This is a genomic window from Parendozoicomonas sp. 2304DJ65-17, from assembly GCF_058148445.1.
Map to the genome: position 1 here is coordinate 749,142 of NZ_JBYVJV010000001.1, position 57,671 is coordinate 806,812.

49 protein-coding genes (2 of these 49 cut by a window edge) are annotated in these 57,671 nt (G+C 47.4%); 17 read left to right on the plus strand and 32 right to left on the minus strand.

Annotated elements, in window-relative coordinates:
- Both ACY2RR_RS03465 and glpX read right to left on the minus strand, forming a co-directional pair.
- Nucleotides 1-844, minus strand: partial view of a purine-cytosine permease family protein gene (locus tag ACY2RR_RS03465; protein WP_490106748.1) — the 5' portion only. 497 nt of this gene lie to the left of the window's left edge; the window shows 844 of its 1,341 coding nt (coding positions 1-844); the start codon lies at nt 842-844; its stop codon lies off the left edge, out of view.
- A 59-nt stretch (nt 845-903) separates the two neighbouring features.
- On the minus strand, nt 904-1,914 hold the full coding sequence (glpX, locus tag ACY2RR_RS03470; protein WP_490106749.1) for a class II fructose-bisphosphatase: 1,011 nt from the start codon (nt 1,912-1,914) through the stop codon (nt 904-906).
- Between the two features lie 268 nt (nt 1,915-2,182).
- Here glpX and ACY2RR_RS03475 point away from each other — a divergent pair, with 268 nt between their 5' ends.
- Entirely contained in the window at nt 2,183-2,638 is a 456-nt protein-coding gene (locus ACY2RR_RS03475; RefSeq protein WP_490106750.1) for a Rap1a/Tai family immunity protein, read from the plus strand.
- Nucleotides 2,639-2,654: 16 nt separating this feature from the next.
- Here ACY2RR_RS03475 and ACY2RR_RS03480 read toward each other — a convergent pair whose 3' ends face one another.
- The 7 genes from ACY2RR_RS03480 to ACY2RR_RS03510 all read right to left on the minus strand — a co-directional run bounded on the left by ACY2RR_RS03480 (nt 2,655) and on the right by ACY2RR_RS03510 (nt 12,082).
- On the minus strand, nt 2,655-3,344 hold the full coding sequence (locus ACY2RR_RS03480) for a hypothetical protein (protein WP_490106751.1): 690 nt from the start codon (nt 3,342-3,344) through the stop codon (nt 2,655-2,657).
- A 67-nt stretch (nt 3,345-3,411) separates the two neighbouring features.
- Nucleotides 3,412-4,410: an alpha-L-glutamate ligase-like protein gene (locus ACY2RR_RS03485; protein WP_490106752.1), complete on the minus strand. Its 999-nt coding sequence runs from the start codon at nt 4,408-4,410 to the stop codon at nt 3,412-3,414.
- A 5-nt stretch (nt 4,411-4,415) separates the two neighbouring features.
- A complete protein-coding gene (locus ACY2RR_RS03490) occupies nt 4,416-5,984 on the minus strand; it encodes an inactive transglutaminase family protein (RefSeq protein ID WP_490106753.1) in 1,569 nt (522 codons plus the stop codon).
- Between the two features lie 103 nt (nt 5,985-6,087).
- On the minus strand, nt 6,088-6,747 hold the full coding sequence (locus tag ACY2RR_RS03495) for an ATP-dependent zinc protease family protein (protein ID WP_490106754.1): 660 nt from the start codon (nt 6,745-6,747) through the stop codon (nt 6,088-6,090).
- A 199-nt stretch (nt 6,748-6,946) separates the two neighbouring features.
- Nucleotides 6,947-10,006, minus strand: a complete 3,060-nt coding sequence (locus ACY2RR_RS03500) for a hypothetical protein (protein WP_490106755.1) — start codon at nt 10,004-10,006, stop codon at nt 6,947-6,949.
- A 119-nt stretch (nt 10,007-10,125) separates the two neighbouring features.
- On the minus strand, nt 10,126-10,902 hold the full coding sequence (locus ACY2RR_RS03505; protein ID WP_490106756.1) for an enoyl-CoA hydratase: 777 nt from the start codon (nt 10,900-10,902) through the stop codon (nt 10,126-10,128).
- Nucleotides 10,903-10,927: 25 nt separating this feature from the next.
- Nucleotides 10,928-12,082 carry an acyl-CoA dehydrogenase family protein gene (locus ACY2RR_RS03510; protein WP_490106757.1) on the minus strand — a complete coding sequence of 385 codons (1,155 nt, stop codon included), beginning with the start codon at nt 12,080-12,082 and terminating at the stop codon, nt 10,928-10,930.
- 186 nt (nt 12,083-12,268) lie between these two features.
- On the opposite strand from ACY2RR_RS03510, the gene ahr reads away from it, so the two are divergent.
- Entirely contained in the window at nt 12,269-13,270 is a 1,002-nt protein-coding gene (gene ahr / locus ACY2RR_RS03515) for an NADPH-dependent aldehyde reductase Ahr (RefSeq protein ID WP_490106758.1), read from the plus strand.
- A 54-nt stretch (nt 13,271-13,324) separates the two neighbouring features.
- Here the strand turns inward: ahr and ACY2RR_RS03520 are convergent, their stop codons facing one another.
- A complete protein-coding gene (locus tag ACY2RR_RS03520) occupies nt 13,325-14,305 on the minus strand; it encodes a GlxA family transcriptional regulator (protein WP_490106759.1) in 981 nt (326 codons plus the stop codon).
- A 100-nt stretch (nt 14,306-14,405) separates the two neighbouring features.
- Between ACY2RR_RS03520 and ACY2RR_RS03525 the strand changes: the two genes are divergently transcribed.
- Nucleotides 14,406-16,196 (plus strand): acyl-CoA dehydrogenase, encoded by a 1,791-nt coding sequence (locus tag ACY2RR_RS03525; protein WP_490106760.1) that lies wholly within the window; start codon nt 14,406-14,408, stop codon nt 16,194-16,196.
- 52 nt (nt 16,197-16,248) lie between these two features.
- On the opposite strand, the gene ACY2RR_RS03530 is transcribed toward ACY2RR_RS03525, so the two are convergent.
- Nucleotides 16,249-17,433 (minus strand): CaiB/BaiF CoA transferase family protein, encoded by a 1,185-nt coding sequence (locus ACY2RR_RS03530; protein WP_490106761.1) that lies wholly within the window; start codon nt 17,431-17,433, stop codon nt 16,249-16,251.
- 121 nt (nt 17,434-17,554) lie between these two features.
- The gene (locus tag ACY2RR_RS03535) at nt 17,555-18,379 is read right to left on the minus strand and encodes a methyltransferase domain-containing protein (RefSeq protein WP_490106762.1); all 825 of its coding nucleotides are present in this window, start codon (nt 18,377-18,379) and stop codon (nt 17,555-17,557) included.
- A gap of 240 nt (nt 18,380-18,619) precedes the next feature.
- On the opposite strand from ACY2RR_RS03535, the gene speB reads away from it, so the two are divergent.
- Entirely contained in the window at nt 18,620-19,546 is a 927-nt protein-coding gene (gene speB, locus ACY2RR_RS03540; RefSeq protein ID WP_490106763.1) for an agmatinase, read from the plus strand.
- A gap of 19 nt (nt 19,547-19,565) precedes the next feature.
- Nucleotides 19,566-20,330 carry an acetoacetate decarboxylase family protein gene (locus ACY2RR_RS03545; RefSeq protein ID WP_490106764.1) on the plus strand — a complete coding sequence of 255 codons (765 nt, stop codon included), beginning with the start codon at nt 19,566-19,568 and terminating at the stop codon, nt 20,328-20,330.
- Nucleotides 20,331-20,407: 77 nt separating this feature from the next.
- Here the strand turns inward: ACY2RR_RS03545 and ACY2RR_RS03550 are convergent, their stop codons facing one another.
- The 11 genes from ACY2RR_RS03550 to ACY2RR_RS03600 all read right to left on the minus strand — a co-directional run bounded on the left by ACY2RR_RS03550 (nt 20,408) and on the right by ACY2RR_RS03600 (nt 33,501).
- Complete coding sequence (locus ACY2RR_RS03550) at nt 20,408-21,685, minus strand: hypothetical protein (RefSeq protein ID WP_490106765.1); 1,278 nt, start codon at nt 21,683-21,685, stop codon at nt 20,408-20,410.
- 186 nt (nt 21,686-21,871) lie between these two features.
- Nucleotides 21,872-22,744, minus strand: a complete 873-nt coding sequence (locus ACY2RR_RS03555) for a crotonase/enoyl-CoA hydratase family protein (RefSeq protein WP_490106766.1) — start codon at nt 22,742-22,744, stop codon at nt 21,872-21,874.
- A gap of 73 nt (nt 22,745-22,817) precedes the next feature.
- Nucleotides 22,818-23,318 (minus strand): TlpA family protein disulfide reductase, encoded by a 501-nt coding sequence (locus ACY2RR_RS03560; RefSeq protein WP_490106767.1) that lies wholly within the window; start codon nt 23,316-23,318, stop codon nt 22,818-22,820.
- A gap of 84 nt (nt 23,319-23,402) precedes the next feature.
- Entirely contained in the window at nt 23,403-24,641 is a 1,239-nt protein-coding gene (locus ACY2RR_RS03565) for a phenylacetate--CoA ligase family protein (RefSeq protein WP_490106768.1), read from the minus strand.
- Nucleotides 24,642-24,655: 14 nt separating this feature from the next.
- The gene (locus ACY2RR_RS03570; protein ID WP_490106769.1) at nt 24,656-25,468 is read right to left on the minus strand and encodes an ABC transporter ATP-binding protein; all 813 of its coding nucleotides are present in this window, start codon (nt 25,466-25,468) and stop codon (nt 24,656-24,658) included.
- Nucleotides 25,469-25,650: 182 nt separating this feature from the next.
- On the minus strand, nt 25,651-26,889 hold the full coding sequence (locus ACY2RR_RS03575) for an ABC transporter substrate-binding protein (RefSeq protein ID WP_490106770.1): 1,239 nt from the start codon (nt 26,887-26,889) through the stop codon (nt 25,651-25,653).
- A gap of 46 nt (nt 26,890-26,935) precedes the next feature.
- The gene (locus ACY2RR_RS03580) at nt 26,936-28,009 is read right to left on the minus strand and encodes a branched-chain amino acid ABC transporter permease (protein WP_490106771.1); all 1,074 of its coding nucleotides are present in this window, start codon (nt 28,007-28,009) and stop codon (nt 26,936-26,938) included.
- A gap of 170 nt (nt 28,010-28,179) precedes the next feature.
- Nucleotides 28,180-29,073: a branched-chain amino acid ABC transporter permease gene (locus tag ACY2RR_RS03585; RefSeq protein ID WP_490106772.1), complete on the minus strand. Its 894-nt coding sequence runs from the start codon at nt 29,071-29,073 to the stop codon at nt 28,180-28,182.
- Nucleotides 29,070-31,010: a long-chain fatty acid--CoA ligase gene (locus ACY2RR_RS03590; protein ID WP_490106773.1), complete on the minus strand. Its 1,941-nt coding sequence runs from the start codon at nt 31,008-31,010 to the stop codon at nt 29,070-29,072. The genes ACY2RR_RS03585 and ACY2RR_RS03590 overlap by 4 nt, the downstream gene beginning before the upstream one ends.
- Nucleotides 31,007-31,819, minus strand: a complete 813-nt coding sequence (locus tag ACY2RR_RS03595; RefSeq protein WP_490106774.1) for an ABC transporter ATP-binding protein — start codon at nt 31,817-31,819, stop codon at nt 31,007-31,009. The genes ACY2RR_RS03590 and ACY2RR_RS03595 overlap by 4 nt, the downstream gene beginning before the upstream one ends.
- A 176-nt stretch (nt 31,820-31,995) precedes the next feature.
- The gene (locus ACY2RR_RS03600) at nt 31,996-33,501 is read right to left on the minus strand and encodes a flavin-containing monooxygenase (RefSeq protein ID WP_490106775.1); all 1,506 of its coding nucleotides are present in this window, start codon (nt 33,499-33,501) and stop codon (nt 31,996-31,998) included.
- A gap of 109 nt (nt 33,502-33,610) precedes the next feature.
- On the opposite strand from ACY2RR_RS03600, the gene ACY2RR_RS03605 reads away from it, so the two are divergent.
- Together ACY2RR_RS03605 and rbsD are read left to right on the plus strand one after the other, a co-directional pair.
- A complete protein-coding gene (locus ACY2RR_RS03605; protein ID WP_490106776.1) occupies nt 33,611-34,642 on the plus strand; it encodes an AraC family transcriptional regulator in 1,032 nt (343 codons plus the stop codon).
- Between the two features lie 80 nt (nt 34,643-34,722).
- On the plus strand, nt 34,723-35,124 hold the full coding sequence (rbsD, locus tag ACY2RR_RS03610; protein ID WP_490106777.1) for a D-ribose pyranase: 402 nt from the start codon (nt 34,723-34,725) through the stop codon (nt 35,122-35,124).
- Here rbsD and ACY2RR_RS03615 read toward each other — a convergent pair.
- From ACY2RR_RS03615 to ACY2RR_RS03640, 6 genes are all read right to left on the minus strand, one after another.
- Nucleotides 35,096-36,499, minus strand: a complete 1,404-nt coding sequence (locus ACY2RR_RS03615; protein ID WP_490106778.1) for a hypothetical protein — start codon at nt 36,497-36,499, stop codon at nt 35,096-35,098. The genes rbsD and ACY2RR_RS03615 overlap by 29 nt on opposite strands.
- A gap of 123 nt (nt 36,500-36,622) precedes the next feature.
- Nucleotides 36,623-36,931: a hypothetical protein gene (locus ACY2RR_RS03620; RefSeq protein ID WP_490106779.1), complete on the minus strand. Its 309-nt coding sequence runs from the start codon at nt 36,929-36,931 to the stop codon at nt 36,623-36,625.
- A gap of 82 nt (nt 36,932-37,013) precedes the next feature.
- A complete protein-coding gene (locus ACY2RR_RS03625) occupies nt 37,014-37,559 on the minus strand; it encodes a hypothetical protein (RefSeq protein ID WP_490106780.1) in 546 nt (181 codons plus the stop codon).
- A gap of 127 nt (nt 37,560-37,686) precedes the next feature.
- Nucleotides 37,687-38,286, minus strand: a complete 600-nt coding sequence (gene lpoB, locus ACY2RR_RS03630) for a penicillin-binding protein activator LpoB (protein ID WP_490106781.1) — start codon at nt 38,284-38,286, stop codon at nt 37,687-37,689.
- Nucleotides 38,287-38,309: 23 nt separating this feature from the next.
- A complete protein-coding gene (locus ACY2RR_RS03635) occupies nt 38,310-38,714 on the minus strand; it encodes a YcfL family putative periplasmic lipoprotein (protein ID WP_490106782.1) in 405 nt (134 codons plus the stop codon).
- 2 nt (nt 38,715-38,716) lie between these two features.
- Nucleotides 38,717-40,222 carry a COG3014 family protein gene (locus ACY2RR_RS03640; protein ID WP_490106783.1) on the minus strand — a complete coding sequence of 502 codons (1,506 nt, stop codon included), beginning with the start codon at nt 40,220-40,222 and terminating at the stop codon, nt 38,717-38,719.
- Nucleotides 40,223-40,304: 82 nt separating this feature from the next.
- On the opposite strand from ACY2RR_RS03640, the gene ACY2RR_RS03645 reads away from it, so the two are divergent.
- From ACY2RR_RS03645 to ACY2RR_RS03660, 4 genes are all read left to right on the plus strand, one after another.
- Nucleotides 40,305-41,663: a DUF6844 domain-containing protein gene (locus ACY2RR_RS03645; RefSeq protein ID WP_490106784.1), complete on the plus strand. Its 1,359-nt coding sequence runs from the start codon at nt 40,305-40,307 to the stop codon at nt 41,661-41,663.
- 71 nt (nt 41,664-41,734) lie between these two features.
- Complete coding sequence (locus ACY2RR_RS03650; protein ID WP_490106785.1) at nt 41,735-43,057, plus strand: CsgG/HfaB family protein; 1,323 nt, start codon at nt 41,735-41,737, stop codon at nt 43,055-43,057.
- Between the two features lie 888 nt (nt 43,058-43,945).
- The gene (locus tag ACY2RR_RS03655; RefSeq protein ID WP_490106786.1) at nt 43,946-44,656 is read left to right on the plus strand and encodes a DNA-3-methyladenine glycosylase I; all 711 of its coding nucleotides are present in this window, start codon (nt 43,946-43,948) and stop codon (nt 44,654-44,656) included.
- Nucleotides 44,657-44,975: 319 nt separating this feature from the next.
- Nucleotides 44,976-45,773 carry an amidohydrolase family protein gene (locus tag ACY2RR_RS03660; protein WP_490106787.1) on the plus strand — a complete coding sequence of 266 codons (798 nt, stop codon included), beginning with the start codon at nt 44,976-44,978 and terminating at the stop codon, nt 45,771-45,773.
- A gap of 115 nt (nt 45,774-45,888) precedes the next feature.
- On the opposite strand, the gene ACY2RR_RS03665 is transcribed toward ACY2RR_RS03660, so the two are convergent.
- Nucleotides 45,889-47,721 carry an amidohydrolase gene (locus ACY2RR_RS03665; RefSeq protein ID WP_490106788.1) on the minus strand — a complete coding sequence of 611 codons (1,833 nt, stop codon included), beginning with the start codon at nt 47,719-47,721 and terminating at the stop codon, nt 45,889-45,891.
- Between the two features lie 183 nt (nt 47,722-47,904).
- Here ACY2RR_RS03665 and ACY2RR_RS03670 point away from each other — a divergent pair, with 183 nt between their 5' ends.
- Together ACY2RR_RS03670 and mutL are read left to right on the plus strand one after the other, a co-directional pair.
- A complete protein-coding gene (locus tag ACY2RR_RS03670; RefSeq protein ID WP_490106789.1) occupies nt 47,905-48,486 on the plus strand; it encodes a TetR/AcrR family transcriptional regulator in 582 nt (193 codons plus the stop codon).
- Nucleotides 48,487-48,569: 83 nt separating this feature from the next.
- Entirely contained in the window at nt 48,570-50,486 is a 1,917-nt protein-coding gene (mutL, locus tag ACY2RR_RS03675; protein WP_490106790.1) for a DNA mismatch repair endonuclease MutL, read from the plus strand.
- Here the strand turns inward: mutL and ACY2RR_RS03680 are convergent, their stop codons facing one another.
- Nucleotides 50,487-50,993, minus strand: coding sequence for a lactoylglutathione lyase family protein (locus tag ACY2RR_RS03680; RefSeq protein WP_490106791.1), 507 nt, complete (start codon nt 50,991-50,993; stop codon nt 50,487-50,489).
- Between the two features lie 113 nt (nt 50,994-51,106).
- Here ACY2RR_RS03680 and ACY2RR_RS03685 point away from each other — a divergent pair, with 113 nt between their 5' ends.
- Entirely contained in the window at nt 51,107-51,988 is an 882-nt protein-coding gene (locus ACY2RR_RS03685) for a LysR family transcriptional regulator (protein WP_490106792.1), read from the plus strand.
- Between the two features lie 50 nt (nt 51,989-52,038).
- On the opposite strand, the gene ACY2RR_RS03690 is transcribed toward ACY2RR_RS03685, so the two are convergent.
- On the minus strand, nt 52,039-52,746 hold the full coding sequence (locus ACY2RR_RS03690; protein ID WP_490106793.1) for an OmpW/AlkL family protein: 708 nt from the start codon (nt 52,744-52,746) through the stop codon (nt 52,039-52,041).
- Between the two features lie 257 nt (nt 52,747-53,003).
- Between ACY2RR_RS03690 and ftnA the strand changes: the two genes are divergently transcribed.
- The 3 genes from ftnA to ACY2RR_RS03705 form a co-directional block, all read left to right on the plus strand.
- Complete coding sequence (gene ftnA / locus ACY2RR_RS03695) at nt 53,004-53,525, plus strand: non-heme ferritin (RefSeq protein WP_490106794.1); 522 nt, start codon at nt 53,004-53,006, stop codon at nt 53,523-53,525.
- 172 nt (nt 53,526-53,697) lie between these two features.
- The gene (locus ACY2RR_RS03700) at nt 53,698-55,404 is read left to right on the plus strand and encodes a ShlB/FhaC/HecB family hemolysin secretion/activation protein (RefSeq protein ID WP_490106795.1); all 1,707 of its coding nucleotides are present in this window, start codon (nt 53,698-53,700) and stop codon (nt 55,402-55,404) included.
- A 66-nt stretch (nt 55,405-55,470) separates the two neighbouring features.
- A protein-coding gene (locus tag ACY2RR_RS03705; RefSeq protein WP_490106796.1) for a two-partner secretion domain-containing protein crosses the window boundary here: on the plus strand, nt 55,471-57,671 show its start. The gene runs 6,157 nt beyond the window's last position; the window shows 2,201 of its 8,358 coding nt (coding positions 1-2,201); the start codon lies at nt 55,471-55,473; its stop codon lies beyond the right edge, outside the window.

Genomic DNA, 57,671 nt, shown 5'->3' on the forward strand with positions numbered 1-57,671 from the left:
AAGGGTTGATGGTGGAGGCTCCGCCTGCTGCCACACACCAGGCACCAAACAAAGACCCGACGGCAGTCCCTGCAATCACACCGGAAAACACTCCCGCTTCAAGGTGCAAAGTATTGCGGGTGTAACGGCTAAAGTCCGCAGCATCTGTCATCAGGGACAACATGCTGGAAGCGATACCATTAAACCAGACCAATAAAATGGCCCAGGTCCAGCTATCCACTTGAAAGTTCAGAACATGGGAGGCCGATGCTTTATCTCCGCCAACCATCAACAACCAGATACCAAGAACCACAAAAGAGCCAAGCTTCAGTGGCAGTGTAAATTCAGAGAGTCGCGACAAACCTCCGTAACCAGATAACGCAACACCGCCCTGCAAAGCCGCGAATCCTGCAGCTAACGATCCCAAAGGAACCGAGATTCCATAGCTTTTTAAAATGGCATCTATCGCCATCATCGCAGCGATTGTCTGGAAGGCATACCAGTAGACGGAGCAGATTGCCCGAAGCACCGAGGTAATCCATTTGCTTCCCCTAATGCCAAATACAGCCCGACAGAAAACCTGCCCGGGAATCCCCTCTTCTACGCCAACACGAGCCAGCACCAGAAATGGCAGCATACCTAAACTGACTGCCAGAACCTGAACAACCACAGTTGTTGTTACGGAAAGTCCGGCAGTGAGCATAAGGCCAGATGTCACCAGTGTGGCGGGGTTGATCATGCTGTTACAGAACACAGCAAAGAGTGGCCAGAACTGGCCTTTGCGAAGAGAGGAGGGAACAGGTGTTAAGCCCTGACGTTCCGCCGCGTAGATATCATGCCATCGCGTTCTTGTTGCTTGTCTCACTCGAAAGCTCTCCCCCAAAATGAGGGAGAACTGTAGTCATCACACGCTAATCTGCCTAATTACAGAATATGAGCACAGACTTCCGGGTCTTTACGTTCCAGATAATGAGTGGATTGAATCCGGCGAATAGTGCGGGACTTACCACGAATCAACAGGGTTTCAGTCGTTGCGATATTACCCTGGCGAGCAACGCCCTGAAGAAGATCACCTTTAGTGATGCCTGTAGCAGAGAAAATCACTTCGTCAGTGGACACCAAACGTTCCATGGAGAGCTTAATGCCAGGTTCAATACCCATTTCACGACAACGCTCCAGCTCTATCTTACCGGCTTCAATATTTTCAGGGGTATCGCCCTTAGCATCATTTCTCAACACCAGACGCCCCTGAAGCTCACCATTTAAGGCCCGAATAACCGCTGCAGAAACAACGCCTTCCGGAGCGCCACCTACACAATACATGGCGTCTACTTCGCTGTCCGGCATGCAAGTGAGAATGGAAGCGGCTACATCACCATCAGGAATAGCAAACACACGTACTCCTAAATCCTGCATCTGCTTAATAACACCATCGTGACGAGGCTTGGAGAGGGTAATCACTGTCAGCTTATCCAGACCTTTCCCAAGCGCTCCGGCGATTGCTCGCAGGTTATCTTCCAGTGGGCGATCAATGTCGATAACTCCACGGGCATTAGGGCCAACAGCCAGCTTTTCCATATACATATCAGGAGCTTTCAGGAAGCCACCTTTGCGGGCAACAGCCATAACAGCAATGGCATTGGGTTGCCCCATGGCAGTCATCCGGGTGCCTTCAATAGGGTCTACAGCAATATCAACGGCATCACCGCTACCTTTACCAACCTTCTCACCGATGTAAAGCATAGGGGCTTCATCAATCTCCCCTTCACCTATAACGATTTCACCATCAATTTCTACCTGATTCAGCAGAGTACGCATGGTATGCACAGCTGCTGCATCAGCTTTGTTTTTATCACCGCGTCCCAGCCATTTGTACGCAGCCAGTGCAGCCGCTTCAGTTACCCGGGAAAACTCGATCGCCAGTTCACGCTTCATGGTTTGGTCCATCAGCAGAGTAAAAAATCCGGCCTGACTGTATAGCAAAGAATCTGATTCAGAAAGCCATTGAGTGATAAAGCGTTCATTATCTGACTTTATGAACGATGAATAATCAAACAACCCTTACAAATCAAAGACCACACAACTCTCAACAATACAAAACCTTTACACTTTGATTGCCGCATACGTATTGATACGTATATAGAAAAAAGGGAGCATATAAACCACCAATATAACGAAAACATCTTAAGGAGAGGTCAAATCAATGAACCCGCTTAACCGGTATAGCTCGAAGTTGATGAAAACCCTGTTGGCTGGAATAACATTGCTCTGGACAATTTCAGCATTCGCTATGCCCCCTGCCTTCGGTGATGTACAACAAGCAAACAAAACCATTGATAACCAGAACTTCAATCCTATGGTCGATACCAAGGACTATATGATTGCCTGTGGAGATTATCAGCGTATTAATCAAAGTGACATGCTGCAGCGATTGTCCAAGAACTGGCAGCGTTGCTACGCCTACACCTCTGCCACCATCTCAGCCATGCGCGATATGGAACGCACAACGCCTTTAAAACAGTTCTGTGTACCTAAAAATGTCAGCACAGAATATGCGATTGAACTGACTGTAAAATACGCCAACAAAGTTCCGGAAACCCTGGAAGAAACACCTGCAAAGATAGTTCTGGAAGCTCTGGCCGTCAGATATCCCTGTTAAGTTACAAACTTACAGCTTAGATTGGCAGAAATGCCATGGTTGCAACCCCATGCACAACACGGTTGATGGTCCTGTTATTTTTCTGGGCCACCAGTGTTGCCATCATATCCTGATGGGCGGTGAGCTTGGCGAAGATACGGGAAAAAGCAAAGTTAACCTCACTCCCTGAGCCATGAGCAACAAGGTAAGGTTTGCCATTGTCCTGAAGCCGGCTGCGTAACCGCCAGGAAACAATTTCAATATTTCTGGCGCTGTTATAAAGCTTCTGTTCATCCAGAGAGTCGGGAAGGAAAAACTCCCTCTGGCCATTCCAGGATTGTCTGATCATCCCGGCTAAACCACCAACAAGGGCAAAAACCCTGTCGCCTTTATAAGCATCATCAAAAGCCAGCAGCATGGCATCTGCACCACTGTGGCCTTGCAGTTCCTGAAAGGTTATTCCGGCAGCAGGTCCAAAGATTTGCTCCAAGCGGCTTTTGATACTTTGCCCACGAACCTTTCTCAACTCTTTTGGATTACGTTTGTAGAGCTTGATCATTAGAGACCTCAACAGGGATTCTTCAGTGGTAATAAAGGCATCTGCCACAAGATCAATATCACTTTTGGCAAGATCAGAAACTTCAAAATCCTGAGTTGTACAGCCTGTCAGAAGCCCTGTAAGAAAAAGACTCGAAAAGAGAAAAAGTAATGTTCTTATTTTTTTCATGGCAGCTCTTATCTTTCCTACCCTGGAAAGTAATTTTATAAGGATACTGCCATGAGCAATTCTCAGTCTATGCCAATTCTGGAACCATTTTTTCCTCAGGCATATGCTCAGACTCGCTGAATGTCGCCTGAGAATAATCAACTCTTTCAGCAGCAGACATATGGGGATGCGGTAATCCTTCAATTGTCTTTAATCGGGGCAGAAGTCCTTGCCCGTTAGCAATCTGAATAGCCAGCCCTGGTCGTGCATTGAGCTCAAGAATCAAAGGCCCGTGAAGGCGGTCAAGAACAATGTCTACTCCCAGATAGCCCAGTCCGGTCATATCAAAGCAGGCCGACGAAAGCTCCAGCAGGCGTCGCCAGTGGGGAACTTTCAGATCATTAAATGAATGTCCGGTATCAGGGTGGTTGGCTACTGGTTTATCAAACTGAACAGCTTTCAGGCTTTTCCCGGTAGCGAGATCAAGTCCGACGCCTACAGCTCCCTGGTGAAGGTTAGCTTTCCCGTCTGAAGCGCGGGTCGCCATGCGCATCATCGCCATCACCGGATAACCCTGAAAAACAATGGTGCGAATATCCGGGACACCTTCAAAGCTGAACCGATCAAACACCGGGTCAGCCTTGATCAGGCCTTCAATCATTGCAATATCGCTATTGCCACCAAGGCTGTACAAACCACCGAGAATGTTGGAGATATGCCGCTCAACATCTTCAAAGGTTACCCGGCTGCCACTGGCTTTAATCCAGTCGCGGCCTTCCCTCCCGGTAATCACCAGAATACCTTTACCACCACTTCCTTTGGCAGGCTTGATAACAAACTCATCCAACCGCTCAAGTTCAGCACGTAGGCGCAGAATATCGTGCTGGGTGTGAATAATATGCAAAAGCCGGGGGACGGCGACACCAGCGGCAATAGCCATTTTTTTGCTGGTGACCTTGTTATCTACAACAGGAAACTTTGAGCGGTCGTTATAGCGACCGATATAAGCATGGTTGCGCTGGTTCATACCCAGCACACCACGCTCCCGCAAATGCCTGCGGCGCTGGAACAGAGAACTGAAAAGCATGATTATCAGTCCTCAACCATTGGTCTGAAACGACGAAGTTCAAGCAACCGATAACCAGTGTATTGTCCCAGCAGCAAAGTAAAGCCAAGCACACACAGGAGAAGTTCCGGGAAGTTAAATGTCAGATGCTCAATATATCGGTTAGTCATGGCGAAGTAGCTGATCACCGCCACCAGCAAACTACCACTGCCGCTTACCAGAACATCCATCGGGCCTTCTTCTTCCCAGAGAATCGACATTCTCTCAATAGTCCAGGCAAGGATAATCATCGGGAAGAAAGTCACCGACATAGACTGCTGTATTCCCATCTTGTAACTAAGAATACTCATACCCGCCATAATCCCGATAACCACTATCACCACCGATGATATTCGTGCCACAAGGAGCAGGTTCAGCCGGCTCAAAACAAATCGAATCCACAGGCCAATGGAAACGATAGAAACAAAAATCACCAACCCCGGCAGTAGTCGGGTCTGGAGAAATGCCAGGGCGATCAGAACAGGCATAAATGTGCCGCTGGTTTTTAATCCCACCAGAATGCGCATCAATACAACAATCAGGGTACCAATAGGTACCAACAGAATGTAACGGTAAGCGTTCTGTTCTTCTATTGGCAGGCTGTACAGTGAGAAATCAACCAGAGCGGCACGGCTTTGTTTTGCAGAAGCCACCGCCAGCTCATCAACAGGAACTGCACGGGAAAGAGCCGAGAAAGTAATATTGGAATCCCGACCACCAGTTATATCCAGCAGTGATACACCACCACGTTGCCAGGGCAGGAAGTTTTCCGGCATACCCTCAACACCAGTTTCGGGGTTGAACATATACCATTTGCCGCCAGTTCTGACTTCAACCATATCCACCAGTGGTTGATTTCTGCGGCTGTCCTCAAGCATAACGCCGCGTACCTTGCGTACAGGCAGTCCAGTATCCTGCAGTAGTTTCATCACCAGATCGACGCGGGTGTAGCTTTGCGCTGGAGAATTTTCAGAAAGAAGATCACTCAAAAAGGCAGCATTAGAATCTGCATCGTAGTTCTGCAAGTTGCTGATCAACAGAGAAGCAAAACTCAAATCATCAGACGACTGTTTACGCACATTTTTAAGAAGATCATCAGCAGCGACACGATAAGCGCCTTCCAGCTCAGCAAAGTAAGGAGCCGGGCCGATATTCAGCTCCTCATTATCCTCTTCATCGGTTGCACTTGCCGCTTCTGGCAGGCTGTCCTGCACTTTTATCTTGTAATAAAGAGACTGATCTCCTGAAGCATCACGACGTGTCCAGGCAACTCGCTCAACACCATTACGCTCTACACTGCGGAATCCATAACCCGGTGAAGCGTAGGTGGCATCAAGAATACTGAATTTACCGCCTGGTTCAGGCATCGCCAGAGAAACACTGGCTGGGCCATTTTCAGCCTTGAAAGTAATCTTGGCCTCAACATCCCAGATCAGAGCAGACTTACCGGGCAGAAAAGGAAAACCAAGATTAATTCTTTTATACAGGGCAACAGAGGTACCGAGCAGCACTAATGCAAGCACGACAAAAATGATCTGTTTTTTATTGCTGTTCATGTCACCAACTCGACTCTCGATACGACGAGTATCTATGCAAAGAAACGGTTCCCTGAGCTGAACTCAAAGAACCATTAGAATAGGAAGAGAAATGCCTGATGAATTATGGATCTGTAGCGAGATGTTCATAACCAACATCGACAAGCGCCATATCAGTCAGAAAGTTGCGACCGATAAGGGCCGGATATTCGAAGTTCTCACGGTCTGCCAGAGTGAACTCACTGGTTCTTTCGAGCTTTCCTATTTGAACGGTCAGCATCACCACCAGACGACGCTGTGATTCTTCACCTTTACGCTTGATCAACACCCGACGTGTAAGAGGGCGCTCGACTTGCAGAGGGACTTCCTGCCCTTTCACAGGAATACTGAATGCCACCCATGGTGCACCATCCCGTTCAAACTCACGGACAGATGACACATGCAGAGAGTTGGTTTCCGCACCTGAATCAATTCTGGCATCAAACATCAATCCGCCCAAATTGGGAAAGGTAACCTTTTCTACAGCTCCAAGGATTAACTTATTGTCGATCTCAACAGGTTGGTAAATCACCTGGGTACGGGTTATCACCCTTGTTTTCAGTGGCTTTGGCTCAACTGGCTGGCAGGGCTGAACACTGTTCCCTGCTGATTGAGATGTCCCTTCAATCTTTATCCCAGGCTTTTCTTGTACTGGTGTGCGATCAATAGTCTGGCAGGCCGTCAGAAAAGAACAGGCAACTATAAGCCACCATAGATTTCGCCGGCGATTACTGCATGCAGGCATGACAAGGTCCTGATTGTATAATGTTGCTCATGCGCAAAAGGATCTTTACCTAAAACGACTTGAAGAATAGCCGTAACTATCAACAACATGTTGTTAAGGTGTAAAGATCCCTCAAGGAAATCGCACTATTTTATCAGATAGATTCCGTGCTTCTGTGCGTATTTGCCCTTGATACGAGCCGCGCTGAAGCTATATCCGACTAGCAGACCTTGGCTGGCGGAGCCCAAGTGAGAACGCCATTGATCATGACTCGAACCGATATCTCCTGCAGAGTCACTTCCTCTTGCTCTTCTTCTGGCGAGGGTGAGGATTCTTTGGGTTGCACTGAATACTGATGCGCAGTTGTTTCCATTACAGGAGCAGCCACGACTTCCATTGTGTCATCCTGTTCCCTAACTCTCTGGCTCGATACTTCCCCAACCGTTTCCTCAACTGTCTCTTCATCGATCTCAACAGTAGAAGGCTCTTCAACATGAACAGGAGAAGGCATTGGCGTTAAGAAGAGGTCACCCTCATCCTCACTAGGAGGACAGGAAACATTCAGCTGTTGCTCTTCAATAATCTCCATTTCATCTGAGTTTTTTATCTCTTCTTCAGGCTGACTGACAGGAAGCTCTACATTTGAGGCTGGTACTTCCATTTCCTGTACAGAGGCTGGTTTCTCTTCGATGAAAGATTCTGTTGAGTTCGCAGACGTTGACTCCTCTTCTTTACTATTAAGCGGGAACGTCATCTGATCAGAACACTCGTAAAATTCTTCATCAGCATTTTCTTCATCAACGATGCGATCTTTGCTGGCTAATACAGCTTCTTCAAAGCTCTGCTCCCACTCTCTGCGTTTCGGCTCACCATCCAACTCCCACAGAGAGTATTGGGGTGTTGTTTTCAGAAAGCCGCATTTCAACGCACTTTTTAAAGTACCCATACCATTGGGAGAGTCTTTATTGATCAGGCACGCCACATCTTTACGCTTCAGGTATTCCTCCAAGGTCAGGCAACCCTCCTCAGGGTGGAACAGGTTATCAACAACAAACCAGACATCACCAATACGGTGAAGTGTTATATAGCGGCCTTCATGTTCAGCATCCCCCTGATGACAAACCAGGGTTCTCAAATAACCTTTAGCAACAGAAGGCGCACCTTTCCGGAAAACACCAGGAAAATCGATAAGGCCATCACTATCTCCAACCAGCTTCGCAACCCTTGCGTGTTGTTTGTGATGGAATACGGGAGCAAGTGGAGAAGTTATGTTTTCAGGAGCTGGCTTATATTCTGGTATAGCCAGAAGAGCCCCTTTCCGGGCGACAATCTGTGCTACAACAGTCTGAATATCTTGCGCATCTCCAGGCCAATAACGGGAAACGACCTCTTCAATTGTTTCCGTTCTGATTTTTCCAAGTCGCTCCATCCCAAAGCAAAGATCGCGCTTATTAATTTTTTTGAAACACGGTTTTTTTCGCAGGCGATCCAGCTCATCAACGGCATCATTCCCCATGGGAACGCCCATTTCGCAATCCTGCTGCCCTTCAACTGCTTGGTCATAACCCAAACAGTGAAATCCGCCACGATGAACAAATGCCACTGCGGGCTGCTTAGGATTAAATTTCACTTGGGCACTGGCCAGCAAACTGTTCTCAATACCACTGTTTTTCAATAAAGCATCAAAAACGATTGCCCCCCCAACCCATGCTCCTTTCTCCATTTCGGTAGTGACATCATCATGGACATAACAAAATTGTGAGCCTTTCGGGTGCTGCAAAGGTGTCTCAATCAAAAGATGATGCTGTGACGGATCCCCAGAATCGACAGACTGAACATCCATAACCGGGAATCTGGCAATACGATACAGCTCCTGAGCTATGCGAAATGCTGCTGCATGCTTCTCACCCAAAACAATATGGCTATAGTATTTCCCTGTCGTATGATCAAAGACGAGTTCAGGTGCACCTTTTCCCTCAGTCTTTTTACTTTGCAGAGGCTTCAGGGCTTCAGGAACATGATGTGTAGTTCCGCCTTGTTTATCTGTAGCGACTAGTGGAACCAGGTTTTCCCATTTCACAGTTTCTTGTTTCTCTTCACTAGAGAAAGCAGACGTGCTCATCAACATAGCATCACAACCCTCGCCGGGGAGATGCCACTGTTTCCCTACAAAGTGTGGCCTCAGCTCTTTATCATCCCAGTTTTCTATATCTGTGAGTTTCTCATTAATCCCTGCCCGGGCCCTCTGCTTTTCTTCATCCTGCATTTGAGCATACCGACCTACTGAACGCTCAATTTTACCCAACTCTTTATTAAAACATGCAGAAGCAGTCTCTCTGGATACAGGTTGACCTGCTACTTCCTGATAGATCATCTTCTGCAATACACCTTCAAGGCTTACAGCGCCTTCAGAGGTCATTGCAGTCAAAGGAATAGAGGCTCCAAAAGAGGGCTCATTTTTGGACGAACGGGAACGAATGGGATGCCCACGAACGTTATCAACCTTAGAAATCTGAATAGCCTTCTGTTGTATAAAGCCCTGCCATTCCGTTGTTGGATCATCAACAAGGACTTCAAAAATGCATCCCATAAACAGTGCAGGATCTATCAGTTTTAGTTTATCCAGATTGTCAGTAAGAAACTGTTCCGGGTCAGTGTCAGCATCCACCTCGATATCGAATGGAAACAGTCGTTTGATATCTTCATGCTTCTGATCATTGGCGTACCGGCATAACGCCAGAATTAAGCGACCATAAATAGCCAGTGGAAGCACCCCGTCTATTTGGCGACTGCGCAAAGCCATCTGACATTCACAAAATGCTGTTCTTACCTCTTCCCACAATTCTCCCTTTTCCGTTGGGGCTTGCTTCTGGCTAATAGCACTTAAATCCTCATCTCTGATCGCAGATATAAGGAACTGCATAGCGGCAGAGACTGACGTCAACTCTCTGGAGGGAAGAGCTACAGACGTAAAAGGATAAGGTCCAATATCGGACTTACGCACAAAAGGAGTGAAAACCGGGGGACTGACTATAGGCTCAGGTTTTAGACTGACTAAGACTTGGTCATCAGAAGAGCAGGAAGTCTTTCTTTTTTTGGTTGATGGAGATGACTGAAAATCCCGTTCACTCGGCATCTCACCCTTGCCAGCATTTGCCAACTTAGCTCTGCGTCCGGCACGAGTGTTAGCCGCTGGCGAATCCTCCATAAGATTATTGTTTTGTTCTGGAGAATGCTGCCTCTTTCGGGAAGCATCCAAACGAGTGGCTCCTGATTCCATATCTCAACTCCGGTAAGTAACTCCACCGGACAAGACTATTCAGGAAGGAGCAGCGATAAAATCACAAGCCGGTCAGAGAAGCTGACCGGCGCAAGAAGAGTTAGAACAACTAACAACCGTTACTCATAATTCCACTCAGGCTTTCTCTTCTCCAAGAAAGCATTTACACCTTCTGTTTGATTCCCACCATCGAAGAGTGCCAGGAACAACTCACGCTCGGCTGGCAATACCTGACGTACAGGCAGGCTTCGGCCCATCTGTACCAGCTGTTTGCAGGCAGCAACACTGTCAGGGCTTTGCTTACCGGCCATTTCCGCAAGCTCCATTGCCCGGGCGCGCAGATCATCACCTGCAACAACTTCTTCAACCAGGCCAATCTTCAGTGCCTGCTCAGCATTAACCCGTTCGCCACAGAGAATCATGCGTTTGGCCCAGCCTTCACCTACCAACAGAGTGAGATTCTGAGTTCCACCCGCACAAGGTAAAAGGCCAACAGATGCCTCTGGCAAAGCCATAACAGCCTGCTCACTGGCAATACGAAGATCACAAGCCAGAGCAACTTCCAGTCCGCCACCCATGGAGTAACCGTTGATCGCTGCGATGGACACACCACGGAAATCAGTAAGGGTTTCAAAAGCCCGGCCAAAAGCCTGAGCCACTTCAGCGGCCTGATCTTTATCGCCAGCAGCAAACTGTTTCAGGTCCGCACCGGCAGAGAAGAACTTTGGAGAGTCACTGACAATAACAAGACTGACAATTTCTCTGTCTGCATTCAACTCATTAACAATCTTTTCCAGCTGATTGAGGCTGTCTACCGTCCAGGTATTTGCAGGAGGGTTATTCAGTGTAATCGTGGCCACAGAACCACGTTTTTCCAGAATCAGTGCATCGCTCATTTTATTATTATCCTCACTGCATTAATTAGAACTGAAAGACATCATCTGCCAGAAGACGACGGCCGATGATAACCCGCATAATTTCATTAGTGCCTTCAAGAATCTGGTGAACCCGGCTGTCACGCACATGACGTTCCAGCGGATATTCCTTGATATAGCCATAACCACCATGAAGTTGCAGGGCATCGTTGCAGACATCAAAACAGGCATCCGTAGCAAAACGTTTTGCCATGGCACAGTAAGTTGTTGCCTGACTGTCTTTGGCATCCAGTTTAGCTGCCGCCAGATGAACCATTTGTCGTGCAGCGACAAGACTGGTTGCCATATCTGCCAGTTTGAACTGCAGAGCCTGAAACTCACCAATTGCTTTACCAAACTGTTTGCGCTCACCAAGATAAGTTCTGGACTGCTCCAGCGCTGCACGGGCAGTGCCCAAAGAACAGGTGGCAATATTAATGCGGCCGCCGTCCAGACCTTTCATGGCAAAACGGAAACCTTCGCCTTCTTCACCCAAACGGTTGGCTACCGGTACCCGAACATTCTCAAAAGTAATGGTACGGGTTGGTTGAGCGTTCCAGCCCATCTTGTCTTCTTTGCGACCGTAGCTGATGCCTTCAAGATCAGCAGGAATCACCAGTGCAGAAATGCCTTTTGGCCCAGAACCACCGGTACGCACCATAGCAACAAGCACATCAGTGCTGCCTGCACCGGAAATAAAGCACTTACTGCCATTCAGAACATAATCATCGCCATCCCGAACGGCTGTGGTTTTCAGAGACGCAGCATCGCTGCCAGCACCGGGTTCTGTTAAACAATAGGAGGCAAGTTTCTCGCCTGTAACAAGCTGTGGGCACCAGTCATCACGCACTGCCTCACTGCCAAAAGATGCCACCATCCAGGTTGCCATATTATGGATGGTCATAAAGGCTGCGGTGGTTGTACAACCGGCGGAAAGCTCTTCAAAAATCAGGCTGGCATCAAGGCGCCCTAAGCCCATGCCACCAGCACTTTCCGGGGTGTAGATAGAAAGAAAACCCAACTCACCAGCACGTTTAAGCACATCAACAGGAAAATGGCTTTCCAAATCCCAGCGCGCGGCATTCGGTGCCAGCTCCTGACGGGCGAAATCTCTTGCGGCATCTTGAAAGGCAATTTGTTCGGGAGTTAATTCAAAGTTCATGGCAACCCTGACCTTCTTAGTGTTATTGGGGCTGTTGAGATTTTCCCATCATAGGTCAAGAATGTTGATGATCCAATGTTGGCAGGGATCATTTCTATTGGCAGGAAAAAGAGCTTGATTGCATTTAAAAACGGCCCATGATTGACATCAGCTCTGCTTATCCTGAACAGCATAAGAGTGATAACTATGATCAAAGCCTACGCAGCCAACCAACCTGGCGGCAAACTCGAAGCTTTTGAATATGACCCAGGCCCTTTAGGTGACAACGAAGTTGAAATCGCCGTTGAATCCTGCGGTATCTGCCACAGTGACCTGAGCATGCTGAACAATGAGTGGGGAATGACTCAATATCCCTTCGTTGCTGGCCACGAAGTTATCGGAAAGATTACCGCCGCCGGTGCCAACGTCAGTGATCTCAAAATTGGGCAAAGCGTTGGTCTGGGCTGGCACTCTGACTATTGCCACACCTGCCCCTCCTGCATGTCCGGTGATCACAATTTGTGCAACAAAGCACAACCAACCATTGGTGGCAGGCATGGAGGATTTGCAGATAAAGTTCGTGCCGATGCTTCTGCTGTTGTTGCTCTACCAGAAGGTTTGGATGCAAAAACGTCTGGCCCACTGTTTTGTGGCGGAATTACTGTTTTTAATCCGCTGGTGCAGTTTGATATTCCGTCCACAGCTAAAGTCGCGGTTATCGGTATTGGAGGATTGGGACATCTGGCTCTGCAGTTTCTGAATGCCTGGGGCTGTGAAGTTACAGCGTTTACATCCAGTGAAGCCAAACAAACTGAAGCTCTGGAGATGGGCGCTCACAAAACACTGAATTCAAGAAGCAAAGAAGCTCTGTCTGAAGCGGCGGGATACTTTGATCTGATTATTTCCACAGTCAATGTGAAGCTGGACTGGAATGCCTATATCAACACTCTGGCGCCCAAAGGCCGTTTGCACTTTGTTGGCGCAACTCTGGAAGCACTGGATATTGCAGCATTCCCACTGATAGGCGGCCAGCGTTCTATTTCTGGTTCTCCTGTTGGCAGCCCGGCAACAATCAAAACTATGCTGGAATTTGCTGCACGCCATAACATTGCGCCTGTTGTGGAACACTTTAAGTTTGATCAAATTAATGAAGCGCTAGCTCATCTTGAAGAAGGCAAAGCTCGTTACAGGATTGTGCTCAGTCACTAATGCAAATCGAATTGAAAGGCATCACTTCGATGCCTTTTAATTTTTTCGTGGTTATCAACCAAAGCGACGGCTGAACTTTTGCCGATATTCCGTTGGCGTTAAACCCGTTTTCTTGCGAAATAAACGCCGGAATGAACTGACATCACTGTACCCAACGGTGCCCATGACCTTATCCACTGTTTGCGTGCTCTCTTCCAGTATCTTTTGAGCCGCTTCTATTCTCACATCCTGAATATAAACATTGGGTGGGCAATCCAAAGCCGCATGAAAACGACGTATTAACGTACGCTTGGACATATTGAAACGCTCAGACAACTGATCGAGAGTAAAGTCCTGTGAATAATTATCCTCCAGCCAGGATTGCACATGGCGAATCTGGGTATCCTGATGGGGTTTGGACAATCTGACCAGCGAATAGGAAAGCTGGCTGTCTCTTCGATAATCCATCACAAACGATTTCGCAGTCTGTATAGCCGTATCAAAGCCGTATTGCTTTTCCACCAAATGCAAAGCCAGATCAAAGATAGACAGGCCACCACCTGAACAGAAAATATGCTCATCTCGTGTCAGCAGTTTATCGGCCTTGAGAATAACCTGCGGATATCGCCTCTGAAACTGCTCCTGAAAACCCCAATGAGTTGTTGCTACCCGGCCATCAAGAATTCCCGCCTCCGCCAATAGAAAATTGCCGGTGCAGTTGCCAGCGATTATCCAGTTCTCTCGGTTTGCATATTGAAGTAGTTGAATCAGCTCAGCGTTCGAGGCCAAAGCATCTACGATAAGCCCGCCAATAGTAGGAACAACAAGAACATCGGCGTCGTTTACTTGATCAAAGCTCAAGTGAGCGCCTATGGTCAGACCATTCACACATTGCACAGCGTTTCCATCCGGGCTGGCGATTCGCACGTTAAATAATCTGGAAACGCTCTCGCCCTGAATGCGCTCCCAGCTGACTCCAGCCATTCCCAGAATATCGGCCATTCCTGTCACAGCCGTTGCCAGAGTCTGAGGAAACCCTGCGATAACCACGTTCATAAGAGTTTTGTCATTTTTGGCCCTATGAGTGGCTATATTGACAATCACACTCTGGAAAGAAAAGCCGGATACTCAGTAAAAAACAATAAGGTGTCTGACAATGTCCAAGCTGATGAATCCCAAAGACTTGGAGTTTCTTCTGTATCAGGTGTTTTCTGCTGAACAGTTAACGACGCTGCCACGCTATCAGGATCACGATCGCACAACTTTTGACGAAATCCTCAAAACCTCTGAGCGAATCGCCCAAGACTATTTCCTGCCACACAATGCCAAAGCTGACGCCAATGAGCCTCAGTTTGATGGACAGAAAGTCACCACAATTCCTGAAGTAAAAGAAGCCTGGCAACACTATGTGGAATCAGGTCTGCTTTCCGCCACTCAGGATTATGATCAGGGCGGTATGCAGCTGCCTTCACTGATCAATGCAGCCTGCAATGCTTACTTCACCGCAGCTAACCCCTCAACAACAGGCTATCCATTTCTTACCGCAGCTGCCGCCAATGTTATTCGAACGGTGGGAACCGATGAGCAAAGAGCAACATTTCTGCCGCCCATGCAAGATGGCCGCTTTGCCGGAACTATGGCTTTAACAGAACCAGATGTTGGCTCCTCCCTTGGAGATCTGACCACCAAGGCCACTCTTCAGCCTGATGGTTCTTACCGCATTAAAGGTCAGAAGATGTATATCTCGGGTGGGGATCAGGATATTACCGAAAATATTGTTCACCTTGTTCTCGCCCGCATCGAAGGTGCACCCAAAGGGGTAAAGGGAATATCCCTGTTTATTGTTCCCAAGTTTCTTGCTCATCCAGATGGCTCTCTTGGGGAACGCAATGACGTTGTTCTTGCCGGCTTACTGCACAAAATGGGTTACCGGGGAACAACATCTACCGTTTTGAATTTTGGTGAGAACAACAATTGCCACGGTTATCTTCTTGGAGAAGAGAACAAAGGGCTGGCGGCTATGTTCCTGATGATGAACGAAGCCCGTATCGGTGTCGGCATGGGTGCCACCATGATTGGTTATCGTGGTTATCTTGAATCTCTGGACTATGCCCGCAACCGGCCGCAGGGTCGTTCTGTCACCAACCGTGATCCAGACAGCAAGCAAAGCAATATTATTGAGCATACCGATGTAAAACGTATGCTCCTTACCCAGAAGTCTTATGTGGAAGGCTCGCTGGCACTTTGCCTGCTGGCAGCACGTCTTGTGGACGAACAGCATGCGGGTGAGAACCCAGACAGCGGACTATTGCTGGACCTGCTGACACCTGTCGTTAAATCATTCCCTTCCTTCTACGGCCCGAGAGCTAACGATCTTGCCATTCAGGTGTTGGGAGGCGCTGGCTATATTCGGGAATATCCGGTTGAACAGTGTTACCGGGATAACCGCTTGAACCCAATACATGAAGGCACCCACGGCATTCAGTCTCTCGACCTTCTTGGCCGGAAACTCTGGCAAAAGAATGGTAAAGGGATGCAGCTTCTTATGGAGCGAGTTCAAGCTACGCTTGCATCTGCTATTGATAAAGAGCCTCTTTCAGAGCTGGCGAAAACGTATCAAACCCATCTCAACACGCTGGTAAAAACCACAACCACTCTGGGAATGGCGCTGCAATCCGGGCAGGTTGATAAAGGTTTAGCCAACTCAGCTATTTATCTGGATATGATGGGCAAGTGTGTTATCGGCTGGCTCTGGTTGGAAATGGCTGACAAGGCAGTGGAAACTTATCAACACTCCATAGCCGTAGAAGACCATAACTTTATGGAAGGGAAACTACAGGCAGCGAAATACTTTATTACCTGGGAACTTCCGGAGATAGAGCACCAAGCTCATCTGCTGCAGCAGTTTGATACCACATGCTCCGATATGCAGGATACATGGTTCTAAAGATCTGGCCTGTCGTGTTGAAAACATGACAGGCCATTTTCATTGCTGGAGTTTATCCGCAGGCACCATCAGTAATTAGCTTGTCGATATCGCTTTCGCCATAACCTAGCTTTTGCAGCACGGAACGATTATCTGCACCAACCTTGCCACCGGCATGACGATACTCTGCCTCACTACCTGAAAACTTAATTGGATTCCCAATCTGTCGTACAGTCAGGTCATTATCAACGGCAACCTCAGCCACCAACCCGCGCTCTCTAACATGAGCATGATTAACGGCTTCCTGCAGCTCCAGAACAGGTTCCACACACACATCAATTGCATCGAAAACAGCCTGCCATTCAGCAAGAGTTCGTGTAGATAACACATTCTGGATATCAAGCTTTAACTCTGCCTGTGCAACAGAAGACATATCAGCAGCACGGGATACCCATTCCGGATGCCCGAGAGCATTGAACAGCCCCATGGCAAACTGAGGTTCCAGGCTACCAACAGAAAGCCAGCGATTATCACTGGTTTGGTAATAGTCGTAGAAAATTCCGCCATTGAGCATTTCTTCACCAGCTTTTGGAGAAGACGACGAAGCCAGACCTGCAGCACCAGACATGGCATTCAGAGCAAAGGCACAGTCAGTCATACTGACATCAATATACTGCCCTTCCCCTGTCGTCTGACGCTGAATAACGGCAGCCATGATTCCCATAACCGCATGATGGGAGCCACCAGCTATATCGGCTAACTGTGTTCCAGCCAGCACCGGGCCGGTTTCTTTTCTGCCGCTGTAAGAAGCCAGCCCGGAAAGAGCGAGATAATTAATATCGTGACCGGCTCTGTCTTTCAGAGGGCCCGTTTGCCCATAGCCAGTAATAGAGCAGTAAATCAGTTTTGGGTTAATCTGCTTTAACTCTTCATAACCCAGGCCAAAACGCTGCATAACACCTGGGCGGAACTGTTCAATAACAACGTCATACTCTTCCACCAGCTGGCGAACAATCGCTACCGCTTCCGGCTTTTTAAGGTTCAGCCCAAGGCTTTGCTTATTACGGTTAAGGGTGGCGTGAATTGCAGAAACGCCCTTCTTCACAAACGGAGGCATATTGCGTGCAAGGTCTGCCCGGCCAAAAGCTTCAATACGCAGAACTTCGGCGCCCATATCTGCCAGCAATTGGGTGGCATAAGGCCCGGGCAGCAGTGTGGAAAAATCGAGAACCTTTAAACCGTCCAACGGGCGCGCCATATTCAGACTCCTTATTATTGTGTTTGTTCTTCTGGAGGAGGAAAAACAGTGTGTCAGAAGTGTAAGCTGGCAGGAGTATGGGAGTAATAACGCATTCTGTCAGCACAATTGGCCGTAGGTTTTAGCTCCCAGGCTTTTTCCCAACTACTATGTAGGATGTCATCCCCAGAAAGAAACAACCTTGCTGGTGTCTTTCCTGCATTTCATCCAGCCATAAATCACCCTGTCCATCAGAAATCTCACCACTTTTCACAACCAGGCTTACAACTTCACGCAGGTTGAATAGCTGATCTGCCAGTTCAAAATCATTATTCACAGATGGCTTGGGAATCACTTCAATATCACTCAAACCATTGTTCAGAAAAAACTTTAAAAGATCCCGGCCAATCCAGCTGTTTACAAACGAGTCACACCAGGCCTTTTCAATTTTCCGGGTAACGTCTTTGTACTGGGATGCAATTGAAAACGAGCCCCAGTCATTGTCATAAGCCAGCAGCAAACCTCCGGGCGAAAGAACCCGCACCAGTTCACCAATAGCGGCCTCAGGATCAGAGATGTACTGCAATACCCGGTCTATTCGTACCCGCGAAAAACTACCGGATTCAAACGGCATATTCTTTAAATCACCAACATGAAAGGTGGCCGAAAGTTGCCGGTTATTGTTCTGAGCCTGCGCTTTTTCAATCAGTGCTTTGCTGGCATCAATACCCACAGCGCAACCACCCACTCCCACCAGCTCGGCCATGCGGTACACATCAAAGCCCATGCCACAGCCGGCATCGAGCACCTTCTCCCCCGGCCCAAGCTTCAGAAGTTCATAGCTCTCCTGCTTGTATTTCATAAAAAATGGCAGGGCATCCAGTGTCGACAGGCAGGATGTATAAGTCTCGACATCCCCCGTCTGATCAACGTTTTTAAATCCCGAGGGCAGATATTTATCAGCCATTCACTCTCCGTTGGATAGGCCACTGGTTCTCTTTAAAGCTAATTCAAATCCTCAGATTTGATAGCTTTTCTCTCGTTCATTTCGAATAGATAAAACCTATGTTAGGTTTATCGGGTCGCAAACATCACGACGTAAAACCTGACGTCCGTTGCCGGTACAGGATCCGGCAGCGAGAGCACCCGAATAAGAATTCCAAGGTGCATTCCTGAATCTTTTGTAGTTAAGGTTTATAGGAACGTTATGTCTGACCTTTTTGGGGCCGATAGCACGGCTTTTGCCAACATCTTTACTTACCTTGGCCTCCCTCTTTCCCGAGATTTAACCGACGACGTTGATGCTGTGGTTATGGGAATTCCTTATGATCTGGCAACCACCGGCCGTTCTGGCGCACGCTTTGGGCCGAATGGCATACGTCAGGCTTCCAGCCAGTTGCGCTGGGAGGAATATCGCTGGCCTTGGAACTTCGCAATCCGCGAGCATCTGAATGTTATTGATTATGGCGATATCGTTTATGAAGAAGGTGACAGCGAAAAAATGCTGGAGCAGGTTTCTCAGGAAGCCAACCGGATATTTTCTGCAGGTAAAAAGCTGCTGACCCTTGGTGGTGATCATTTCCTGACTTTGCCATTACTCCGGGCTGCTTATCAGGTTCATGGTGAAGTTGCCCTGATTCACTTTGACGCCCATACCGATACCGAAGAAAGTGATGCCAAGTACAATCACGGCAGCATGTTTTATACCGCTGCCAAAGAAGGCATTTACAACCCTTATCACAGTGTTCAGGTGGGAATCCGAACCGAATACGATGTTGATAATCATGATCTGCAAGTTCTGGATGCCAGATGGTGCAACAACAATTCACCAGACGTGATTATCAAGCAGATTAAGGAACGGGTTGGCGACAGGCCGGTTTACCTGAGTTTTGATATTGATTGTCTTGATCCGGCTTTTGCTCCAGGGACAGGCACGCCGGTTATCGGTGGATTAAGCACATCAACAGCTCTGCAGATTCTGCATGGGCTTGCGGGATTAAATATTATTGCAGCGGATGTAATGGAAGTTGCCCCGGCTTATGACCATTCCGACATTACATCTCTGGCTGGCGCAACTTTGGGGTTGGAGATTTTGCATTTACTGGCAAGCGCTGATGCGCACAGTGAAGCCTAAAACGGGAGTAAGAATAACAATGAAACGTAAGCTCTCTTTTTTCTTTTTCGTAATTTCCGCTGTCATGTTTTCTCATGTTACACAAGCGAAACCGGAGCAAAGGTTTACATATTACGAGAGTGATGGCGTATATGTTTATTATGAAACTCAGGAAAAAGAAGCTTACAGGCAACTGCTCCCAAAAGAGTTTGATATGCCAGACAGGCTTTATGTCAATGCTTTCATCGCTGACTTCTACAAGATGGATGCCAGAACAGAGCCCTATAAAGAAGCCTCGATATTTTTATTGGCAAAACACAATGGGCGCGAAGTATGGCACTGTATATTTATGCCCGTTACAAGTGAGGTATCTCGCATAGTCGGAATCCGACGATTAGGCCTTCCTAAAACAATTGGCGATATACAGTTCACCAGAAACAACCCTGTTTATACCGGCACAGCAACGGCTGAGAAAGGTAGGACAATGACTCTTTCCTTGAATACTCAAAATTATGAAATGAGTAAACAGGAAGAAGGGCTAATAAGAGAATTATCCACATTGCCAAAACTGAATTTACTCAACGGGAAGGTAATTGAGATGTCAGGAGGTCGTAGAAACAACTTAATTGATATCTCAAAAAGATTCCCTAAAAAGCTTCAATTAATATCTGGAAAACCGGAAGTCCAGTTCAGCGCTTCTTCCAGCAACAGCAGTGCGGTGCATGCTTTAGACCTAGCACCTTCCAGGATTCTGGGAGGCTATTACCTTCTAAACAAATTCACTTTTAGATTAGGTAAAAAGTAGAGACATCATAATTGTGCGTACAAGGCGTTGGAGTTCGCCAGGCAAGCAGCTTAGGAGCCTACGCTCTAATCTAGGCTTTACCTTTCAGGACCAATCAAACGCTCTGTCAGTTGAGGCGTTTTAGTAATTCGTGCCCCAGAGGACCGGATCATCCAGGTAAAGGCCGACAAGGGGAAGGTCTCATCTTCCCCAGCTTCAGTCACAACATTGACATAGATATGATCAACCAGCCTGTAAGATGCCATGTTGCAAGAGGTAAAGGATTCTGCCATGCGTTTAATCTGGTAATTCTTTACTAGAGGCGTTGTTTCAAACGAGTCTTCGGCAAAACGAACCTGCACAGATTCATCCTTCTCCCCATTCCGATAATGAACACTGTCCACAATATAATTTGAGTAAATGTGGGGAAAATCTCCAGGCATAGCAGTCAGCAAAGCCGTTGCCATTAATGACAAGTCGCCACCGGGATAAACAGGATCAACCCCACTTTCCAAATCCTTTTTCAAGGTTCGAAACTCTTCAGTTTCAGAAAACTTGTGATTCATCACCGGCTGTTTTAGTTGGTCAAGGTAATGCCCTCGCAGATGTGCGACCCACGCTTCGCTGCCTCGTGAAACCACATGGGGTTCTATGGTGCCGACACTATCCAGAAGTTGGAGATAAAGTTCTGACTGCTGATGGACAAAGAGGCGATTACGGGAAAAATCCAGATTGTCAGCAAATCTTAACAGTACCAGAAACGGCTCTTGGGTCACCGAAGCCTGATAGTAGGTTTTTGATATACCGTAAAAGTCGCGCCGACGCCTAATCAGGGAGCTGATATCTTTTTTCAGGCCGGTGTTAACAAACCTCAGGTCATCCGCGTTATGGTAGAAAACGGCATCAAAGGCAGCATCAATTAAACGCCCTTCTACTTTGGCAGCAGCACGTAAAAGTTGCCTTAATATTTGCCGGAAAGAACCTTCTATAACCTCAGCACCCAACTGAGCATGCACATGTTTAGGGGTGTTTTTTATATTTCCAAATTCGCTGTAACCAACATCATGTACCAGAGCAATAAAACCGCCCATAAACATGACGATTTCATGTTTTTGGGGATGCTCTTGCAGGTCATAGCGATTGTATATTCTTGGCAGATAATCTGGATTTTCCTGCATGATTTGCTGCATTTTCTGCAACACTCGCAGGCTGTGCCCGGCGTTATGGGAAGTGAACCAGGGTAAGTCGGTTTCTGATTGGCGCTTAAGGCGATCAAGCAGCATTGCTAGAAATTCCTGTTCCAGCTGATCTTTCCCCCCCATACGTTCGAGGTAACTGATAAAGCGCACGAACGCTTCTTCAGTTTCTGGCGTCATCAGTTCAAACAAGCCAGGGTATACATCTGTTATGGTTTTCTGACTGGCAGAATAATCCCTCAGAGACGCAGCCTTAAGAGGCAAACAACTCGTTAGCAAAAGAAAGAATAAAAGCAGCCTTGTTGGTAAAGTCGCCAAATTCATAGTTCTTCCATGAACTATTCAGAAACAGAGAATCTTCTAAGTCTACTCTATCTCAGGAATGGGCAAGTGTTTGCTGACACCTTCAGCAATATTGGCTCCTGAATCCCGTTCTTCTACCGCCTGCTTGAAACCCACTTCCTGTGTACGTTCGCGGAACCAGATGCCTTCAGGGGAGTGGCGGGCCACGCCATCAAACAGGTTGGCAAACATCTGGGTCTGGTGCAGGCCCATACTTTCGTAAGCCTGGTTCACCGTCATCTTGCACATCATCAGCTGGTTACGGGGAACGCCTTTCATACGGTCAGCCAACTTTTGCACCTCCGCATCAAGCTTATCTGCCGGAACAGCTTTCAAAACCAGCCCCATATCTTCCGCTTCTTTCCCGGAGACCAGGTCACCGGTAAACAGCATGCGCTTGGCTTTCTCCATACCTAACCGATAAACCCACATCATGGTTGTGGGAACACCCCACACCCGGGCTGGCGGATACCCAATACGGGCATTTTCTTCCATAACAATCAGATCACAACATAGGGCAATATCACTGCCACCGGCTACCGCCGCACCATGAACTTTGCAAATGGTTGGTTTGCGGGCACGCCAGAGAGACATAAAATCCTGAGTATTGCGGGACATCAGGGCGTAATCTTCGGTAGGATCCCAGGGCATCTCCTGGCTGCCGAAAATCTCCCCCTTCCGCTCGGCATAATGAGCAAGATCGTAGCCACCGCAGAAACCTTTGCCTGCCCCCTGTAGAACAAGTACATGCACTTCAGGATCAGCTTCAGCCTTTTCTACCGCAAGGCGAATCTCGGTTGGCATACGATCATTGATGGCATTGAAGCATTCGGGGCGATTCAGAGTAATCGTAGCGATACGATCGCTGGCTTCGTAAATCAGGGTTTCAAAGTTCATTACAGGCTCACTTGATTGTTATTGGAGTGTGAGAAATATAGAACTTAACACTGAGTGATTGTTTCATGCAGCTCTATCTGGTGTTAGTGCAGACCTGATACACAACGTCAGGAATTTTTCCAACGGCTGAATCCAGCAGAGTTCCATCTCGGCTGATAACAAGGACTGTAGGCACATACTTCAATTCAACACCAAAAGCCTCAGCTGTCTGCCTGATACTTTTTACTGCGTAGGTATTACGGCCAATAAATGTCTTGGCATGATACTTCTTCAACCAGTTTTCCTTATCAGCCTTAAGTACCACAGGGCTGAACTGACACAGCCCCTGCTTTATCATTTTCTGAAATCGTTTGTTTTTATTGTGCCGGTCAGCAACTCTTAGACAGGCAGGACAGCGGCTTTTGCTGATATCAAGAATCAAATACTCAGATTGGAATACATCGTTAAGTCTGACGACTCTCTTGTCGACAGTTTCCAGTTCAAGATTCTGGCTTTCGGGCAGGTTATTAGCTTCAGCAATGCAAAGACTTGCTGCAAACACAAAGAAATAGCTTGTCGCCCAACGAAATATCATAGCCAGGAGTCCTTTCCTCAGCCCTTAGATATATTCAATTTTATACTATGATCAACGCTTACAATGCGTTAATGGAAGGCGGATTTATACCCGCATATCCTCAATAACCTTGCCATCATTTTTCAAACTGCCTGTATCAACTTTCCGGGCTTTGCCCTTAAGTTTTAGAACGGTTTTCAGGCTTTCTTCCACAAAGGAAAGATCAAGGCCATCGCCCGCTTCACAAAGCAGGGTCATCTGATCCTGACTGTTAATGAATTCCACAACCAGTCGGGCACGGGAAATAGCCGGATGCCTTTTCACCACCTCAGCAATCTGATTTGGATGCACAAACAAACCTTTCACCTTGGTGGATTGATCAGCTCTACCCAGCCAGCCTTTGATGCGCATATTGGTTCGGCCACAGGAGCTTTCACCGGGAAGAAGAGCAGTTAAATCGCCGGTAGCAAAACGAATCAGTGGATATTCACGATTAAACACTGTGACCAAAATCTCACCCACTTCGCCGGGTTCAACAGGCTCGCCGGTACCGGGTCTCACAATTTCCAGAATAATATCTTCAGCAACGATCATTCCCTCCATTGCGTCAGATTCATAGGCAATCAAGCCAACATCTGCCGTGGCATAAGCTTGCAGGCAATTTATTCCCCGGCCAATAAACTCCTGCCGCAAAGGTTCTAGCAAACCTTCACCGGAAACCAGAGCGTGCTTAATAAATGACAAATCCTGCCCAGTAGAATCAGCTTTCTCGAGAAGTGTTTTCAGGAAAGATGGCGTACCGCAATAACCGTTGGGCTTGAGCGCAGCCATAACACTGAGTTGATGTTCAGTCTGGCCGACCCCCGCTGGAATAACCGCACAACCACAGGCCCGTGCGCCGGAATCCATAATAAAACCGCCAGGGCTGAGGTGATAAGAGAGCGTGTTATGAACAATATCTCCCGCTCGAAAACCAGCGGCATAAAACGCCTGTCCCATACGCCACCAGTCCTTGCCTTCACCTTCCGGTTCATGGATTGGGCCGGGAGACTGAAACAGTCGAGCCACTGCACCAGCATCTATACCGTTAATCCCTCCAAAGGGAGGTTGTTCTGCCTGCAAAGCAATTAACTCTGATTTACGGGTAACAGGAAGCGTTGCCAGAGCTTCACGGGAATTGATGGTTTCTGGATCAATATCCTTTAACAACGCTCCATAGAACTCGGTGTGATCAATCGCATAAGCCAGAGATTCCTGCAAACGGGTAAACAGATATTGTTCCCGCTCTTCATGGCTCAGGGTTTCCTTAGGGCTGAAAAACTGCTCAGACAACTGTTCAGACATAGCGGCACTCCCCATTAAAGCCAGCGCTTACGGCGTTTATAGGATTTCAGGTTCTTAAAGCTTTTACGCTCATCACTGCCGCCGAGATAAAACTCTTTCACATCCTGATTGGTCAGCAGTTCCTCACGGGTACCATCCAGCACAACTTTGCCGGACTCCATGATGTAACCGTAATCCGCACACTTAAGAGCAAAGTTAGCGTTCTGCTCCACCAGCAACATAGTGATGCCCTGCTCTTTATTGATTTTCTCAATAATTGAGAACACTTCTTTAACAAGCAGAGGAGACAAGCCCATAGAAGGCTCATCCAGAAGAATCATCTTGGGTTGCGCCATTAACGCCCGACCAATAGCCAGCATCTGCTGCTCACCACCGGAAAGGTAACCGGCTAAACCTGTACGTTCTTTTAGTCGTGGGAAATAGTTGAACACCATCTCAATATCGTTATTGATGTTCTTCTGACTGCGGGTATAAGCCCCAAGGCGAAGGTTCTCGATGCAGGTCATATCCTCAACAATACGACGACCTTCCATCACCTGAAAAATACCGGAGCGGACAATCTCCTCCGCATTTTTCTTATCAATCCGTTCTCCCATAAAACGAATTTCACCACGATTCACCTCACCATCTTCGGTTTTCAGCAAACCGGAAATGGCTTTAAGTGTTGTCGACTTTCCCGCCCCGTTAGGGCCAAGCAGAGTTACGATCTGCCCTTGTGGCACATCAAGGCTTACACCTCTCAGTACCAGAATAACTTCGTCGTACACCACTTCAATATTATTAATACTGAGCAATGGCTCAGCAGGTTCCAGCTTTCTGGCTTCCATAAGCTCTTACCTTTGTTGGGTTACGCTGCGCTAACCCAACCTACTTTTGAATACTCAGATATTGATAGGCCGGTGTTTGGGTTGAGGTTTCAAAGGCCAGGATGGCCTGAGAGCGACCCAGACCATGGATGGTCTGATGGAGCGGAAACCTCTACCCAAATACCGGGCCTGAACACCAGGCTTTAGTAACCCAACCAGTCATCACGACGGGGTAACGTCACCTGCGACAAGCGGTTCACCTTAATATCACCACCATTCCACTGAGTCTGATAAACATTCACAGTGTTAATACCGCGATGATCATCCGCCGCCCAGCTGGCTGGCAGACAAACACCCTGCATACCTTCAGGAACCCAATCCTTCTTGGCATACATACCCTTCTTGATATTGGCACCAGTAATGCCGCCATTAGCCTTCGCCCACTTCATAGCTTCCGCCATATAAAGAGTGGAACAGGCACCGCGGATGTAATGGTGAGTCTGGAAACTGGCATCACGCCCCGCTGCACGGGCAATCTCGTGAACAGTATTCAAAGCAGGAACATCATCAGACCAGAATGGTGTCAGTGCAGGGAAAACATAATTATCAATGCCCTCACCTACAGCCTTGAAGGTGAGCTTATCGCCGCCCCAGATATTGGACATAAACTGAATATCAGTTCCCACAGTTCCGCAGGACTTAATCAGAGAAACCACCGAACCTCCAAGGTTGGCAACATAACCGTAGTTAGCGCCAGAGGTTTTAATAGAAAGACACTGCGCCTTGAAGTCACCGGGTTTCATAGACACAACAACCGGCTGCTTCACATCAAAGCCAAGCTCCGCCGCATATTCACCACAGGCCGCTTTTGGCGCGTTGGGGTAAGGATGGTTATCACCAATATGAACAAAGCCAGGCTTGCCGGTTTTACCTTTGCCTTCCCAGTCTTCTTTCGCCCATTGAACCAGTGCACGACAGGTGTCGGAATAAGAAGCGCCGTAGAAGAAGTTATAAGGCGCAGGTTTTTTGGTTTTTGGATTCTTACCGGTTGGGTCAGTTAAATGACCAGAATAGGAAGCGGAGAAAACCGGAATCTCATCTTTAGCAACGAAAGAAATCAGCGCTTCAGTATCAGCCGTTCCCCAGCCCTGCATGGCAACCATGCCTTTACGGGACTTCCACTTTTTATAATTGCTGATCGCCTGCGGAACTTTATAAGCGTAATCGATAGTCTCCGACTCAATCATGGTGCCGTCGATGCCGCCCTGAGTATTTAGCCACGCCAGCGTATCTTTAATACCGTCTGCATAATACTTGCCGACAAAAGCTGTTGGCCCAGAGTAATCCGCCAGATGACCAACAAACACTTTATCAGCAGCCGATGCACTCAACGGTAGCGCAGCAAAGGCACAGCCAAGCAGGGTTTTCTTGAGTTTTGACATGTTGCTTCCTTCTATTTTTGTTTTTATTTTCTAGCGCTCAACAACGTTAATAAGCGAATGGGTAATACTTCCAGTAAGCCTTAATTTGTCTCCAGCGATGGGCCAACCCTTGAGGTTCAAAAATCAGGAACAGAATAATTACCAGACCAATCGCCATCTCCTTAAAGTAAGCCAGTCCTTCCGTCACACTGCCCTGGGATACCAGACCACTGGCGGCTATTAGCCCAACGCAGGTTTCCAGAACTTCCGGCAGGAGAACAATAAAGATGGTTCCCAGTAATGCGCCCTGCACTGAACCAAGGCCACCGATAATAATCATTGCCAGAAACTGGATAGACATCATCAGAGTGAAACCTTCCGCAGAAACAAACCCAAGGTAGTGGCCGTACAGCGCACCACCGATACCGGCAAAGAAAGAAGACACCCCGAAAGAGAGCAGTCGGTACCAGTTCAGGTTGATACCCATGATCTCAGCTGAAAGGTAATGATCCCGCACCGCCACAAAAGCCCGGCCATCCCGGCTACGCATCAGGTTTGCGCCCCACAGGTACATAAATACCAGTGCGAACAGCGCTACGTAGAAGAATGACTCATCAGAATCAAAGGTGTAACCGAACAGGGAGACGGGCTCTGCTCCGGCACCATAAGAACCACCAGAGAACCACTCCGCGCGGGCGAAGAAGTCTTCGATAATAAACTGAGCAGCCAGGGTGGCTATGGCCAGATAGAGACCTTTGATTCGTGCAGCGGGCGATCCGAAGATCATACCTACCAACATGGTCAACCAGCCAGCCAGGGGGATGGCCAGCCAGACCGGGATGCCAAAACTGTTATTCAGCCAGGCAGAGGCAAAAGCACCAAAACCAAAGAAAGCGCCATGCCCAAGAGAAATCTGGCCGGTAAAACCCACCAGAATATTCAAACCCAATGCTGCAATACCTAAATATGCCACCTGAATAAACAGGGTGAGAAAATAAGCATCCAGCACCAGAGGAGCGAAACAAAGAGCAATCACAGACGCTACAGTGATCCAGCGAATGGTCGTTGTTTCAAATATCTGCGTATCCGCTTTATACGTGGTGCGAAAATCACCACAGGGCCGCATGGAAAGTGTGATCATTATTTTTATTCCTTTCCGTTGTTCGCTGCAGGGTGATTTTATGTTTCCCGCGCGACAGGCCAGTCCCTGTCTTGATGCGCTCTCAGACCATCCCTGGTCTTTGGAAACACAAATTCATCCTTCCGCCCAAACATTCGAGTTCATACTCAATAATGATTGGGTGAGAGTTGTTAAATCCGTTCAATATCTTTCGTACCAAACAAACCATAAGGTTTGATGGTGAGAATAATCAGCAGCACATAAAACGGCGCAATGGTGTAGAGGTTGCCGATATGGAGGTACTGGCTATCAACAAACTCCGCCAGGTTCTCAAGCACACCAATGATTACCCCGCCAACAACACCGCCAACAATAGAATCCAACCCACCAAGAATAACCGCCGGGAACACCTTGATACCGATAAACGACAGCGCATTAGAAACACCGTTAACCATGCCAATCACAATACCGGCAGTGGCCGACACCATGGCGGAAATCGCCCAGCTGGCAGCAAACACTTTGGAAACCGAAATACCCAGACTGCTGGCAACCTGCTGATCAAAGGCTGTGGCACGCATTGCCAAGCCCATCTTTGAATAACGGAAGAACCAGTAGAAGCCCGCCATCATTACCACCGAGAAGATCAGACTGAGAATGTAAGCCATTTCAATATTCAAACCGGCAAAGGTGACCGTGCTGGTTTCAAACACCTGCGGATAAGTTTCTGCTGAAACCCCAAACACCCATTTCATCAATGCCTGAAAGAACATCGACAAACCAATGGTGACCATAATCACCGAGATAATCGGTTCACCAATCATTGGCCTGAGAAACACCGCCTGTATCAAAATGCCAAACAAAGTCATAAAGCCGAGGGTTAGCAGGAAGCCTATATAGAAAGGCAGATCCAGCCAGACCAGTGTCGCCCAACAAATCCAGGCACCAATCAGCAGAAACTCCCCTTGGGCAAAATTCACCACTTGTGTTGATTTGTAGATCAACACAAAACACATGGCGATAACGCCATACAGCAGGCCAACAATCAGGCCGTTAACCGTTAACTGGAATAAGAGTTCAGTATTCACGATGCCTGCCTCCAGTTTTTATTATTGGTATCCACCGGGGTATCGAGATGGAGGTTCACCACTTCAATAGTGGTCTGGATACGACTCTTACTGCCATCCTGGAAAGTAATCATGGTGTCGATATCTACCTGCTCCTTGCCGTCGTAAAGCGCATCAATAATGTCTGCGTACTTCTCGGCAATAACACCACGACGCACTTTGCGGGTACGAGTCAGCTCGCCATCATCAGCATCCAACTCTTTGTAGAGCAGCATAAAACGTTGAACCCGCTGACTTTCCGGTAAGGAAGCATTTACCTCATCCATAGCCTTGCGCACCAGCTCCATAACCTGAGGCTGGGAAGAAAGGTTAGTGTAGTTGGTGAAGGATATGCCCTGAGACTCCGCCCACTTGGACACGATACTGAAGCGGATACAGATAATTGCGGTCAGGCATGGTCGATCCTTGCCCAACACTACAGCTTCCGCCACATAGGGAGAAAACTTCAGTTTGTTCTCAATATATTGAGGAGAGAAGCGCACACCGGTAGAGGTTTCTGCCAGATCTTTAATCCGGTCGATTACCACCAGATGACCATTGTCTTTTAGATAACCGGCATCACCGGTATACATCCAGCCATCACGCACATCGTCATCAAAAGCCTGCTGGTTTTTGTGATAACCGGTAAACATACCCGTGGTTTTGGCAACGATTTCCCCAACACCATTTTCGTCAGGGTTTTCAATGCGCAGTTCACTGTTATCAAAAGCGACACCAACGGATTCGTAGTCAATATCATCCGCCTTATGAATGGTGTAGGCACCAGCCAGTTCTGTTTGACCGTACAACTGTTTCAGTGGAACGCCCATCGCGTTAAACAATTTGAAGGTGTCCGGCCCCATAGCGGCGCCGCCGGTTGCAGCAGAGGTGAGGTTGGAAAAACCCAGTCGATCCCGCAATGCGCGCATCAAGATAAATTCCGCCAGTTTGGAACGACGCCCTTCCTCCCCAGCCTTCAAGGCACGGTTCAAACCAAAGTTAAACAGCTTCTGTTTTAAAGGTTGGGAGTCCATCATCCGGGAGTGCACTTCTGCAGCCAGATTCTCCCAAACCCTTGGTGCCAGCAGCACAAAGTTAGGGCCAATCTCCCGCAGGTCAGACATCATGGTTTCCTGAGTTTCCACAAAGTTTACGATCTGCCGCTGCAGCAAAGCCTGCCCTACTGCATACACCTGCTCCATAATCCATGGCAGTGGCAGAACAGACACATAATTGTCTCCCGGCTGTTTTGGGTCAGCTCGCAGATACGCTGCGCAGTGGTCCAGAAAGGGGCCGGAGTGATGCTTTGCCAGCTTGGGTTTGGAAGTGGTTCCCGAAGTCGTACAGAGAATAGAAAGGTCATTGCCGTTGGTGGCGGCAATCATTGCCGAGTAAGCTGCCGGATCACGCTTATCTTTCTCTCGGCCAATTTCATACACCTTTTCAATATCAATCAGGCGTTTATCGTCGTATTTGCGCATTCCCCGTGGATCGCAATAAACAATCAGTTTTACCGTAGGAATGTTGTCTTCCAGCTCCAGCAGTTTGTCACACTGTTCTTCATCCTCTGCAATCACCACACTTGTGTCAGAGAAAGTGAGCAGATATTCCGTCTCTTCATGGAGAGAGTCCTGATAAATCCCCATGGAGTAACAACCCATCGCGTGAGCGGTAATCTCACCCCAAATCCATTCCGGGCGGTTATCCCCCAGAAGTCCAATCACTTCCTTTTCTTGAATGCCCAACTCACGCAAACCAAGAGCCAGCCACTTCACCCGGTTGTGATAATCCTGCCAGGTAAACTCCTGCCAGATACCAAACTCTTTCTCCCGCATGGCAACATCCTTGCCGAAGTGCTCTGCGTTCCAGGCCAGAACCTTGGGAAAGGTGTCGTGGATTTTGATATCAGGAAAACTCATACGGCTGCCTCCTCAAGCTCTTCCAGCAGCTCGTCTTCTTCGCCGAGATAAGCCTTCTTCACATGCTCGTTAACCATAATTTCATCGGGCAAGCCTTCAGCAATCTTGCGGCCGAAGTCGAGCACCATCACACGATGGGAGATTCCCATAACCACGCCCATATCGTGCTCGATCATCACCACCGTCATCCCCCACTCCTCATTGAGATCGAGGATATAGCGGGCCATATCTTCTTTTTCTTCCTGGTTCATGCCTGCCATGGGCTCATCCAGAAGAATCAAATCAGGCTTAAGAGCAACAGCACGGGCCAGCTCTACCCGCTTGCGCAAACCATAAGACAGTGTCCCCGCCTGTTTTTTACGGATATGGGAGATTTCCAGAAAATCGATAATGTCTTCCACCGCCCGGCGGTGCTCAAGCTCTTCTTTCTGGGCACCTGAAAACCAATAGAGCGGGCCAGTAGCGAAGTTGTTTTTTAACAAGTGGTGACGGCCAACCATAATATTGTCGAGCACCGACATGTGGCCGAACAACGCCAGATTCTGAAAGGTTCGCCCCATACCGAGCACCGAGCGTTTATTGGGTTTCAGGCCAATCATTTCCTGCTCTTTAAAGCGAACAGAACCGGAATCCGGCTGGTAGCGACCAGAAATACAATTCAGCATGGAAGTTTTACCGGCACCGTTCGGCCCGATAATAGAGAACACTTCACCGGCGTTCACCGAGAAGCTGACATCGGTAAGTGCTTTCACACCACCAAACGCCAGAGTCACCTGACTGATATCAAGGAGTGGAGTTTTACTGCCCATCGCGCGCCTTCTTTTTATTGTTCTGGCAATAACGCTTGAGGTTATTTTTGTTTTTAACAGCTTTCTCAAGCTATCACAGGGATGTTTAAAGAGGGAACGGGCAGGCTTTAGACTTTAGTCGAAGGTTGTGATGTTTTTTGTAACGGGCTGAGACATTCATCTCAGCCCGTTAACGTTCAGGCTGGCTCGGCAATCTTCTGGTTTTTCAGAATATTTGTATGGGTTTGCAGATCATTCATATCTGGCTCCGCCATCTCATTAACCCAACGTTTCCATGTGTAAGGCCAGAGGATCGGGTCACCATCACCATCGAGATACCAGCTATTGCAGCCGCCAACCCAGCTGGTGTTTTTAATACCTTCTTTTACGTAGGCGTTAAATTGCGCCACCGATTCCTGCTTGGGTTCCAGCGCATCAAACTCATTATTTCGCCAGCGTTCAATTAGCTTGAGCACATAGTTCATCTGAACTTCACTCATGGCGATGACCGAGAAATTACCAATAGGTGTATAGGGCCCAAGCATCAAAAAGAAGTTGGGGTAATCCGGCAGAAGAACAGATCGATAAGCCTGAATCTTTTTCTCCCACGCTTTATCAATATGCAGACCATCTTTACCAACAAGGTTCATAGGCCGCATGAAGTTGAATGGCTTGAAGCCTGTGGAAAGAACCAGTACATCCAGCTCATGGAACTTACCATCGCGGGTTACGATCCCTTTTTCAGTAATCCGCTCAATACCTTCTGTTATCAAGTGCGCATTGGGTTTCTGGATAGCTTTGTAATAAGTCGTGTTAATCACCACCCGCTTACAACCTACCTGATAGTTCGGCCGTAGTTTCTCCCGTAAGACAGGATCTTTAATACTGAACCTTAGGTTCAGCTTGCAGGCTGTTTCCAGAATAAACTTTGGAATTTTCTGCCCAGTTACAGCTTTGGTAAAAAAGTGCTCAAGGGTGAACTTACCCGTGTTGCGAAACAGCTTGGGAATAAAAGGAAACCTGTGCATCATCCCTTTCGCCCATTCTGGGATGGTGAAGTCGCCCATGGGCAACAACCACTGAGGTGTTCGCATAAACACGCTGACATCAGCATCAGTATCCACCAGTTCAGGAATAAACTGCGCGGCCGTTGATCCTGTGCCAATAACACCAATCCGTTTGCCTTTGCCGATTTCAACACTGTGATCCCATTCAGCGGTATGAAACATATCCCCCTGAAAACTATCCAGGCCTTCAATATCCGGCTTTGACGGATGATGCAGAATACCGGTGGCAGAAATAACAAAATCAACCATAAAGGTATTGCCTTTACTGGTTTCCACCGTCCATTTGCCATTGTTATAACTGGCAGCCGTCACTGATTCATTAAATCTAACCTTGCTGGTCACACCATACTTATCCGCAACCCCTTCAAAGTACTTTTGAATTTCAGGCCCACGGGCAAAGTAGTTGCTCCAGTTTGGATTCTGCTCAAAGGAATAAGTGTACATGTGAGCAGGCACATCACAGGCAGCTCCCGGATAGGTATTCTCGCGCCAGGTTCCACCCACTTTGTCTTTCTTTTCCAGAATGGTGATATCGGTGATACCTGCTTCACGCAATTTGATTGTGGCAAGAATGCCGGTCATGCCAGCACCTATCACCACAACTGAAGGAGTTCTTTTATTATTGTTGTTCGCCATTTCAGAGTCCCGCATAGTCTGACTACACAGTAAATCCTCAGGCAAGTTTGATCTATAGGAGAAAGAGACTTACATTTGTGATTTTCGGACATTAACAATAATAAAAGACGTGACCACACGAGCCATCAGCAGCCTGAAAATTATCAGGGATTTTGCCCGGGAACAGGGAGTAGACGACTCTTTACTTCTGCAGCATACCGGCATTCATTCTGGTCTTTTTGATAATCCACAACAAACTGTTGAACGATCCCATGAGCTCAAAGCTCTGGAGAATCTATTACACCAGATTCCAGAACCATTTTTTCTTGGAACACAACTGGGGCGTCGCTATCACCTCACCAGCTATGGCATTTTTGGCTACGCCCTGATGGCCAGTAGCACTGTTCGAAAAGCCATAGAAACAGGAATACGCTACCAGAGCCTGACTTACCTGTTTTCAAAACTGTCAGTGGAACAAAGTGATGATAAGTCAGCACTTGTGTTCACGCCGGAAGAAGCAGGTTCTCTCGGGCAGCTAACGGTTATTCGAGATATGTGGGCTGTTATTCATATTCTTGGAGAGCTTCTTCCTCATCCTCACCCGGCTTTTCATATAGAAATGACGTTCTCCCGCCCGGACTCGCTGACAGATGAAAGACTGCACCAGCTGGAAGAAAGGACTGGTACAACTTTGCATTTTAATGCCGAACAAAATGCATTCTGCGGATTATCAAAGCTGCTTGATACACCGCTCCCTAAAGGCAACGATATGACTGCCCTGATTTGTGAGCAGCAATGTGAGCAACTGCTGCAGGATCAGAAAAACCATAAAACAGTTTCCCAGCAGGTTGTGGAGCTCCTTCTCAGTCAGGGACTGAACAGCCCTATGGAAAACATCGCCCAGTTAATGGCCAGAACAACCCGTACATTGCACCGGCAATTGACCGAAGAACAAAACAGCTGGCGACAATTGCGGGATGAAACAAGAATGCAACTGGCAGAAAAGCTTCTTGAACAAACACTGCCAATCGAAGCGATAGCCCATCAGCTTGGCTATCAGGATGTGACTAACTTCAGCCATGCTTTTAAACGTTGTCGAGGTATAACGCCCAGCCATTTCCGCAAGGCATTATCCCTGCCGACAGATAAACTCTCTATGTGATACCGATCAAATAATCACCAGCAAGTTAACTGTACAGTGCTTGGCAATTTTCAGGATTTCGTAAATATCAGGATCACCCGATGAAAAAAGGCAGACTGCTCAATCCAGAACTTTCTAAAGTTGTTGCAGAAATCGGCCATGGTCAGGCTCTGACTATTGGTGATGCAGGCCTTCCTATTGCCGCGACAACACAACGTATTGATCTGGCTCTGGCGGAAGGTATTCCCGGATTTATTGATACTCTGAAAGTTATTCTCAGTGAAATGCAGGTGGAAGAAGCGATCATTGCTTCTGCCATGTCTCAGGTAAGCCCAGAGATGCACGCTGCCATGATGGAAGCGCTGGCACCATACGATATTCCGGTCACAGAAGTTTCCCATGAGTCCCTGAAGAGTCAGGCGGATGAATCCCGCGCGGTAGTCCGCACGGGTGAATTTACGCCTTACGCCAATATTATTTTGAAGTCTGGTGTAGTCTTTTAACGACAGAGGAATACCACTTCTTTTCTGGTTCAGCGGGCGCTTCTACATGTGCCCGCTCCTGCAAACGACCGCGCACCCAAACCAGCATCTGGGAAATCACTGCGGCGTCAGATATACGGAAACCCGGTACTTTTTCTTCCATCACCACTTCAAAAGCCCTGTAGGCACCCAGAAACAGTTGCCATTCCGGAGATTCATCCAGCCACTGTTTTACATCTACATCCAGTTGGTTGACCAGCGGGGCGACCTTGTTTTCTTTGTATTCATTCTTGTCGTTTTTCACATGGACGGTATATCGCCCATAGGTATTTCTGAGTGCCGGTCTCAATTTCTTATGCTCAGCCCACCGCCCCAGATTACCCGCACACTGCACGAAGCGATCTTCTTTAGCTTCCAGAGTTTCAGACCTGCGCTTCAATTTGCAATGGGCCAAAGGATTGTCTGTGCAGGTATCTGCAGCTTCTAATACTTCAAGCCCTGCTCGCTGAAGATTTCCCCAGGCACGCTGCACTTCAGGAACCCTGCTGGTTACCTGATCAAGTTTCCCCCCGGCTTTGGTAGTAAATGCTTCCGTCGGTATTTGCATATCTTCGGAGGAAATATGCAATCCAAACTGGAACAGGTCTTTATAAAGATCCTGCATCGCTTGATTCACATTACGGCCAAAAGCTGCAATGGACGCTTCCGACATGGACTTTAACCGCAAGCTCATTTCGTCAGTCTGCTCTCTCAGGGATTGCAGCTCCTCTGGTTCAGAGAGCTTAAACCTTGCAGACATTGCTCCCATCAAGGACAAAGATAAAGCCAGAGACATTTGATGAGGAGTCAAAGAGAAAGATGGAACTGTATCTGAAGATTTTTCTTCGATGTCATCACTTTCAGAGACAACAACTTGCGGAATAGTTTGCTCTTCCACTTCATCTTCAAAGTGGAAACTTTGCTGTGCTTTCAACACGCCAGGAGACAGAGGTTTGATCCCCTGTGTTGGATCAACTTTCTCGAAAGATTCGTCTTCAACGTCTAAATCAACAGAAAGACTCTTTAGTTTGTCTTCCTTCGAAGGGAGGCTCGAATCAACAGAGTAATAGAGAGATGGGGGCTGCTCTACAGCGGAATAAGGCGGCAGAGTATAAAACTCTTCCCTTTCTTCTACCCCCACTTCCGGTTCATTGGAAAGAGGCATATAAGGAACAGCATCTGCTGCTTTGATATCCCGCTCTGGGAGACCACAACCAAAACACCCGAAAACATATTCATTTAAAAAATGCGAAATACCATCCACAGCCCGAATATAGGCTTTGTGGGCACTTTTCAGTAATGAGTGAGTGTGTTCTGCTCCGGGAAAAAGCCGGGCAGGATTAAGCCGAACATCCATAAATATGCTCCTATCAGCAGTCCTTTGCTGTACCAATAGACAAAGGTCTAACACCAAAGTTCAATACTGCTAACAAGGAGCGTGTTTCTGGAGAAGCTGTTTTCTCAGAAGTTATGGAATCTTTTAGTCGTAAAAACCTTCATCCAGATAGATTTGCTGCTGCACTGGCGCACCATAGTAATGATTGCCCTGAGGCTGGTTAACGATAATAACTGGTGGCTGCCCGCTGGAAGCTGGCGCATAAGATGCCTGTGTACGAGGAAGTGGACGAACCGTTTGCTGAGCAGGTTTGCTCTCCTTATTGCTGAAAACATGCTGCAACAGCAGAACACCGGCAGCCCCTGCAAGGGCAGATTGCTCTTTAGGACCCCATGCCTGAGCGCTTGTACTTACCAACAATACTGCCGTTAAAAGCAAGACGGTATGTTTCATGTTCCTCTCCTGGAAGCCCTATACATCACTGTAAGAATACACCCAGAAGCCCCCTGAAATCAGGGGGGTAAAAGAGAAAAGTTTACCGTGTTCTGTTTGGAATAGGGCGACGCTTGAGACCGGAGGAGAGCTGCAATTCAGTAGTTGTGTCCATAGTTTCTGAATGAGTCTTCTTTGAAATGCTCTCTGTTGTTTTCGCTACATCCTTAACTGTAGAGCGCTGAACCGGAGAAGGGGAAAAAGCTCTATTCGTAGTGTAATCCGATCGAAGACAGCCTGACTTATGCATTTTACGAAGCCCGGACAACGTGGCTCGGCGTTCTTCCATATTTTCTATTTTGCTGGCTTGATTGATTGCCCCTTCCAGAACAGCTTTCTTCTGTGCAGGAGTCATAATCTGATTCATGTATTTTTGATTACCGCCAAAAATCATAACCTTTGCAGCACCGGTATAGGCAGCATTGGCATCGCTCTCAACATAATCACGAATTTGCATAGCGCTTTGAACCATTCCCGAAGCCACAGCCGTAGCTGCTTTACCCGCAAAAGATCCTACTGAACTGAGTGCACTGCCTGCGTAACTGAAAAAACTGCTCGTCCATGAGCTTCCTTGAACTTGTGCTGCCATAACCTTTCCCTCCGTAGACTGGTTCCCCAAAATTGGGAAGCAATATTATGAGGGGAATAGCAAGTATTAAGGATTAGACATAGGTATTAAAAAGCCCGCAGCAGCGGGCTTTCAGGAAGACTAGAGATTAAAGACTCAACAAACCTTTATTGGCAGTTTTCAGGATTTCCTTTTCATCCTGCCATTCCACAATGCCGGTTTCCAAATGAACCAGACGCAGAGTGAACTTGTAGTAAACACTCTTCTTACCGCTGGCACGCTTCACAATACTGGAAAGGTTTCCGTACAACATATATTCCGCACCAATCTTACGATTCATGGCCAGAGCAGTGTTTGGATTTACCATGCCACTGTTGTTCTGGAACCCAAGCTCTTTCTGCATAGCTTCTAACTGGGCACGTTCTACAAAACGGAATTTGCCGGAACGCAGAATCTTGGTGGAAATTGTGTCGGTAATAGATTCCGTGTCTATGTGCTCGGTTGTCTTGTTCATAATCCGGTCAACAACAATTACCGGACGACGGGTTTGAGTTACCTGAACAATAGGTGGGAAGGTCAGCAGGGAATCAACCATTTTGGCTGCGATTTGCTGAAGATCGCTGGAACCGAAATCAATTGTGGTGGTTTCAACAGATGTCGCATCCTGATAGGCCACACGACCTCCGGTAGCACAACCTGTGAGGCCAAGCACTACGGCAGCCACAACCAGAAACTTCAATCTTCTCATTTCATAACACCTTAATATGAACTTTATAGCGCTCTAACCCGCACTTTAAATGTTTTTGCCGCAGGGTTAGGAGCCAGAGCCTGAACAGTTCTCACGTTCTTGCCAGTAATTTGAAGAGGCGTCCAGGGGCGGGAACCCGGATCAATTTCAATACCGTACGCATCAAACCAGACAAACTTGTACTGCAGGTCTTGTGTGGAATAAGACGTGTTGGTCAGCTCTGCAAAGCCCTGCAACATACCACCACGGTCAACCAATTTCACATCAGTCACTGACAGTTTGCGCGCCAGAGTTGGATTATCACTTTGAATGTAAGTGCTGTAACCGCCTTCATCAATCATGCTGGCACTGCCGGTAATACCCGCTGTTCCACAACCAGTAAGAGCAAGAATGCCTGCCAGCAAAGACGCTGATAATACTGCTTTCATAATTAATTCCCTTCAAATACCTGTGCCAACGTATTTTGCTGGGTGTTGGCAACCCTGACGATAGAAACCTGACCCGGCTTAACGTCTACCTCTACAGTTTTTTGACCTACCTGAACGGTATGTTTACCAGCATTGAGTTCTGTACGGGCAATCTGTACATCGTTTGGCAGAGTCAACCAACTGCGGCGGTCAGCCTGTTCAGATATCAGGTTATAAATATCCATGGCGTACCCGGCATAAGCATTGGTTTTAGCCGCAGCTTTACGGGCTTCACGTTTGGCAAACATTCTGAGCGTTTGACGAACAGCCAGAGGAACAATCTCTTCTTTCAGAGATTTCACCGCCAGCGCGCGAGGATAAACAATAACACCCGCTTCCATAGAACGATCATCAATCATCAGCGACTGCGCGTAAGGTTCTTCCCAACCAGTGGAGTAGTAAGGAAAGGCAACGTTAATAATTTCAAATGAGCCTTCTGAGGTAGGAATTGGCAGAGGGATTTTGATCTGGCTTTTCTCAGGAACAAATCCGTTTTCAATCAGAACAACCAGATGCCCTTGCTTTGAACTCAGCTTTTTACCTTTACGGCCAAACTGCTTTTTATATTTGTAGTACTGGGGCCAGTCTTTCAGCAGACGGCCTACGCGAAGAAGATCATCCTGCAGGTAAGCGTTATCAGGGAAAATCTCATAGGCTTTTTTATAGTCGATGTAAGCCTCGTTATATTGCCCCGTCATCTCATAGATCAATGCTGAGGTATAGAAGGTGTAGGCATTCTGGAACGAGTTTTTCACCTTGGAAACCGTGTCATCCATGACCGCAAATGGTGTATCCAGATCAGCGGCTGACATATCAAAGTTCTTTTCTTCCGCTTCCTGCTCGGCTTCTGCTAGCTCATCGTTATGTGCGTCGAGAGCTTCTTCCTGCAAAGCATTAGCACGGCGTACTTCAACAAGGGCAGCTTCGAGATTTCCTTGTTGCAAGTAATTCAGAGATTGATACTGATGAGCAAAAATCTCTTCGTAGGGTTTAGGCGTGTAAGGAATCACATTGTCATTGGTTAGCAATGATCCCGCCTGAGCAGCCGTGTCGGTTACATCGACAGTTCCCTTCTGCTCCTCTTCATCCATCGCGTCGAAAACGATATTGAAGCTCTGCAGACTGGAATCATAGTCTCCTGATAACTGCGCCAGTCGACCACGTTCCAGTGCATACAGAGATTTATCTGCAGCTTCGCTGGTTTCTTCCAGCTTGGTAATTAACTCCGGAAGTTTTTCCGGTGTGTCGAGAGAGGCTTTAAATTCTCTGGCCTGTGTCGGATACGGCACAATGGCACTGTTGTATTTCACACTGGCACAACCTGCTGACAGGAGCGCCATGGTAACCACCAAAATGCTTCTTAAATTTTTGGTTTTCACTGTTTTTATTTCCCCAAAGACATCCATTGCCTGACGTGAGAGAGAGTCATCGCTTTTTTTCAGTCTTACGCCCTTTACCATCACAGCCATTATATAAACAATGTCGTTTACTTCTTTGGCACAAAACAAAGAATCCGGAACTGATAACCTGTAATTAAGGACAAATCTGGCTATGAGACAGAAGCTGCTACCCCTATTCATTGCTACAGCTCTGCTTACATCAGGCACTATTGCCAGCGCTACGGAACCAGCTAACAGTGTTACACCAGCTCAGGAAGCTGAAGTTATTCAGGAGGTCAGTGTTCCTCAACCATCAGCGAGTGAGCTGATCGATGAACAGATTGATGCCTACACCGAAAGAACCGGCATTGCGTTCGGAACAGAAATGAAGGGTGGCAAATTTTATTACGAAGCCCGTGAAATTGTTCCTGTAGATACCAGCAACCCGCAATGGGCCAAAGCCCGCCAGGTTGCTTTTGACAAAGCATTACTACGCGCCAAGTCCGATTTTATTCGTGATGTGTTTGGCCGAACCACAACTGAAGCAATTAATCGCCTGCAGCAGGATGATTCTTCCAATGCCCGGGAATTGGAAGAGCTGCCAGGTAATACCAGCAAAATCGCCGCGCTGTGGGACAAACTAGTCACCCTGGGTAGCGCCAAGCTGGATCAGGAGCTTGAAGAACTGGGTATTGATCCATCCGAATTTGATGCTGTTCCACCATCCCAGCGCAAAGACCTGTTCGTAAACAGCTATATCAAGAAGACCATCACCAAAGCTGCCGGTGATGCCAGCGGTTTTATGCCGATTCAAACCATTGAAGGTTCTGACGATAGCGGAACTCATGTTGTTTCCGTTATCGCTATGTATTCACCAAAGCTGCGTCAGCTGGCCAGCGACATTAGTCGCAAGCGTGAACCTTTGATGAAGAAGGATTCCGGCAGATCATTGAAAGAAGTGATTCCTACCGATCCTAAAACATTGTCTGAACAGTTTGGTGTGCGGGTGATGTTTAATGAAAATGGCGATCCAGTGGTTGTTTCCTTCGGACAGTGGTCATACAGCTATGCAGGCAAGAGCAACAAATTGAAAGAACGTGGTCGTATTAATGCCCGCGAAAGCGCCAGAGATATTGCCAATTCCCAGATTGTTGAGTTCCTGAAATCTTCTATCGCCCTGAGTGAAACATCCGAGCGTGGCAGTATCGAGAACACTTATATCGAAGGCCTGCCAAACGATTTTACTGAACAGGATGTGAGCACCATCATCGACAAAATGAGCAGCGAAATCACTCAGAAAGCGACTGGCAGTCTTGGCGGTACTGGAACTCTGCGCAAGTGGAAATACCAGCACCCGAATGGCCAAGAAATGATTGGTGAGGTAAGGGTCTGGAGTCAGGATCGTGCCGACGCTGTTAAAGATGTGAAGAACTGGAAATCTGAACCAGCAAAACCCAAAGCACCAAAAACCACCAAGAGCGAGGCTGGCGTTCAAACCGGTATGGACTTTATCGACACAGCAGATTTTTAAACGGCTGAGTTAAAACAAGGAATCCCGCAGAGAGGCCCATAGGGCTTCTCTTCTCTTTCAAGGGGCAACTCATGGAGCAAAACAATAAAGTGAAAAGCCATTTCTTCAGACACTTCGTCTTCGTAGCACTGTCTGTATTGGTATTAACAGTCATGCCGCAACCATCAGCGTTTGCTGCTGAAGAAATCATTACCGAAACGGCTACAGCCAGCGGTATGAACAGGGAAGAAGCCATTTCCAAAGCTCTTGTTTATGCCATGGAACAGGGAACGGGTGTGCAGATTAATTCCACCCGTGTTTTACAGTCTGCAACATCAGAAACCACTGTCAGCAATAACGGTGAAGATAACAATGAAGCGGTTCTGGTTGATCAGATTAACTCAGCTATCAGCCGCAGTACTTCAGGCTATATCAAAAGCTACGAAGTGATTTCTGCAGACGAAATGCCTGCCGGAGAGTGGGAAGCCACTGTTTCTGCACAAATCAGCCGTTATAAGAGCCTCGGGCAGAATCGTTCCGTAAAAAGAACCTTTGTGGTGATGCCTTTCCGCTCTGCCCAAAAGTCCTTCCCTTACGGTGCAGGGAAGATTGATCACACCGGTGTAAGCCGACAATTGTCTTCCAGTTTGGTGAAACAGATAACTCAGTCTCGCCGCTTCCGTGTATTGGATCGCGACTACCGCAAAGAGAACGAGTTTGAACAGTCACTGTTAACCTCTGGTGAAGTACCTGTCACCGAAGCTCTGCGCCTCGGTCAAAAGCTGGGTGCCGATTATATTCTTGTGGGCACAGTGACAGACTTCGGTTTGTTTGAAAGCTCTGAAGAATACTATGGCGTTGTAAAAACCAGCCGTTATGCCCGTATGAAACTTGATTACCGGGTGATTGAATCAGCGCCTCAGGAAGTACGCTGGTCTGATTCCATCAGCGTGTCTCTGAACGACCAACAGACTGCAAACCTCAGTATGGAAGCTATTAAACTGCGTCTGCTTGATAAAGCCGGTGCCAAGGTTTCTGGTCAGATTCTGGAAGCTATTTATCCAGTGAAAGTTCTTGCCAATGAGTCTGATACTGAGATTCTGTTGAATCGTGGCGGCTTAAGCATGAAGGTTGGCGACAAGTACGATGTTTACTCAGCAGGCAAAAAGTTCGTTGATCCGGACTCCGGCCTGACTATTCGTACCGACGGAGCCAAAATTGGTGAATTGCAGATTACCGGTGTGCAATCCAAGTATTCTGTGACCAAACTGATCAGCGGCAGCAATAATGGAATTCAACCAGGCTCTGTTGTGAGAAAACAGAAGGTTACCTACCAAGCTCCATCGGCACCTCAACAGCCAGTGCCAAAACCTTTAACTCCCGGCTCCAGCGACCAACCAGTAAACTGGAACTGATAGTTACCCTCAACGTCTGCGGGCCACCCAGAGCTTACGGGTGGCTTATGCAGCGTTTCTCCACAGTATTCATCTGATAAATGCGGGCGTTTCCCATAAGGCGTGGTTGTTCCGTCAGATTGCCTTTTCACTTGATGCGAGTCTATCGCTCTATCTACAAACACAGACTTTCTTTGAGATCGTTTTTCCACGCAATCTATTTCAGGGGTCTCCAGTTTTCTTTTTTGAGAGAAACGAAACTGTCGAGACAAAATCTCCACAAATGACGCAATTCCCTGAACTACCTCATCCGGAACCCTGTTAACAAGAAGATAATTGCAGAAGTAGCATGAGCTCTCACCTAAACCAGAGCCTTCTTCCGCCGGAATAACCTTACGACTTTTCAGATGGACAGTATTAGTCGCATTCTCAGGCTTCCCCAGATAGACAAGAGAATCTGTGTCTGAACAATGAAAATGGCTATAAACATCTCTGTCCCACAGTGGTGTACAAGTGAACTCTGCATTTGATTGCTGCATTTCTCTTTGAATTTCTTTCAACGACACTTCAAAGCACGCACACTCTTTTACACTCCGAAAACTAAACCGGGCTATATAACCTCCAGTAACTAAGAGGCTCCAGTTCACTGGCATTACAGATTGTGGCGAGCTGATCATTTTTACAGGTCTCTCGGAGCTTCAATTAAGGTGTGACAGCATTTACAGCCAGCATTCCCGTGAATACTTAATAAATGTCACCTTAGATAACTGCAATGACAGTATTCATCTGTTATTTCCAGACTGCATATCCAAAGTCCTAACAAGCGCTATGGCAACAAACGCCTGTAGGTAGCGGGGAAACAAATAAGGTATAGTTTTGCCTTAATTCCCCGCACTTCGGATGCGCGATATGCCAACCAGTCAAACTGTCAGCTACCGCAATATTTACCAGCTTGCCGCGACACGCAAAGGCGGTGATGACAATCTTGAGTTATTAATCTCCTCCAGTCTGCCTAACCCGAATCTTGCCGATGTGCCGGAAGACCGCTTTCTCGCTGAGTTTACCCGCAAGGTTTTTCAGTCCGGTTTTGTCTGGCGGGTGGTGGACAATAAATGGCCTGCCTTTGAAGAGCTGTTCTGGGGTTTCGATGTTGATAAATTGCTGATGATGCCCGATGAAATGCTGGAACGAAAAGCCGCCGATCCAGCAATTATCCGCAACCTGAAAAAGGTATGGAGCATTCGCGAAAATGCCTTGATGATTCAGGAAGTGAGAAACCGTGAAGGTAACTTCCCACAATTTATTGCCGACTGGCCGGAAGAGAACATTATCGGCCTGTGGCAGTTCCTGAAAAAACATGGTTCACGTTTAGGCGGTAACGTTGGCCCTTACGCACTGCGTTTCCTTGGCAAAGATACCTTCCTGTTGAGTCGTGATGTGGAAGCGTTTCTGCGTGAACGGGAGATTATTGAAGGCGGGCTCACCAGCCAGCGCAGCCTGAAAGCTATTCAAAGCTTCTTTAATGATCTTCAACAGGAAAGTGGCCGTAGTTTAAACGAACTCAGCCGCTTGATCGCATTCAGTGCTGGAGAAAATACGGTTCTGCCAGAACCCGCCTAGCTATACACAGGATATCTTCGAGCCCGATCTAGAGGAAGTTGCGATTTTCTCTGGATCGCCTTTATCGATGAGTGGTTTCTGTAAATCTTTTGAGGCGACTCGATTATAAAGCCTTGAGTAACTTAGTGCAGTACTGTAGCCCTCTGCAGACTTCTGAAAGCCGCTTTAAGATGGCCCCTACAAACCATTTCAGTTATCCCGACAGTGATACACAACAGATCAAAGATCATTAACAAAAAAACAATGCACCGCTTGCTCAGGGAGTGGTACATTCACACATAGAATATAAAAACCATTTTCATTCAACAGGTCGATTGATATGGGTTTTAAACTTTTCGACAGTCATCTCCATATCATCGATACCCGTTTTCCTTTGATAGAAAATCAAGGTTATCTGCCGCCGGCATTTAACTGCCAGCAATATCTTAAAAGAATGAAGGACTATAACCTTGTTGGAGGAGCCGTTATATCCGGCTCTTTTCAAGGCTACGATCAGTCCTACCTTATTGATGCTTTAAAAACTCTGGGAAAGGGTTTTGTTGGTGTTACCCAGCTACCAGCAACTGTATCGGATTACGAGCTTATAAGTCTGGATGTCGCCGGTGTTCGAGCCCTGCGGTTTAATTTAAAGCGTGGCGGATCCGAAAATATCAGTCATCTGAAAGATCTTGCCTGTCGTATCTACGATCTGGTGGGCTGGCATGTGGAATTGTACGTTGATTCAATCTATCTGGAAGAATTGGCTCCCACTCTAAAGTCCTTGCCTGCTGTCAGCATTGACCATCTGGGTTTGTCGAAGAAAGGATTACCAACTTTGCTACAACTGGTTGAAGACGGTGTGCATGTAAAGGCAACTGGTTTCAGCCGGGTCGATTTTGATATCCAACCTGTTCTTAAGGATATCTATAAAGCCAATCCCAGTGCTTTGATGTTCGGTACCGATTTACCCGGAACTCGTGCTCCTGCTCCCTACTCTAATAAGGACTACCTGCTGATTGCTGATACATTTGAAGATAATCAGGCCAAAGATATTTTCTTTAGAAATGCAGCCCGGTTGTATCAGCTTCCCCCATCATTAAGAGAGTCGCTCACCTCTTGTTCACAGCGCATTCACTGACTCCGGCTCATAGGGTGGATAGACAGTAGCACTCAAACCTTGATGGTATTAAAAAGATCAACACCTACCAACATGAACCACAGAAAATGGAAGTAGGTGCATGATATCAACAACTTCAATTCAATCGGCCGAACAACCAGATCCCAATATTCATCAGTTGCTCTTTTGTTGATTCCCAAAGAGTTCTTTCGAAAACAGGTTCTCCCTGCAAATAAGTTATGGCGACCTTTGCTTTATGTAAGTCATATTCATCCATCTCGAAGAGATTATCTTTCATCACTACGAGATCGGCATCCTTCCCTACAGTGATTGATCCAAGTTGAGAGTCTCGACGCAACTGGTAAGCCCCATTAATGGTGTACCCTTTTAACAGTTCCTCCAGTTCCAGTTTTTCCGACTCAGGCATAAACTGCAGCGCCCCTTTTCCACCACTGACTCCCTGACGATTTATTCCAGCCTGCATGTTAATAAATGGGCTGCTGTTCTCTATCGCCAGTATTGAAAGCTCATCACTACCGAAGGTAACCGTTGCTCCCTGATTAATCAGGCTCTTCACCGGTTTCATATGGTCAGCACGTTCACCAAGGTGATAATGATCCTGATGCATCTCACCAATGCCAAACCAGTGCATGGTGTAATTGGCAATCACATCCAGTTCTTTAAACCGTTTTTTGTCTGCTTTATCTACCCAGATTAAGTGCGTAAGGGTTAAACGACTGGCTGGTTTTCCACCAACCTCTTTCCAGACGCTTTCATACGCATCTAATGCAACACGCGTCGCTCTGTCTCCCCAAGTATGCATGTGAAGATCAATTTTCTCTTCATGCAACTCCAGCATGAATTCCTTCAATCGCTGTTCACTAATGATGATCCGGCCATTATTCTCTGGATCATTTTCATAGGATTCCAACATAGCACCGGTATTAATTTTCCAATGCACGCCATCAAAGTGAATTTTTATACTGTTGAAGGTGAGGTTTCTAGTGGTGTATTTTTCCCGCAAACGTTTCAGTTCTGCCACAGCCCCATCCAGTTGTTCGGGGAGAATAATATGGTATGAACCTTCCACACGCAGGGGTAAGCCCTGAGCCTTATCCAATCTGGCAATTGAGCGATAAACAAAATCTTCCTGCCCCGCGTTACCTGCATCGTATGTAGTAGTAATGCCCCGTGCAGCCATAGATTTAAGAATAAATTTCACCAGACTATCAAAGGTCTGGGTATCGGGCTTAGGTGCCAGGTTGACTAACGAAGTTGCAGCGAACTCTTTTACATAACCTGTGGGCTCACCATTTTCATCGCGCACAAAATAAGAAGGCCCGGCGGCAAGTTCTGAGTTTTTATCAATCCCAAGCTTTTCCAGGGCTTTGCTGTTTACCCAAACGCTATGGCCATAGTTGGAAAACAACATGACAGGGCGATCAGGAACAATCGCATCCAGATCAGACTTATGCGGCCCTTTTTTATAAGCCCCACCCGGCCCGACTTCTTCCATCCCCCAGGCGGTGGAAATAATCATTTCCAGATCGGGATTGTCCTCAGCGTAGTCTTTTAACCAGGCCAGTGTGTCGGCCTTGGTAGCGTAAGGTATAGGGCCAGTGACAGAAAATGGCATTGGGTCACCAATGCCAAATAACGCCAGCAACCCCGGATGGGCATGACCATCAATCATCCCCGGCAAAACCAGTTTGCCATCAAGATCAATTGTCTGAGTATTCCCTCCAACCCAATGATCAATGCCTGCTTCATCACCCACATAAACAAAACGGCCGTCTTTGATAGCAACGGCTTCAGCCCATTTCACACTGGGATCTGAGGTATAAAACCTGCCATTGGTTAAAACTCGATCGGCTTTAGGATTCTCAGATGCCATTGTGGCAGAAGGTAAAAGTAACAAGACCGCCAGAGTAAACCCTTTTAAAGCCTGCGTACGACACCGGGCAAACATACTTGTCTCCACTGTTATTTTATTTTTGAAGAACTGTTTACAGGAATAAATTCCCATAGAAGGGAATTTATAGAAGAGAACAACTGTCGTCAATAAATTCCCATGTGCGGGAATTTAAACCTTGTTTGCCTCAAAAACGGTTTCTAAGTACAGTCATTCCCGCAATTACCGGGAGGTCTTAGCTTGGGACGTAAAAGCTTAAAAGGAGAGAATGCTGAAAAAATTCTCGATGCCTTCGAGCGTTGCATCGGAACTGTCGGATTAAAAGATTCAACTCTTGAGATGGTCGCAAAAGAGGCTGGAATGGATCGCCGCATGGTTTTGCACTACATCGGAAAAAGAGAAGCCCTGATCCAGGCTTTAGTACAGCGCATTGTCCTCCGCTTCAGCAATACAGCCTTTGAGTTTACACAGGCAGAGTCCATTGCAGACTTTGATAATGCTTTTCTGGATTACCTGTTTGGAGATGCTTTTACCAACCATCCAAGCGCAAAGCTGGTCGAAGCCCTCCTGCCAGAAGCCATGCACAGCGATGAAATTAAAGACGCTGTAAAATCCATGTATGACTATTTCTTACAGGGCGTTATTGCAGCACTTGTTTTGCTTGCTCCCCATGCCGATGCTAAACAAAGAGATACAACTGCGTTCAACATAATGACACTGGCCTTTGGCGCCAGCTGGATGTCGAGTATCGGCTTTGGTGACAAACGCTATGATGAAAACAAACAACTGGCGAAAGAGATGATTGATCGCCTCCGCCAATAAGCTTCGAATTGAATCCCCCCTTCACAGATGACTAAAAAGCCGACAAACTGTCGGCTTTATCTTTCAGGTTTCTGTTACGCCCCATGCGCAAAATCCAGCTTCTCAGCCCTCGCCTTGCTAACCAGATTGCTGCCGGTGAGGTGGTCGAACGCCCTGCTTCTGTGGTGAAAGAGCTGCTGGAAAACAGTATTGATGCTGGTGCGACCCGCATTGATATTGAGGTGGAAAATGGTGGCGTTCGCCTGATTCGCATTCGGGATAATGGCTCGGGCATTCCCAAAGATCAGCTGGCGCTTTCTCTCTCCCGCCATGCCACCAGCAAAATCAGTGCACTGGAAGATTTAGAAGCCGTTGGCAGCCTGGGCTTCCGGGGTGAAGCACTGGCGTCCATAAGTTCTGTTTCCCGCTTTACCCTGACTTCTAATGTTGAAGGTCAGGAATCCGGCTGGAAGGTGTTTGCAGAAGGCCGGGATATGGAAACTGTTTCCTCCCCTGCCCCTCACCCTGTTGGTACAACTGTGGAAATGCGGGATCTGTTCTTTAATACGCCAGCCCGCCGTAAATTCCTACGTACTGAGAAAACAGAATTCGGACACCTGGAAGAAGTGGTAAAACGACTGGCTCTCAGTCATTACGATATTGCTTTCAGCCTGCGTCATAACCAGCGCACCATTCATCAGCTTCGCCCTGCCAAAACCAAAGCTGAGATGGAACGCCGTATTGCTACATTATTAAGCCCGCAGCTGATGGATAATGCTGTGGTTATTGATATGGAATCTTCAGAGCTGCGACTCTGGGGCTGGGTTGGCCTGCCAACCTTCTCCCGTGCTCAGGCAGACCTTCAGCATTTCTATGTTAACGGCCGCATTGTTAAAGACCGTTTGATTGCCCACGCCATTCGTCAGGCTTACCGTGATGTTCTGTACCACGGTCGCCATCCGGTTTTTGTACTTTATTTGGAACTTGATCCTGCCCTGGTTGATGTGAACGTGCACCCAACCAAACATGAGATTCGCTTCCGTGATGGTCGTACTGTTCATAATTTCCTGTTCAGCACCCTGAACCGTGCACTGGCCTCTGTTCGCCCGGAAGATCAGTTGCCACCTACGGCTCTCGACACTCCTGCCGCACCTGCGGCCACTGGAACCCAAGGCGGAGAGTTTGGTTCACAGGAAAGAATGAACCTGAACCCGGCTCCTGCCGTTCCCAGTCAGGCTATGGCTTCATCAGCTTTTGCTCCAGCAGCAACATCAGCAGCCCCAGCTTTTAATAGGGAAGCCTCACCCCAGCCTTCACCAATGGCTGTGCGTGATCAGATGAATGTTTATAAGCAGCTTCATGAACCTGCAACATCATCTGGCGCTATTCCTTCTGCAGCTACTCCGCAAACTCTGCCAGAAACGAACGATGATGAAGTTCCACCACTTGGTTTTGCTGTTGCCCAGTTAAAGGGAATTTATATTCTTTCTGAAAACAGCACCGGTATGGTTCTGGTTGATATGCATGCCGCCCATGAGCGGATTACCTACGAGCGTATGAAAGCGGCATGGCATGGTGCTGGAATTACCACCCAACCTTTGTTGGTTCCAGAATCAACCGCAGTAAGTCTTGAACAGGCGGATGCTGTTGATGAGTTTGCCGACGATATTAAAAAGCTGGGATTCGGCCTGGAGAGAATGGGGCCAGAGACAGTTGTAGTACGACAAATCCCCGCCCTGCTTCGGGGGGCAAACGTTGCCGATATGGTAAGAAAACTACTGGAAGATTTTGCCAAACACGGCTCCAGCGATCAGGTAAAAGCCCATATCGATGAAATGCTTGGCACCATGGCCTGCCACGGTTCTGTTCGCGCCAACCGTAAGCTGACAATCCCAGAAATGAACGCGCTGTTGCGTGATATGGAACAGACGGAGAGAAGTGGTCAGTGTAATCATGGACGCCCGACATGGACGCAGTTGACCATGTCGGAGCTGGATAAGCTGTTTATGCGTGGGCGTTAATTAATACGCTCCAGCAGAGTAAGTCAGCTCATAGCTGTGGCTGTAAATTTCTACGATGTTACCAAATGGATCTTCCATGTAGATCATGCGGTAAGGCTTCTCGCCAGGGTAGTAGAAGCGAGGAGCCTTCATACGGGCCTTACCACCAGCTTCAACGATTTTCTCAGCCAGACCTTCCAGATCAGGATCCTGTACACAGTAATGGAATACGCCAGTCTTCCAGTACTCGAAGTTGTTTTCAGGGTTTTCAGCATTCTTAAATTGGAAGATTTCTACACCAATCTTGTCACCAGTAGAAAGGTGAGCAATCTTGAAGCTGCCCCAGCCCGGGCCGAAAACGTCGTTGCACATTTCACCGATAGCACTGTCGTCTTCAACAATTTCAGTGGGCTTCATAATCAGGTACCAGCCCATAACTTCGGTGTAGAACTTCACCGCAGCTTCCAGATCAGGAACGGAGATACCGATGTGACTCATGGTCCGTGGGTAACGCTTCTCTTCAGACATGAACAAGCTCCTGTCAAAAATCTGTAAAGTCATTCATTTAGTGCTGCAAAGATTATTCAACAAGTGCTACAACATGAAATTATCATTAGTGATTTTTTCAATAACGCTTTCTTATGATTAATCTCACCTGGTTACACACCTTCTGCACTCTGATCGAGACAGGTCATTTCACCCGCACCGCTGAAAAGCTTGCTATGACCCAGCCAGGTGTAAGCCAGCATGTTCAGAAACTTGAACAGAATCTTGGTTGCTCACTGATTCAAAGAGAAGGAAAGGGCTTCCACCTGACAGAAGCGGGTGAGAAAGTTTATAGGCAGGGATTAGTTTCGATTTCTCAGCTGAAGGAAATGGAAGAGTCACTGAAAACCGATGACCCATATCGTGGCCGTTGTCGTATAGCAACACCGGGCAGTGTAGGTCTTAAGCTTTTTCCCATACTGCTTGAATGGCAAAAGAAACATACCGGGTTACAGGTCGACTTTTCATTCGCACCTAATGACAGTATCGAGCAAGGGCTTGAAGACAGAAAGCTGGATATTGGCCTGATTACCCGCCGGGTAAAAAAGCCCGGGTTAACCTGCCGCCCATTAGCAGCTGAACACCTTTGCCTTGTCACATCGGTAGACGTTCCTGACGTAAGCTGGCCAACACTTCTCGAGCTGGGTTATATCAACCACCCGGATGGAGAACACCACGCGACACTACTGCTTGGCGCAAACTATCCAGAATTTACCAAGTTTGATCAGTTACCCCTGAGAGGTTTCTCAAACCAGATTGGTATGATTCTGGAACCTGTCAGCCGTGGCTTGGGATTTACCGTTCTCCCCGCTCATGCTGTGGCAGCTTTCCCTCAACAATACCTTATCCACAATCATCCACTGAATGTGCCGGTATCAGAAACAATCTACCTCGCCCAACAAAAATGGGATGTACTGCCGAAACGAATGCACAAGGTGATTGAACTCATTACTCACGAACTCACTCAAACTTTATAAGGCACAAGCAAGCTGGCCTTTCAGGCCAGCTTGCACAACTTCCTCTGCAATCAGAACTTATAACCAAGACTCAAATTGAAAACCCAGGGGTTCACTTCCAGACTTTTGATCTTGGCGCTGGTGTGTTTCACCTTGCCGTCTGGTTCCAGATAAAAATACCGGGCAGAGAAATCCAGGAACATGGCCTTATCTATGGTAAAGATTCCGCCAACTTGAAAGAGAAAACCAAACTCATCATCCAGATCTACATCTTTGATCTTCTGGTGGTTTCCTTTGAAGTCATCCAGCTTTGTGTAGTGCGCGCCAACACCAACATAAGGCCTGAACTCATCACGGGGTTCCAGAAAATAGTATTGCAGCGTCGCATGCCAGGGCCAGATTTCGTACTCCATTTTACCGTTGATTGTATCGGTAGCAGGGGAGGAGCCTCCTGTCAGAACATCTGTTCCACTGACCTTTTGTTTTATTTTTGCTGGAAATGATGTGCCGAAGTTAACGCCAATGTTATCGGTAGCCATCATTAAAAAATCGACTCCGAAGGTCCATGGATTTTTATCTTCCTTGTGCTTTAACCTGATCGTCCCATTTCCACCGTTTTCCGTGTATGTGACCTTCGAAGTAAATTCATCAGGAACGATATAAAACGCTCCGCCTTTAACGGCCATATCCCCTTCTTTCAAGCCTGCAAACGCTGGTACTGACATAGCAACAGAGCTTCCTGCAGCCAGCAGGGATACCAAAAGCTTTTTAACGAACATATCTGTTCAACCTCGATTTGCTGGCAGAGTCTCGAAATTCCCTGAGCCTGCCTGCATCCTCGCAATCACCGAATACGTTTCAGTGCCGGTTTCCTGATATACGACAGCACTTAATCAAATCACGTACTCGCACAAAAAATTCGTGGGCAGGAAGTCTAGGACTTGGTTTCAAAGTTCGCCAAAATACGACACAGGTCAGTGCAAACCGAACTATCTAAAAGCACACTACGGCAGAATTTTTTTGAGGATTTAAACCAATGTTGAGCGAACAGATGATCAAGAGCCTGAACGACCAGATTAATCTGGAGTTCTACTCTTCCAATATTTACCTGCAGATGAGTTCCTGGTGTGAAAACAAAGGTCTGGATGGCTGCGCACGTTTTCTGCGTGCTCACGCGAATGAAGAAATGGAACACATGAATCGCCTGTTCAATTACGTAAATGAAACTGGCGCCATGGCTGTGATTGGAACCATTCAGGCACCACAGTGTGAATTTGCTGGCATTGAAGATGTGTTTACCCAGATTCTCGATCATGAACGGCTGGTAACCAGTAAGATCAACGAGTTGGTTGATATTGCATTTACCGGTAAAGACTACTCAACATTTAACTTCCTGCAGTGGTACGTTTCCGAGCAGCACGAAGAAGAGAAGTTGTTCACTTCTATTCTGGACAAGATCAAGATGATTGGTGCAGAAGGTAAGGGTCTGTACTTTATCGATCAGGAAGTTGCTAATCAGGCCAACGCGCACCCTGCAGCTTCTGAAATGCCAGTCTAAAACCGTCGTTTTTATACTCGGCCTCTCTGAGGCCGTTTTTCTGCCCCCTTTTCATCCGAAAAATCAGACCTAAGAGATTGCATTTATTCCCGTCAATGTGATCTACTTCGCACGCTTTTACTGAAAAACACGAAAAACACAACAATAAATACTAAATCCAGTAGGTATAAGGATGTTGCTGGCGCTAAGGGTATGGTGCATTTCTGCACTTTCTATTTGCTTCTCATCAATAACATTTGCAATCGACACTCCTTCCACTGCAGGGGATCGAGAGCTTTCGCGCCAACGGCAAGAACAGCTGCTTTTAGATCAGGCTGAAAAGCTCAAAGAGCTACAAAACCTGCCATCTACAAGCCCAAAGCCACAGCCTGAAACTTCAACAAGTGCCCAGTGCTTTGAGATTTCCAGTATTGAACTTCAGGGAGTCACTCTGCTGAGTGATCAAGAGCGTTCATCTTTAACAGCACCTTTGATTAACTCATGTGTAGGTATCAATGAGATTAATCAACTGATCCGCAGCATTACTAACCGGTATATTGAAAAAGGTTTTATCACCACTCGGGCTTACGTACCTGAACAAAACCTGAGTAGCGGCACGCTATCCATTCTGGTTGTAGAAGGTAAGCTCTCCCACCTTAAACCTATGCAAGAAGGTAGTATCACTTCTACCACTTTACACTTTACATTCCCTGCACGAGCTGACGGCTACCTTAATCTGCGTGACCTTGAACAAGGTATTGATCAACTTAACCGCCTTCCCTCTTTTGCAGCTCAATTAAAACTGACTCCAGGTGAAAAGTCTGGGGAATCTATAGCCCAGATCAGTAATAATTCGTCCAAACCCTGGCGCCTGTCACTTGGCAAACATAATAATGGCGATGAAACCTCTGGTGATCGCAAATGGAATAGTGTTGCCCAATGGGACAATCCTTTTGGACTCGCTGATCAAATCACTGTCAATTTATCCAAAGATGCTGTCAGCGATCGCTACAGGCAATCCCGCAATGCCAGTGTTCAATACCGCCTGCCTTATGGTTATTGGGATTTTTCCTATAACTTTAGTTACAGCGACTACGAAAGCCGTCGTTCAATTTCAGCCAACACATTCCGCCTCTCTGGTAACACCCGAACCCACACATTGAATATTAATCGGGTTATACACCGTGATCAGGTCAGCAAAACAGCTCTCAATGGTGGTATCCGCCATATCCGTTCCCGCAACTTTTTTGATGACACTTTGCTCACAATCAGCAGCCACAAAATTTCTGAATTCACCTTTGGCCTGAACCACGGCCGCCAGCTGTGGGGTGGGCTGCTGAATACGGACTTAGGTTTTCAAAAAGGCAGTACAATTTTCGGAGCCCAGAAAGATCACCACCCGGTCTCTGGTCAGCCCAGAGGCCAGTTCAGTAAATATACGGCAACATTATCTTACCTCCGCCCCTTTACCCTGAAAAAACAAGACTTCCGTTTCTCATCTCTAGCCACCGGCCAGTGGAGCCATGATGTTCTCTATGGCCCAGTCCGGTTCAGTATTGGGGGCCTGGGGTCGGTTCGCGGCTTCCGGGATCAGTCTCTCAGCGGTGATAGTGGAGGTTACTGGCGTAACGAGCTGAGCTGGGTATCCCCTGTCACTCTCCCAGCAGTTAACAAGTTTTTCCAGAACCTCACTTTAACGGCAGCATACGATGCAGGCGTGATTCATGGTGGCGAGTATAACCCGACACTCCATGGTCGTATGACCAGTCGTGCTGTGGCAGCAGCTATCAGCGGAAAGCACTTGAGTGCCTCAGTTACCTTTGCAGAATCCTTAAGTCGGCCTGGCGCAATTACCAAGAAAGAGCGCCCTGTCTGGTTTCAGTTCAGTCTGAAAATTTAAATCTGCTAAAGCACTGCACCAATAACAAATACAACAAACTTCTGGATACCCGGGAGCACACGCTATATGGACATAACCAGAAATACCGGTCGTTTAACTGCCTCTGTTCTGATTTACCTTTTAACAGTCAACCCGGTGCTGGCCGCAGGCATTGTTATTGATGCCCAGTCAAACAACACAACAGTCTCTCAAGCCAGTAATGGTGTACCGGTTATTAATATCGCTACACCTTCGAATAGCGGTTTATCTCATAACCGGTTTACTGATTATAACGTTGAATCTGCAGGCGTTATTCTCAACAACCTGGCTACCGGCTCCGGAGTTTCTGAATTAGCCGGTACGCTGAATGCCAATAACAATCTGAATGGTATCAGTGCCAGCCTGATTCTTAATGAAGTGACCGGAACCAACCCCAGTGTTCTGCAAGGTTATACAGAGGTCTTTGGTCAACAGGCTGGTGTTGTAGTTGCCAACCCTTATGGAATTACCTGTAATGGCTGCGGCTTTATCAACACTCCCCGTGCCACTCTCACAACCGGCACTCCCATTATTGAAAGCGGCGCATTAACTCAGCTGGATGTTGATGGTGGCGCAATTGCTATTGAAGGCCTGGGGCTCAACGCCAGCAATATAGATCAGTTTGATATTATTACTCGTGCCCTCACCCTCAATGCAGAACTTAATGCCCAGTCACTGAACATAATCACCGGTCGAAATACTGTTGATTTTGGTTCACTCACTGCAACAGCAAAACAACCCGATCAATCCCCAACCCCAGCTTTCGCTCTAGATGCTTCTGCACTAGGCAGTATGTATGCTAACACGATCCAACTTATCGGCACGGAAGACGGTGTTGGTGTGCGCTCTCTCGGCGATATTGCGACCAGAAGTGGCGATCTTGCTCTGGATATAAACGGCAACCTAGCTCTAACAACAGCCTCAGCAAATAACATCTCATTGTCCAGTACTGGCGATATAGCACTGGCAGGAGATATTCACGCACTGAACCAGCTGACGATTGATACCAATGGTGCCGATCTTGCGATAGCAGCCATTACCTCTGCAGGAAATGATATTTCCATTCAAACTGGCCACTTACAACAAGACGGCAGCCTGCTTGCGGGGGTGAATGAGCAAGGACAAGTGAACACCAATGGTAAGCTAATTATTGATAGCGATAGCTTAAGTAACAACGGTACTATTCTTGGCACTGATAGTGTCACGATCAACACAGGTGAGCTGGACAACCAGAACGCCAGGCTACTTTCCGATAACGTCCTGACAGTTTCTGCCGCCAATATAAATAACACCGGTGGTTTGATTGATGCCGAAGGTAATCTGCAGTTAACTGCCTCCGATACTCTGACCAACAACAATAATGGTGAGCTGACCGGAGTTATCAGCAGCACCAGTGGCAACCTTACCCTTTCTACAGACAGCCTGACCAGCAATGGTCAGATCCAGGCTGCTCTGGGTCATTTAGATATTGCAGCCAGTAGCACACTCGATAATCAAAACGGGGTACTTATTGCTGACAGTGCATCTATTCAATCAGATGCCCTGGATAATAGTTCTGGTCGCATTGTTGCGAATACTCTGACTATCAACAGCAATACAACCACAAACAGTCAGGGGCAGATTCTTGCAGGAGCTGGTGGTTTAACTTTGTCTGGCGGATCTTTGGATAACCGTGCAGGCCTGCTGGAAAGTGCATCCTTCTTTAACCTGAATCTAAGCGGATTGTTTGACAACAGTTCAGATAACAGCCTGCTGCGTTCTCTTGGGCAGGATGATTTGCATTCCACTATCACAGCCAAACAGATCAATAACAGCAATGGTCTGATTGAAACCAATAATAACCAGTTAACCTTTAATACATCAGCCAGTACAGATCGTGAAAGCCTGATTAATAATAGCGGTATTGTACGTCACGCTGGTGCTGGCCTGTTTTCGCTGAATGCCAAAGGCTGGAACAACGACTCTGGTCGCCTCATTAGTAACGTCGATCTGATCGTCAATGCTGAATCACTCAGCAATATCGGTGGGTTTATCTCATCTGGATCAAGCCATTACATACTTAATGCAGACCTGAACAACAGGGATGGCCGAATTGAAGGTGATCACCTCAACATCCAGGCATTCAATCTCTATAACAATAATGGCAGCCTGGTACAGTTTGGTGAAGAGGACCAGGTCATCCTCATCACCGACAGTTTCTTGAATGGTGATTTCAATGAGCAAGAAAGTCAGTTTCTAACCAACGCCAA

Coding starts and splice junctions, on each gene's coding strand:
- glpX (WP_490106749.1), bottom strand. CDS start 1,914: ATGAAGCGTGAACTGGCGATCGAGTTTTCCCGGGTAACTGAAGCGGCT.
- ACY2RR_RS03475 (WP_490106750.1), top strand. CDS start 2,183: ATGAACCCGCTTAACCGGTATAGCTCGAAGTTGATGAAAACCCTGTTG.
- ACY2RR_RS03480 (WP_490106751.1), bottom strand. CDS start 3,344: ATGAAAAAAATAAGAACATTACTTTTTCTCTTTTCGAGTCTTTTTCTT.
- ACY2RR_RS03485 (WP_490106752.1), bottom strand. CDS start 4,410: ATGCTTTTCAGTTCTCTGTTCCAGCGCCGCAGGCATTTGCGGGAGCGT.
- ACY2RR_RS03490 (WP_490106753.1), bottom strand. CDS start 5,984: ATGAACAGCAATAAAAAACAGATCATTTTTGTCGTGCTTGCATTAGTG.
- ACY2RR_RS03495 (WP_490106754.1), bottom strand. CDS start 6,747: ATGCCTGCATGCAGTAATCGCCGGCGAAATCTATGGTGGCTTATAGTT.
- ACY2RR_RS03500 (WP_490106755.1), bottom strand. CDS start 10,006: ATGGAATCAGGAGCCACTCGTTTGGATGCTTCCCGAAAGAGGCAGCAT.
- ACY2RR_RS03505 (WP_490106756.1), bottom strand. CDS start 10,902: ATGAGCGATGCACTGATTCTGGAAAAACGTGGTTCTGTGGCCACGATT.
- ACY2RR_RS03510 (WP_490106757.1), bottom strand. CDS start 12,082: ATGAACTTTGAATTAACTCCCGAACAAATTGCCTTTCAAGATGCCGCA.
- ahr (WP_490106758.1), top strand. CDS start 12,269: ATGATCAAAGCCTACGCAGCCAACCAACCTGGCGGCAAACTCGAAGCT.
- ACY2RR_RS03520 (WP_490106759.1), bottom strand. CDS start 14,305: ATGAACGTGGTTATCGCAGGGTTTCCTCAGACTCTGGCAACGGCTGTG.
- ACY2RR_RS03525 (WP_490106760.1), top strand. CDS start 14,406: ATGTCCAAGCTGATGAATCCCAAAGACTTGGAGTTTCTTCTGTATCAG.
- ACY2RR_RS03530 (WP_490106761.1), bottom strand. CDS start 17,433: ATGGCGCGCCCGTTGGACGGTTTAAAGGTTCTCGATTTTTCCACACTG.
- ACY2RR_RS03535 (WP_490106762.1), bottom strand. CDS start 18,379: ATGGCTGATAAATATCTGCCCTCGGGATTTAAAAACGTTGATCAGACG.
- speB (WP_490106763.1), top strand. CDS start 18,620: ATGTCTGACCTTTTTGGGGCCGATAGCACGGCTTTTGCCAACATCTTT.
- ACY2RR_RS03545 (WP_490106764.1), top strand. CDS start 19,566: ATGAAACGTAAGCTCTCTTTTTTCTTTTTCGTAATTTCCGCTGTCATG.
- ACY2RR_RS03550 (WP_490106765.1), bottom strand. CDS start 21,685: ATGACGCCAGAAACTGAAGAAGCGTTCGTGCGCTTTATCAGTTACCTC.
- ACY2RR_RS03555 (WP_490106766.1), bottom strand. CDS start 22,744: ATGAACTTTGAAACCCTGATTTACGAAGCCAGCGATCGTATCGCTACG.
- ACY2RR_RS03560 (WP_490106767.1), bottom strand. CDS start 23,318: ATGATATTTCGTTGGGCGACAAGCTATTTCTTTGTGTTTGCAGCAAGT.
- ACY2RR_RS03565 (WP_490106768.1), bottom strand. CDS start 24,641: ATGTCTGAACAGTTGTCTGAGCAGTTTTTCAGCCCTAAGGAAACCCTG.
- ACY2RR_RS03570 (WP_490106769.1), bottom strand. CDS start 25,468: ATGGAAGCCAGAAAGCTGGAACCTGCTGAGCCATTGCTCAGTATTAAT.
- ACY2RR_RS03575 (WP_490106770.1), bottom strand. CDS start 26,889: ATGTCAAAACTCAAGAAAACCCTGCTTGGCTGTGCCTTTGCTGCGCTA.
- ACY2RR_RS03580 (WP_490106771.1), bottom strand. CDS start 28,009: ATGATCACACTTTCCATGCGGCCCTGTGGTGATTTTCGCACCACGTAT.
- ACY2RR_RS03590 (WP_490106773.1), bottom strand. CDS start 31,010: ATGAGTTTTCCTGATATCAAAATCCACGACACCTTTCCCAAGGTTCTG.
- ACY2RR_RS03595 (WP_490106774.1), bottom strand. CDS start 31,819: ATGGGCAGTAAAACTCCACTCCTTGATATCAGTCAGGTGACTCTGGCG.
- ACY2RR_RS03600 (WP_490106775.1), bottom strand. CDS start 33,501: ATGGCGAACAACAATAATAAAAGAACTCCTTCAGTTGTGGTGATAGGT.
- rbsD (WP_490106777.1), top strand. CDS start 34,723: ATGAAAAAAGGCAGACTGCTCAATCCAGAACTTTCTAAAGTTGTTGCA.
- ACY2RR_RS03615 (WP_490106778.1), bottom strand. CDS start 36,499: ATGGATGTTCGGCTTAATCCTGCCCGGCTTTTTCCCGGAGCAGAACAC.
- ACY2RR_RS03620 (WP_490106779.1), bottom strand. CDS start 36,931: ATGAAACATACCGTCTTGCTTTTAACGGCAGTATTGTTGGTAAGTACA.
- ACY2RR_RS03625 (WP_490106780.1), bottom strand. CDS start 37,559: ATGGCAGCACAAGTTCAAGGAAGCTCATGGACGAGCAGTTTTTTCAGT.
- lpoB (WP_490106781.1), bottom strand. CDS start 38,286: ATGAGAAGATTGAAGTTTCTGGTTGTGGCTGCCGTAGTGCTTGGCCTC.
- ACY2RR_RS03635 (WP_490106782.1), bottom strand. CDS start 38,714: ATGAAAGCAGTATTATCAGCGTCTTTGCTGGCAGGCATTCTTGCTCTT.
- ACY2RR_RS03640 (WP_490106783.1), bottom strand. CDS start 40,222: ATGGCTGTGATGGTAAAGGGCGTAAGACTGAAAAAAAGCGATGACTCT.
- ACY2RR_RS03645 (WP_490106784.1), top strand. CDS start 40,305: ATGAGACAGAAGCTGCTACCCCTATTCATTGCTACAGCTCTGCTTACA.
- ACY2RR_RS03650 (WP_490106785.1), top strand. CDS start 41,735: ATGGAGCAAAACAATAAAGTGAAAAGCCATTTCTTCAGACACTTCGTC.
- ACY2RR_RS03655 (WP_490106786.1), top strand. CDS start 43,946: ATGCCAACCAGTCAAACTGTCAGCTACCGCAATATTTACCAGCTTGCC.
- ACY2RR_RS03660 (WP_490106787.1), top strand. CDS start 44,976: ATGGGTTTTAAACTTTTCGACAGTCATCTCCATATCATCGATACCCGT.
- ACY2RR_RS03665 (WP_490106788.1), bottom strand. CDS start 47,721: ATGTTTGCCCGGTGTCGTACGCAGGCTTTAAAAGGGTTTACTCTGGCG.
- mutL (WP_490106790.1), top strand. CDS start 48,570: ATGCGCAAAATCCAGCTTCTCAGCCCTCGCCTTGCTAACCAGATTGCT.
- ACY2RR_RS03680 (WP_490106791.1), bottom strand. CDS start 50,993: ATGTCTGAAGAGAAGCGTTACCCACGGACCATGAGTCACATCGGTATC.
- ACY2RR_RS03685 (WP_490106792.1), top strand. CDS start 51,107: ATGATTAATCTCACCTGGTTACACACCTTCTGCACTCTGATCGAGACA.
- ACY2RR_RS03690 (WP_490106793.1), bottom strand. CDS start 52,746: ATGTTCGTTAAAAAGCTTTTGGTATCCCTGCTGGCTGCAGGAAGCTCT.
- ftnA (WP_490106794.1), top strand. CDS start 53,004: ATGTTGAGCGAACAGATGATCAAGAGCCTGAACGACCAGATTAATCTG.
- ACY2RR_RS03700 (WP_490106795.1), top strand. CDS start 53,698: ATGTTGCTGGCGCTAAGGGTATGGTGCATTTCTGCACTTTCTATTTGC.